The following is a 57,671-nucleotide window of genomic DNA, read 5'->3' as shown; positions in this document are numbered from 1 at the left end:
CCGGGGGACGGCCGACCGGGTGATGCCGCCCGGCCGGCCGGTGGGTCAGCCGACCGGCTCCGGCACCGGGGCCGCGGCCCCCTCGTCGGCGCCGTCGTGCTTGCCGTACCAGGCGACGGCCACCGCGCCGGCGACGGCCAGGACGAAGCCGAGGACCGCCAGCCAGGCCAGGCCCGGGCGGGACGCGTCACCGAGCCACAGCACCCCGATCGCGCCCGGCAGGACCGTCTCACCGACGACCAGGGCGGCCGTGGCGCCGTTCACCGAGCCGATCTGCAGGGCGACGGTGTGCAGGTACATGCCGCCGAAGCCGGCCACGAGGATGGCGTAGAGGGCCGGGTCGGTGAGGAAGGTGCCGAGGTCGAACGGGTCGACGCCGTCCAGGATCCGGACGCCGACGCCGAGCGCGCCGAAGCCCAGCCCCGACAGCAGGCCCGCCAGGATCGCGGCCCCGCCGCCGAGGAGCCGTACGGCCACGGTCCCGCCCACCATCAGCAGCAGGGTGATCCCGAGCAGCCACCAGTGCGTGGACATCGGCGCGTGGTGGCCGCCCTCGTGGCCCGCGGCCGTCGCCAGCAGCACCAGCGCGGTGCAGACGACCCCGATCGAGGTCCACTCCTTGCGGCTCAGCCGGATGCCCAGCATCTTCACGCTCAGCACGGCCGTGATCACCAGGTTGGCGCTGATCACCGTCTGGGAGAGGAACAGGGGAAGGAGGCGGGCGGCCAGGGCGCCGAGGCCGAAGCCCACGAAGTCCAGGATCGTGCCGACGATGAATTCCCAGGTCATCGCCGCTTTCGCAGTGGACGACAGATTGGGGCCGCCGTGGGCGGTCACCCCGGCGGCGGTCGGGGACATCCGGGCGGCGCGGCGCGATCCGACTGCTTGCAGCACGGATCCCGTGCCGTAGCAGATGGACGCCGCGACAGCGGTCAGCAGGCCTATGAGCACCAAGGGCTCCGTTCACGTCTGGCAGGTTGTGCGGTACCTCTGCCAGACGTGAGAAACGGCCGGGAAGTTGCTTCGGGAGCTCAGCTCATTGACGCGAGGACGTCCGGGACCTCGTCCACCGTGTCCACGAGCGCGATCCGGGACTCCATCGCACGGCCGCGGGCCAGTGCCTGGAGCAGGGGCCACGCGGGGAGGTGCTCGGTCCAGTGGGTGCGGCCGACCAGGATCATCGGCGCCGGCTCGCCCCGGGATCCGTAGTAGTTCGGGGTCCCGTTGTCGAAGATCTCCTGGACCGTGCCCGCCGCGCCGGGCAGAAAGACCACCCCCGCGGTGGACCGGGCCAGCAGCCCGTCCTCCCGGGTCGCGTTCGCGAAGAACTTCGCGACATGACCGGCGAAGGCGTTGGGCGGCTCGTGCCCGTAGAACCAGGTCGGGATGCCCACCGAGTCGCCGCCGCCGGGCCAGCGGTCCCGTACGGCGAAGGCCGCGTGCGCCCAGTCGGACACGGAGGGTGTGAAGGACGGGGCCTTGGCCAGCAGCTCCAGCGCCTCCGCGAGGGCCTCGTCGGGGGCCGGGGCCAGGTAGGCGCCGAGGTTGGCGGCCTCCATCGCGCCGGGGCCGCCGCCGGTGGCCACCGTCAGCCCGGACCGGGTCAGTGCCCGGCCCAGCTCCGCCGCGCCGCGGTAGTCCGTTCCGCCGCGGGCCATGGCGTGGCCGCCCATCACGCCGACGACGCGGGCACCGGCGAGGTGCTCGTCGAGGGCGTCGGACATGGCGTCGTCGTGGATCGAGCGGAGCATCGAAGAGAAGACGTCACCGTCGGCCCTCGTCTCCTGCAACCACGCGTACGACTCGGCGTCCGGGGTGGCCTCGTACCCGTCGGGCAGCCCGGCGAAGAGCTCCTCGGGCGTGTAGAGCAGCCCCCGGTACGGGTTGAACGGCAGGTCGGGCACCGGCGGGAAGACCAGCGCGCCGTCGGCGCGGACCTTCACCGAGGCGTCGGGCTCCATCGGGCAGCCCAGGAACACGGCCGCCGAGGTGTCCGCGGCCAGCAGGGCGAAGGTCCGCTCCAGCAGGTTCACCGACTGGATCCGGTAGCCGCTGAGCGAGCCGCGTGCCACGACCTGGTCGAATTCGGCGAGCGTCTCGATCTCTATGTCTGGGTTGACCATTCGGCCCACCCTAAGGGCTGCCCGCGTCAGCGGGTCAGTGCCAGCGACGTCAGCTGCGCCACACCCCAGCTGAGCGGTACGCACACGGCGAAGAGGGCGGTGGCCCGCAGACTCGCCGCCGTACGCAGCACCTTGGCGGGAGCGCCCATGTCGAGCAGGGCCTCGCGTTCGGCGGCCCGGCTCTGGCGCGCCTCCACCGCGGATGTGAGAAGGGTCGCGGCGGCGCACACGGCCACCAGCGCGGCGGCCGGCCCGGTCAGCGGGCCCAGCGGCGCGACGAGCAGCCCGGCCCGGTCGCGCAGGGCGAGGGCGGTGAGGGCGCCCGCGCCGACCGAGCACAGCACGCCCAGCGGCGGGCCGATCCGGGGCGCCTCCTCCTGGAGGGCACGCCCGGCCAGCAGCCGGAGCGCGCCCGGGCGTACGGCCTGGACCAGGCTCCCGCAGGCGTAGGCGAGGCCCGGTCCGGCGAGGGCCAGCCCGACCGCGGTCAGCGACCAGCCGACGAGCATCCCGGCGCCGTTGCGGCCCGTGGAGGCCAGGACGGCGAGCCCGCAGGCCGTCAGTGTGATGCCCCAGGGCAGGCCGGTCTGCGGGGCCAGCGGTGGGTGCGGTCGCAGGGCGAGGACGGTGGCGGCCGAGGCGGTCAGCGGGAGCAGGATCAGAAGGGTGAGGGCGGCGGCCATGGGCAGCGGCTGCCCGGCGTGGAGCAGTCCGGCCCCGGCCCCGTCGAAGGGCATCCCGGCCAGGTCGCCGCGCAGGTGGAGGAAGGCGGCCAGGGCGACGGCGCTGCCGAGCGTGCATGCGACGGCGGTGGAGACCGAGGCGACCAGGACGAGCCGTAGAGGTCCCAGTCCGGCGGCGTCCAGGCCTTCGCGGGGACGGGTCGCGGGATCGGCCCGGGCCACCGCGACGGCGAAGTGGACGGTGACCGCCAGCGGAATCAGGGCCCACAACAGGCGGGGGAACGATCCGGCGGGCCGGGCGACGGCGCCCGCGAGTACGGAGAGCAGCAGGAAGCCGGTCGCGGCCGAGGCGGCCGCGACGAGGAGCCGCCGCAGCTGGACGACCGGCCGGGAACCGCGGGCTAGGCGGAGAGCGAGCACGCGGCCTGGCCCTCCTGGGTGTCGGAGACGGGGGAGGAGGCGACCGCGGCCCCCGCGAGGCGGCCGTCGATCAGGGCCAGGCGGCGGTCCGCGACGGCTGCGGTGGACTCTTCGTGGGTGGTCAGCAGCACGGTGACGTCGTGGGAGCGGGCGGCGGTGGTCAGTGCCCGGAGCAGCAGGGCCCGGTCGGCCCGGTGCAGAGGAGCCGTGGGGTCGTCGGCGAAGATCACCGCGGGCTCGTTGACCAGCGCCCGGGCCAGGGCGACCCGCTGGGACTCGCCGCGGGTCAGGGCGGCGGGCCGTTTACGGGCGAGCCCGCCGATGTCGAGGCGGTCCAGGCATGCGCAGGCGGCGTGCTTGGCGCTTCGGTGGGAGGCGCCGGCGAGCAGCAGCGGCAGGGCCGCGTTCTCCCAGGCCTTCAGCTCGGGCAGCAGCTGCGGCTCGGGGCCGATCCAGCCGAACCGGTCGCGGCGCAGCCGTTCGCGGGCCAGGGTGCCCATGGTGTGGATGGGGACGCTGTTGAACCAGACTTCGCCCTGCTCGGGCCGGAGCTGTCCGGACAGGCAGCGGAGCAGGGTGGTCTTGCCGCTGCCGCGGGGACCGGTCAGGGCCAGGATCTCGCCCTGCCGGACGCCGACGGAAACCCCGACGAGGCCGGGGGAACCGTTGTGGGAGTACTGAAGAGACCGTGCCCACAGGACGTCATTGTCAGGCGGGGCATTGTCCGGTGGAGCCACCATGGCGTACACCTCCGTCCGGGGGAACGAAGCGGAGCCCGCTGAAGTCACTGGCGCCGCACTGAGATGTAAAGAGATGAACCGCTTGGATGGTGACAGCACACGGCCCGGACCACCGCGTTCTCACTCGAACGGAGGATCCGGGCCGTGGGGGTCGGACTAACCGGGGGGCCGGATGCCGGACTTACAGCTTCGTCCAGGCCTCGGTGAGCACCGAGCGCAGGATGCCTTCGATCTCGTCGAAGGTGCCCTGGTCCGCGATCAGCGGCGGCGCGAGCTGGATGACCGGGTCACCGCGGTCGTCGGCGCGGCAGTACAGGCCGGCGTCGAAGAGGGCCTTGGAGAGGAAGCCGTAGAGCACGCGCTCCGTCTCCTCGTCCGTGAAGGACTCCTTCGTGACCTTGTCCTTGACGAGCTCGATGCCGTAGAAGTAGCCGTTGCCGCGGACGTCGCCGACGATCGGCAGGTCGTGCAGCTTCTCCAGCGTCGAGCGGAAGGCGTCCTCGTTGTTCAGCACGTGCTGATTGAGGCCTTCCTTGTCGAAGATGTCGAGGTTGGCGATCGCCACCGCCGAGGACACCGGGTGTCCGCCGAAGGTGTAGCCGTGCAGGAAGGTGTTCTCACCCTTGTAGAACGGCTCCGCGATGCGGTCCGAGACGATGCAGGCGCCGATCGGGGAGTAACCCGAGGTCATGCCCTTGGCGCAGGTGATCATGTCCGGCACGTAACCGAACTTGTCACAGGCGAACATCGTGCCGAGACGGCCGAACGCACAGATGGTCTCGTCGGAGACGAGCAGCACGTCGTACTGGTCGCAGATCTCGCGGACCCGCTGGAAGTACCCGGGCGGCGGCGGGAAGCAGCCGCCGGCGTTCTGCACCGGCTCCAGGAAGACGGCTGCGACGGTGTCGGCGCCCTCGAAGAGGATCTCCTGCTCGATCTGGTCGGCGCACCAGCGGCCGAAGGCCTCGGGATCGTCGCCGTAGATCGGGGCGCGGTAGATGTTGGTGTTCGGCACCTTGTGCGCGCCGGGGACCAGCGGCTCGAAGGGGGCCTTCAGGGCCGGCAGACCCGTGATGGACAGGGCGCCCTGCGGGGTGCCGTGGTAGGCGACCGCACGCGAGATGACCTTGTACTTGGTGTGCTTGCCCTGCAGCTTGAAGAACTGCTTGGCGAGCTTCCACGCGGTCTCGACGGCCTCGCCGCCACCCGTGGTGAAGAAGACCTTGTTCAGATCGCCCGGGGCGTAGTCCGCGAGGCGCTCGGCGAGCTCCACGGCCTTGGGGTGGGCGTATGACCAGACCGGGAAGAAGGCGAGCTGCTGAGCCTGCTTGTAGGCGACCTCGGCCAGTTCCTTGCGGCCGTGACCGGCGTTGACCACGAACAGTCCGGCGAGACCGTCGAGGTAGCGCTTGCCCTTGTCGTCGAAGATGTAAGCGCCCTCACCACGCACGATGGTGGGGACGGGTGCGTTCTCGTACGACGACATGCGGGTGAAGTGCATCCACAGGTGGTCGTATGCGGTCTTGGAGAGGTCCTGGCTCACGGGCTATCGAGTTCCCCACATGTAGGTCTGCTTCTTCAGCTTCAGATAAACGAAGCTTTCGGTTGATCGCACGCCGGGGAGCGTGCGGATCTTCTTGTTGATCGTTTCGAGCAAGTGGTCGTCGTCCTCACAGACGATCTCCACCATCAGGTCGAACGACCCTGCGGTCATCACCACGTACTCGCACTCCGCCATCGCGGTCAGTGCATCGGCCACCGGGTCGAGGTCGCCCTCGACGTTGATGCCGACCATGGCCTGGCGCCGCAGGCCCACGGTGAGCGGGTCGGTGACGGCGACGATCTGCATGACGCCCTGGTCGAGCAGCTTCTGGACGCGCTGTCGCACGGCCGCCTCGGACAGGCCTACGGCCTTGCCGATCGACGCATAGGGACGGCGACCGTCCTCCTGCAGTTGCTCGATGATCGCCAGGGACACAGCATCGACCGAAGGGGACGGTTGTCTGTTCCTGGAATCTGCGCTTCGACTGACCACGACCTCACTGTGCACGAGGGTCGTCTGTTCCGCAAGGCCGAATCAATGAAATCCGTTGTTTGTGGACTCAGATCTCACTGATTTCGTAGGTGGTGGCGTCCGGGTCTGTCGAAAGCCTCCGCCGAGCGGCTAGGCTTGGTAATCGTCTCAATCGTTGGACATGTGATCAGGAGTGTGGCTGTAGTGACCACCGAACTGCGTCGTCTGCGCAACTACATCGGCGGGGAGTTCAAGGACGCCGCCGACGGGCGGACCACCGAGGTGGTCAACCCGGCCACCGGCGAGGTGTACGCCACCGCCCCCCTTTCGGGCCAGGCCGACGTCGATGCCGCCATGGCCGCCGCCGCGGCCGCCTTCCCCGGCTGGCGCGACACCACCCCCGCGGAGCGCCAGAAGGCGCTGCTGAAGATCGCGGACGCCTTTGAGGCGCGCGCGGACGAGCTCGTCGCCGCCGAGTCGGAGAACACCGGCAAGCCGCTGGGCCTCACGGCCAGCGAGGAGCTGCCGCCGATGGTGGACCAGATCCGCTTCTTCGCGGGCGCCGCCCGCCTGCTCGAGGGCCGCTCGGCCGGCGAGTACATGAACGGGATGACCTCGATCATCCGCCGTGAGCCGGTCGGCGTCTGCGCCCAGGTCGCGCCGTGGAACTACCCGATGATGATGGCCGTGTGGAAGTTCGCCCCGGCCATCGCCGCGGGCAACACCGTCGTACTCAAGCCCTCGGACACCACCCCGGCCTCCACCGTCCTCATGGCGGAGATCATCGACTCGGTGCTGCCCAAGGGCGTCTTCAACGTCATCTGCGGCGACCGTGAGACCGGCAAGGCCATGGTCGAGCACTCCACCCCGGCGATGGCCTCCATCACCGGCTCGGTGCGCGCGGGCATGCAGGTCGCCGAGAGCGCCTCCAAGGACGTCAAGCGCGTTCACCTGGAGCTCGGCGGCAAGGCGCCGGTCGTGGTCTTCCAGGACGCCGACATCGCCAAGGCCGTCGAGGACATCGCGGTCGCCGGCTACTTCAACGCCGGCCAGGACTGCACCGCGGCCACCCGCGTGCTCGTGCACGAGTCGGTCCACGACGAGTTCGTGGCCGCGCTCGCCAAGGCCGCCGCCGACACCAAGACCGGCCAGCCGGACGACGAGGACGTGCTGTACGGCCCGCTGAACAACCCGAACCAGCTCAAGCAGGTCGCGGGCTTCATCGAGCGGCTCCCCGCCCACGCCAAGGTCGAGGCGGGCGGCCACCAGGTCGGCGACAAGGGCTACTTCTACGCCCCGACCGTGGTCTCCGGCCTCAAGCAGGACGACGAGATCATCCAGAACGAGGTCTTCGGCCCCGTCATCACCGTCCAGTCCTTCACAGACGAGGCCCAGGCCCTGGAGTACGCGAACGGCGTCGAGTTCGCCCTCGCCTCCTCCGTGTGGACCAAGGACCACGGCCGCGCGATGCGCATGTCCAAGAACCTCGACTTCGGCTGCGTGTGGATCAACACCCACATCCCGCTCGTCGCCGAGATGCCGCACGGCGGCTTCAAGAAGTCCGGCTACGGCAAGGACCTCTCCGCCTACGGCTTCGAGGACTACACGCGCATCAAGCACGTGATGACCTCGCTCGACGGCTGATCGGTCGCATCGATCACAGCACAGCGTTGAAGGGGCGGGCGGTAGACAACATGTCTATTGCCCGCCCTTCGGCGTTCACCGAGGCTGTGGCCATGCCTGAACTCGCCTTCTCCCGCCGTTCCGCGCTGTACGGCCTCGGTGCCGCGGGCCTGTCGGCCGCCCTCGCCGGCTGCGGCGTGCCGGCCGCCTATGTCCCCGAGGGACGGCGTGGGGGTTTGGACCTCTCCGAGGGGGACCGCAGCGTCGCCTTCTCCAACTGGCCGCTGTACATCGACACCGACGACGAGGACGAGGAGCGCCGCCCGACGCTGGAGGCCTTCTCCGAACGGACCGGCATCGAGGTGCGGTACACGGAGGAGATCAACGACAACGACGAGTTCTTCGGCAAGGTCGGCCCGGCCCTGATGAACCGCCAGGAGACCGGCCACGACCTGGTCGTGGTCAGCGACTGGATGGCCGCCCGCTTCGTCCACCTGGGCTGGGCCCAGGCGATGGACCGGTCGGCCCAGTCCAACGTGGCCAGGTACCTCGACCCCCAGCTGCGTTCCCCCGACTTCGACCAGGGCCGGCTGTACACCGTCCCCTGGCAGTCGGGGATCACCGGGATCGCCTACAACCGCAGGGCCCTGGGCCGGGAGATCAAGTCGGTCGGGGACCTGTGGCGGCCGGACCTGGCGGGCCGGGTCACGCTCTTCTCGGGCCTTGACGAGTCCTTCGCCCTGCTGATGCAGGGCAACGGCGTGGACGTCGCCCGGTGGACCGAGACGGACTTCCACCGGATGTGCGACCAGGTCGAGCACATGGTGAGGCGGAAGCACATCCGCCGCTTCACCGGCAACGACTACACCTCCGACCTGAGCAAGGGTGACGTCCTCGCCTGCCAGGCCTACTCCGGTGACGCCATCCAGCTCCAGGCCGACAACCCGGACATCGAGTTCGTCGTCCCCGAGGAAGGGGCCGAACTCTGGGCGGAAAGCCTGCTCGTCCCCAACCTGGCGCGGCACAAAGCCAATGCCGAGGCCCTCGTCGACCACTACTACGACCCGGAGGTGGCCGCCGAGCTCGCCGCCTCCGTGAACTACGTCTGCCCGGTCCCCGCCGCCCGCGAGGTGCTGGCCGGCTCCGACGACCGGGAGACCGCCGAACTGGCCGACAACCGGCTGATCTTCCCGGACGACGAGATGCGCAAGCGGCTCGTCGTGGCCCGGGACATCTCCTCGGCCGAGCGCCGGGTCCTCGCCAAGCGATGGAACGGGATCGTCGGGCTCTGATCACGGCCGGGCCGCCCACCCGGTTGAACGCGTTCAGCAATCTGGCTGAACGTGTTCAGAAACTGGCGTACGCTTCCTTCCATGAGCGAGAGAAGCGCCCTTCAGCGGCGGATCCGTGCCTGGTTGACCCTGTTCCTCGTCTGCCTGGTGCTCAGCGGGCTCACCGCCTTCCCCCTGGTCAGCGAGCTCCGCTGGGCCAATGCCCTGGTCGACCACGAGTGGCTGCGGCGGGTGGGCGACGGACTGGACCGGGCCGATGCCGACTACCCCTTCCTCCTCTACGGAACCGACTGGCTCGCCTTCGCCCACCTCGTCATCGCGGTCTTCTTCTACGGCGTCCACCGCGACCCGGTCCGCAACATATGGATCGTCGAAGCCGGCATGATCGCCTGCGCCGGCGTGATACCGCTGGCCCTGATCTGCGGCCCGATCCGTGGCATCCCCCTCTGGTGGAGCGTCATCGACATGTCGTTCGGGGTGTTCGGGGTGATCCCCCTGCTTGTGCTCCACCGCATGATCAAGCGCCTTGAGGCGATGCCGGCTTAGCGAACGCCGCCATCACGATGCCGAGGGCCACCTTGTTCATGTCCTGGCCCTTGGCATCCGTGGCGTTCACCGAGTACACCAGCGTGCGGGAGAGGTCCCGGGTCGCGCCTATCGCCGTGTTGTAGCCGTGCCGGCCGCCCGTCTTTCCCCAGGCCACCGTCCCGTCGGGCAGAACGAGCTTCGACAGGCCGGCCGTCAGAGCGGCGGACTTGCCGCTCGTGAAGTCCTTCACCTCGGGCACCCTGAACATCTCCTCCAGCTGGGCCTTCGGCACGATCCGCCCGCTGAAGAGGGCTGTGGTGAACCGCTCCAGATCGGCCGTCGTCGAGATGATGTCGCCTGCCGCCCAGCGGTCCAAGGAGTTCCACTCGGTCACATCGCGCAGCTCCCGGGAACCGTCGGCCGTCGCCACCGCCTGGTAGCCCCGGTTGTGCGGACCGTAGATCTTCGTCTGCGTCCGAGCCGGGAACGAGGTCTGGCGCAGACCCAGCGGCCGCAGGATCCGCCGGGCGACCGCCTCCTCGTACGACGTGCCCGTCACCTTCTCGACGAGCACGCCCAGCACCGTGTAATTGATGTTCAGGTAGTGCTGGGCCGCACCGGGGGTGAACTCCGGTTTCTTCGCCAAGGCGTTGGCCAACTGATCGTGCGGGTCGGTGACATCGAAGCGGTGCTCCCACTGTGCCTCGAAGGCTTCACCCGGTCCGTCGGCCGCCGGTATGCCGCTGGTGTGGTTGAGCAACTGCCGGACGGTGACCGTGCCGTACGCCTCGGGGATGGTCCCGGGCAGGTAGTGACGCACCGGGCTGTTCAGATCCACCCGTCCCTCGGCCGCCAGCTGGAGCACCACGGCCGCGGTGAAGGTCTTGGTCACCGACCCTGCCCGGAACCGGCCCTGCTCGACGGCCTTGCGACCGGTACGGATGTCCGCGACTCCGGAACTGCCCTGCCACGTGCCGCTGGAACCGCCCACACGGACCAGCGCGGCCGTCGCGTCCTTGTGCTGCGCGCCCAGTCCGGCGATCGACTTCTCCAGCGCCACCGCGTCGGGCGGCGTGGAGACGACGGGAGCGGCGACCCCGGCCGAGGCGGGCACCGGCGCGGCGTGCGCGGCGACCGCCGGTCCTGACGCGACGCCCAGGACCAGAGCGGCGGCGATCAGCGTGCGTGTACGTGCCTTCATGATGGTGTGCTCCCCCTGTGAGACCCCGGGGCCGTGCTGCCCCGCTGACCTCAATGCTGCTGGTCGGAGGGGTGGTTGCGGATCACCAACAAGAGGGGTCTTCACCGGTACGACAACTCACCGGCGCGAGGGAGGCGACACGCCGTGCACTCACTCCCCAGAGGGAGTACCCGCCGCGATCAGGCCCGTCTCGTACGCGCAGATCACCGCCTGGATCCGTCCCCGGAGCCCCAGTTTCGCCAGCACGTTGCCCACGTGCGACTTCACCGTGTGCTCGCTCACCACCAGCGCCGCCGCGATCTCCGCGTTCGACAGTCCCCGCCCCAGAAGCACCAGCGTCTCCCGCTCCCGCGCCGTCAGCACCTGCAGCCGGTCCGCCCGAAGGAGAGGCCGCGCCGTCGCCGCCGTGTACTCCTCGATCAGCCGCCGCGCCACCGAGGGCGCCAGGAGGGACTCGCCCGCCGCAACCACCCGTACCGCGTGCACCAGGTCGTCCCGCCGCACGTCCTTCAGCAGGAACCCGCTCGCCCCCGCGTGCAGCGCCTCGTACACGTACTCGTCCGCGTCGAAGGTCGTGAGCATCACCGTCCGGCAGGCGCTCCGCTCCGAGATCGCCCGGCACGCCTCGATCCCGTCCAGCACCGGCATCCGGATGTCCAGCAGCGCCACGTCCGGAGCGAGCCGGGCCACCGCCTCCACCGCCGCAGCGCCGTCCCCCACCTCCGCCACGACCTCGATGTCCTCCTGGACGTCCAGGATCATCGCGAACCCGCTGCGCACCAGCTCCTGGTCGTCGGCCACCACCACACGGATCGTCAATTCCCCACCTCCGCCGGGGACGTTACTAGGTCCACGGCCACGCGAAACCCCCGGCCGTCCGGTCCCGGGCCCGTCCGCGCCGTCCCCCCGTGCGCGGCCGCGCGTTCACGGATGCCGATCAGGCCGTGTCCGCCTCCGGCGCCGTCCTTCGGGCCCCGTCCGTCGTCCGTGACCGTGATCGTCAGCACCTCGGGCTCATAACCGAGGCACACCGTCACCCGCCGCGCTGCAGCGTGCTTCACGGTATTCGTCAGGGCCTCCTGCACCACCCGGTAGACCGCCGTGTCCACCGCCGCGGCCAGTGGCCGGCTCTCGCCCGTCTCCTCGTACACCACCTCGGGCCCGCCGAGCCGTATCCGGTCCAGCAGCACCGGCAGCGCCGCCACGCCCGGTTGCGGCTCGCGCGGGGCCGGGCCGTCCTCCCGCAGCACCCCGAGCATCGCGCGCAGCTGGACCATCGCGTCCCGGCCGGTCTCCGATATGGCCTCGAAGGCGGCCTCGGCCCGTTCCGGAGCACGCCGTACCGCCACCGGACCGGCCTCCGCCTGCACGATCATGATGCTGACCGCATGGGAGAGGATGTCGTGCATCTCCCTTGCGATCCTGGCCCGTTCGTGTGCCACGGCCTGTTCCGCCTCGATCCGGTTCGCCCGTTCCAGCTGCGCCGCGCGGTCCTCCACGGCCGCGGTGTAGGCCTGGCGGGTGAACTGGAGCCGCCCCAGTGCGTATGCGGCGCACGCGCAGAACAGGGTGAAGGACAGCTCCCTGGCCGAACCGGCCTTCAGTCCCACCGACGCGATGATCGCCGCCACCGAGATCCCCGCGACCGCCGCCCGCACGCGCGCCGGGCACTGCAGGGCGACCGTGTAGGCGGCGATCAGCCCGGCGTACGGCAGCGGCTGACCGGGCCCGTCGAGCGTCGCCTTGTAGATGCCGCCGGCCAGCATGATCACCACCAGCACGGTGACCGGCCGGCGCCGCCGCCACACCAGTGGCACCACCGCCGCCGTGGTCATCGCGTACGACGCCCAGGTCACCGGCGGCAGCCCGGCCTCCCTCGGCAGCACGAACGGCATCGTGACGGCCAGCTGCACCAGCAGCGTCAGACCCAGGTCCACGACCCACGGATTGGCCCGGCGCAGCCGCCCGGCCAGCGCGCCCATCACCTGCCGAACTCGGCCCGTACGCTCGCCAGCGCGTCCAGCCGGTTCGTGGTGATCGCGTCGACCCCCGCCGCGATGAGCCCCTTCATCGTCCGCTTGGTGTCCGCGGTCCAGGCGGACACGAGCAGCCCGTCCCGGTGGAGGGCGTCCACCAGCTCCCGGCTCACCAGCCCGAAGCGGTAGTTGAGCCAGCGCGGCGCCACGGCGTCGATCAGCACCCGCCGCGGCGGCGACAGCGTGGTCCAGGTGAGCGCGATCGCCGCGGCCCGATCGGCGGCGCGGAGCGCGAGCATCGTGTTCGGGCCCGCGCAGTAGGACGTCCGCTCGCCCGCCCCGCACTCGCGGACCAGGCCCACGACGGTGCGTACCGCCTCGGCCGTGGCGCCCGGGAGGTCCAGCATCAGCCGTCCCGCCCCGGCCGCCGTGAGCGCGTCGCGCAGTGTGGGCACACCCCCGTGTGTCAGCTCCTTGAGCTGGGAAACAGTGACCTCGTCGAGGCGCACGTCGTATCCCCACAGCCGCTGGAGCGACTCGTCGTGGAGCAGGACCGGCACCCCGTCGCGGGTCAGCCGTACGTCGATCTCGACCACGTCCGCCCCGCGCGCGAAGGCGGAGCTGATCGAGGGCAGGGTGTTCTCACGGACACGGTAGGGATCGCCGCGGTGGCCGACGGCAGTCAGGGTGCGCATGGCCCCATTCTCACAACCGATGGGATCAACGGGGTGTCAGCGCGCCAGCCATTCGGCGGTGTACGTGTCGATCTCCGCGATGAGCTTCGCCTTGCCGGCCGGATCCAGGAAGGACGCCTCGACCGCGTTCTTGGCGAGCTGCGCGAGCCCGCGCTCGTCGAGATCGAGGAGGCGGGCGGCCACCGCGTACTCGTTGTTGAGGTCGGAGCCGAACATCGGCGGGTCGTCGCTGTTGATGGTGACGAGCACACCCGCCGCGACCATCTCCTTGACCGGGTGCAGGTCGAGGTCGGTCACCGCGCGGGTGGCGATGTTGGAGGTGGGGCAGACCTCCAGCGCGATGCGGTGCTCGGCGAGGTACGCGAGGAGCTCCGGGTCCTGGGCGGCGCTGGTGCCGTGGCCGATGCGCTCGGCCCCCAGCTCGCGGATGGCGTCCCAGACCGTCTCCGGCCCGGTGGTCTCGCCGGCGTGCGGCACGCTGTGCAGACCCGCGGCCCGCGCCGCGTCGAAGTACGGCTTGAACTGCGGGCGCGGGACGCCGATCTCGGGTCCGCCGAGGCCGAAGGAGACCAGGCCCTCGGGACGCAGGTCGACGGCGAGCCGGGCGGTCTCGGCGGCGGCTTCGAGGCCGGCCTCGCCGGGGATGTCGAAGCACCAGCGCAGGATGACGCCGAGTTCGGACTCGGCGGCCTTGCGGGCGTCCTCGATGGCCGCCATGAAGGCCTTCTCCTCGATGCCGCGGCGGGTGGAGGAGTACGGGGTGATGGTCAGCTCGGCGTAGCGGATGTTCTGCCGGGCCATGTCGCGGGCGACCTCGAAGGTCAGCAGCCGCACGTCCTCCGGGGTGCGCACCAGGTCGACGACCGACAGGTAGACCTCGATGAAGTGCGCGAAGTCGGTGAAGGTGAAGTAGTCGGCGATCGCCTCGGGGTCGCTGGGGACCTTGGAGTCGGGGTGCCGGGAGGCGAGCTCCGCCACGATGCGCGGGGATGCCGAGCCGACGTGGTGGACGTGGAGTTCGGCCTTGGGCAGCCCCGCGATGAAGGGGTGCAGGTCGGTCATGGGGGTGCCTCCGGGAGAACGCTGGTGCGGGCGGGTGGGGATTCATCGTAGGCACGCCCGTGACTGTCGGTGGCAGCGCTTAGCATGGCTGTACGAGAGGGGGGCGCCGCATGACCGAGAGCAGTCCCGAGCCGCGAGACCCGTGGGCGCCGCCGGAGCGGCCGGCGGTGGACCTGGGCAAAGCGCAGGGCGCGCACGGCGCGCCGGGCGTGTCCGTCCCGCCGTCCGTGCACGACCAGCCGACGCTCGCCGGAATGCCGGGCGATCAGCTGCCCCCCTCCGCGCAGCACCCGGCTCCGGCCCCGACCCCGGCTTCCACCACGATGCCGATGACCGGACCCCCCGCGTCCGCGGCGTACGGGTATCCGGCCCAGCCCCAGCAGAACTACGGATACCCCGGCGACGCGGGCTATCCCGGCTACTCCGGATACCCGGGGTACCCGGCCCCCGGCGCGTACCCGCCGTACGGGGCGCAGCGGAACAACGGCTTCGGCATCGCCGGGCTCGTGCTCGGCATCCTGTCGGTCGTCGGCTGCGTCACCAGCTTCATAGCGGTCGCGCTCGGGATCGGGGCGGTCGTCTTCGGCGCCCTGGGTAAGGGCAAGGCGACCCGCGGCGAGGCCGACAACGGAGGGATGGCCCTGGCCGGCATCATCCTGGGCGCCGTCGGCATCGTGCTGGGCGGCCTGATGCTTGCGATCATCTTCGGCTCATTCATGGACCAGGGGCCGATCGACGACTCCCCGTACGACAGTCCGTACGACAACTCCCGGGTCCACGAGAAGACGTGACCGAGACGGCTCCGACCGATCCTCTCGGACCGGACCGGGCGGAGCCGACCCGGTCCGAGAGCGCGGTCTAGCAGGCCCAGGGCCAGTCGGCGTTGCGGCCGGCCTCGATCAGGGACACCATCCGGAAGGCCCCGTCGGTGAGTCCGCCGAAGGTGTGCCGGTTCGCGGCGCCGGAGGGGGCGTGCCCCGCCCGGTAGCCGGCCAGGTTCCAGGTGTACACCGGCACGGTGGACGGTACCTCCGCCGTCGGATCGCCGCCGTAGCCGTACGAGGCGGCCTGCTCGTCGGTGACGATCAACACCCGGTCGTGGCCCCGGTAGTGCTTCTTCACGGCCGCGGCCGTGCAGGTGCCCCCGAGGTCGCCGAACCGCTCCAGTACCTTCAGCACGGACTCGCCCCGGGTGTAGCGGACCTCCTGGCTGGTCGTACCGAACTGCACCAGGTCCGCCTGCTCGGACCGCAGCGCCAGCGCCGTCCCGAAAACGGCCGCGGCATCCGCCCGGTTGAGCGTGGAGCGGTCCGACAGAGGGGACCACATCGACCCGGACCGGTCGACGAGGACCAGCGTCCTGCCGGGCAGCGCCGGTACGTTGGCCAGCGAGTGGCCGAGCGCCTGCTCCAGCGGGTACGCCCAGCGCAGGGAGGGTGCATGCTGATAGGCGGCCAGGTAGCGGAAGGGGAACTGCCGGGACCGGGCGACGACCTCCGGGTCGGAGATCCTTTCCGCGACCTGCGCGGCCACCGCGTCCGAGACCCCGGCCTGGTCGAAGTTGCGCAGGTTGCGCAGCAGGGCCATGGCGCCCATGGACGGGATGACCGCCTCCCATGCGGCCGCGTCCATCGGCCCCTGCAACCACCCGGCCAGCGCCTCCCAGGTCATGCCGGCCGCCGCGAGCCGCTCCGCGCCGTCCGGGGCGAGGACCACACCGCGTCGCTCGGAGACCGGCAGCTCCATCAGCGCCCGGTGGGCGGCGAGAGTGCGGTTGCCCGCCGGGACCTTCGCGCTCTGCGGGTTGTGCCTGCGGTCGAGCGCGTGGCGGAACAGCTCGCCCTGCCAGGGCTTGGCCGGGTCGGGGGAGGCGTGCACGAGGTTGAGGACGTCGCCGAAGCGGTACCCCCGTCGGCGGGAATCGGTGTCGTACTTCAGCAGCGAGGTGCCGGAGTAGAGCCGGCGCACGGCGTCGGCGATGCCGCGCTTGACGGGCTTGGGCACGCCCCGCCCGTAGGTCGCCGTCCAGTACGCCAGCAGCTCACCGGGCTCGTCCGCGCGCCGCAGTACAGAGTCCACGACCCGGCGGTTCGAAGGCCCTTCGACGGCGCCCGCGTCGAGCCGGGCCTTGACGTACTCGGCGGCGCCGACGAGCGAGGCGGTCCGCATGTTCGCGTCCCCGCGGAGCCAGCCCAGCAGACCGGCGGTCCACGCGGGGTCCTCGACGGCCAGGGTGCGCACGAGCGCGGCGAACCGGTCGTCGCGGGCCTCGCCGCTCTCGTACGCGGTGCGCTGCGTCACGAAGTTGGCGACGGAGAGCAGGAACAGCTCTGAGCGCGGGTCGCGCAGGTGGCCCGGCCCGCCCTCGTGGGTGCGGGCGTGGCCGGTCGTGCGGACGGGCGAAGTGGGCGAGGCGGGCGCCCGCTTGAGCGAACGCAGGTTGAAGCGAGTCATGTGAATCCCCCCGAATTCAAAGAAGGCGGGGGAGGCGTGACGTGCGGGACGCCCGAGATCGGAGGTCGGCGACGGACTAAGTCAGGTGCTCTGTCCAGCTGAGCTACCGGCCTGAGCCGGGCGGGATTCGAACCCGCCACCTCCTGATCCGGAAGAAGTAACCGTCGCCTGCGCACCGGGCGTCCCGCACGCGGCCTCCCGAGATCAAGGTGGCGGCGGCCTGGAGTTCTTTGTAAAAGAAGGAGCCGCAGCCTGCGCACCGGGAGGTGCGTGACGTAAGTGTCCAGAGAACAAGGCCGGCGAAACCACAAGGTGCTCTGCCAGCTGAGCTACACCGGCCTGAAGCCGGTGACGGGACTCGAACCCGCGGCCGCCCGATTATGAGTCGAAGTAGGTCTCGCCTTCGCACCTGGACGAGGATCACGTTAGGCGGCGGGCCCGGGACCCGCCACGTATTTACGCTCCGCTTCCACGTTCCGCCCGGATCTTCGCCGCCGTCAGCTGCGTCGGCACCATCACCTCGTCCTCGGTGGCGCCGCGCGACAGCGGGACCCAGATCAGGCCGACCATCCGCGGACAGTCGCACTCCAGGTCCGCGTCGACGCCGAGGACCGGCTCGCCGGGCGCGACCTCCACGCGGAAGCAGGAGGTCCAGCCCGAGGGATAGGGGGAGTCGTACGCGTACCGCACGTCCAGGGCCCGCAGGCCGACCTCTTCGGCCACCTCCCGCCGGACCGCGTCCTCGGGCTCCTCGCCCGCCTCCAGACCGCCGCCCGGGAGGGTCCAGTACTCCGGCCCGTCGTGCCGGCCTGTGGTTCCCTTCCCGCGCTCGCGCACCATCAGCACGCACCCGTCCCGGATGATCACGGCGGCGACCCGGCGCCGCTGCGTCACGCGGCGTCCTCGCGCAGCCGCTCGCGGGCCTCCATCAGGGCGAAGCCCAGCAGATTCAGCCCGCGCCAGCGCACCGGGTCCAGGGCGCGCTCGTCGTCGGCCGCCAGTCCGATGCCCCAGATCCGGTCCATCGGGCTCGCCTCGACCAGGACCCGGTCGCCGGTGCCCAGGAGATACGCGCGCAGCGCGGGGTCCGAGCCGAACTTGTGCACGCTGCCCTCCACCACCAGGGCGAACCGCTCCCGCTTCCATATCGCGTCGTCGAAGCCGCGCACGAGCCGCCCGGCGTTCTTCGCGGCCGCCGGGGTCGTCGCCTCCAGCGCGGCGCGCTCCGCCTCGGCGTCATGGAAGAGCCGCGCCTTGCCGGCCATCATCCAGTGCTCGGCCGTGGCATAACGGACGTCACCGACAGTGAATGCGGACGGCCACCACTGGCTCAGACAGCTCGGGCCGAGCTTTCCGTCCGGTCGCGGCCGGTGCCCCCAGAACGGCAGGTACTTCACCCGCTCACCGCGGCTGACCTGCTTGATCAGGTCGTCGATCATCTCCATGCACGCGAGTCTGGCAGTCGCCACTGACACTTCGTACGGGATTTTCGGTGTGCCTCGACACATGGTCGACCGATTCCGTCGCGTAATCAAAAGGCAACAACGGAATCCCTTGGCCGAGGGCACCACCTCTGTCAGGATCGGCACTCAATTCGAGCTGTAGCTCGAACTGTAGCTACGGAGAGCGTGAGAGCGTGATGGGCAACCGCTTCCAGGTCAAAGACCGCTTCGCGGACGGCGCGCAGTACATCGACGGGCAGCTGAGGCGCGGGACCTCCGGCCGGTCACACACGGTGATCGACCCGGCGACGGGGGACGAGGTCCTCACCTACGACCTCGCGAGCACCGCGGACGTCGACGAGGCCGTCGCCGCGGCCGGGCGGGCCTTCCCGGCCTGGTCCGGTGCCACCCCCGGCGAGCGCTCGGACGCCCTGCACCGGCTGGCGGCCGTACTGGCGGAGCAGTCGGAGGACTTCGCGTACGCCGAGTCCCTCCAGTGCGGCAAACCGATCAAGCTGTCCACAGAGTTCGACGTGCCGGGGACCATCGACAACACCGCCTTCTTCGCAGGAGCCGCCCGCCACCTCCAGGGGCAGGCGGCCGCCGAGTACTCCGGCGACCACACCTCGTACGTACGGCGTGAGGCCATCGGAGTCGTCGGCTCCATCGCGCCCTGGAACTATCCGCTCCAGATGGCCGCCTGGAAGATCCTCCCGGCGATCGCCGCGGGCAACACCGTCGTCCTCAAGCCGGCCGAGCTCACCCCGCTGACCTCGCTGATGTTCGCGCAGGCGGCCAAGGACGCGGGTCTGCCCGACGGTGTGATCAACATTGTCACCGGCGCCGGCCGCGAAGCCGGAGAGCACCTGGTCGGCCACCCCGACGTGGTGATGACCTCCTTCACCGGCTCCACAGCCGTCGGCAAGCGGGTCGCCGAGATCGCCACCGCCACCGTCAAGCGGCTCCACCTGGAACTCGGCGGCAAGGCCCCCTTCGTCGTCTTCGACGACGCCGACCTGGAGGCCGCCGCGCACGGCGCCGTAGCCGCCTCCCTCATCAACACCGGCCAGGACTGCACCGCCGCGACCCGCGCCTACGTCCAGCGCCCCCTCCACGACGCCTTCGTCGCCCGGGTGGCCGAGCTGATGGAGACCGTCCGCCTCGGCGACCCCTTCGCGCCCACCACCGACCTCGGTCCGCTGGTCTCCCACGCCCAGCGCGACCGGGTCGCCGGCTTCGTCGAGCGCGCCCGGGCGTACGCCACCGTCGTCACCGGCGGCGAGATCCCGGCGGGCGACCTGGCCGGGGGCGCGTACTACCGGCCCACCCTCATCGCCGGCGCCGCCCAGGACAGCGAGGTGGTCCAGTCCGAGATCTTCGGTCCGGTCCTCGTCGTCCTGCCCTTCGACACCGACGACGAGGGCATCGCACTGGCCAACGACACCCCGTACGGACTCGCGGCCTCCGCCTGGAGCCGCGACGTCTACCGCGCGAACCGCGCCACCCGCGAGATCAAGGCGGGCTGCGTCTGGATCAACGACCACATTCCGATCATCAGCGAGATGCCCCACGGGGGCTACAAGGCGAGCGGCTTCGGAAAGGACATGTCCGCCTACTCCTTCGAGGAGTACACGCAGGTCAAGCACGTGATGTATGACAACACGGCGGTAGCCGCGAAGGACTGGCACCGCACGATCTTCGGGGACCGATAGCAGACCACCGCCCGACCAGCGGTACACCTCCCGAAAGGGCACAGCGCATGGAGCAGTTCGAGCCCGACCGCCTCTCGGCGGCGCAACTCGCCGCGATGCGGCGCAGCATCACCAGTGGGCGCGGGGCCCTCACCCGACGCTCGCTGCTGCGCGCCTCCGGAGTCGGAGCGCTCACCCTCGCCGGCGTCTCCACCCTCGCCGCGTGCGGAATCCCGCCCGCCAAGCGTGAGGGGGACGCGGCCGTGGCCTCCGACGACCACTCGGCCCGGGAGAAGGAGATCAACTTCTCCAACTGGACCGAGTACATGGACACCGGCGAGGACGAGAAGACCCGTCCCACACTGGAGGAGTTCACCAAGCGGACCGGGATCAGCGTCAAGTACACCGAGGACATCAACGACAACGTCGAGTTCTTCGGCAAGATCAGGCCGCAGCTCGCCGCCGGCCAGGACACGGGCCGCGACCTGATCGTCGTCACCGACTGGCTCGCCTCCCGCATCATCCGCCTCGGCTGGGCGCAGAAGCTGGACCCTTCGCACCTGCCGCACGCCTACGCGAACCTGTCTCCGCAGTTCCGCAGCCCCGACTGGGACCCGGGCCGCGCGTACAGCTACCCCTGGACCGGCATCTCGACCGTCATCGCCTACAACACCAAGGCGACCGGCGGGAAGAAGGTCGACTCCGTCACCCAGATGCTCGACGACCCCACCCTCAAGGGCCGGGTCGGCTTCCTCACGGAGATGCGCGACAGCGTCGGCATGACCATGCTCGACCAGGGCAAGGACCCGGCGGCCTTCACCACCGCCGACTTCGACGCGGCGGTCGGCAGGCTCCAGAAGGGCGTGGACACCCACCAGATCCGCCGCTTCACGGGCAACGACTACACCTCGGACCTCGACAAGGGCGACCTCGCGGCCTGTCTGGCCTGGGCGGGCGACGTCATCCAGCTCCAGGCCGACAACCCGGACATCCAGTACGCGATACCGGCGGCCGGCTACATCACCTCCAGCGACAACCTGCTGGTCCCCGCGAAGGCCCGGCACAAGGCGAACGCGGAGAAGCTCATCGACTACTACTACGAGCTTCCGGTCGCGGCCCAGCTGGCCGCGTACATCAGCTACGTGTGCCCCGTCGAGGGGGTGCAGGACGAGCTTGCGAAGATCGACCCCGAGCTCGCGGACAACACCCTGATCGTCCCGGACAAGGCGATGACCGCCAAGTCCCACGCCTTCCGCTCCCTCAGCAGCGAGGAAGAGACGGCGTACGAGGAGAAGTTCGCCAAGCTCATCGGCGCGTAGCCACAGCGCCCGGCGCCCGGCGTCCCGTTCCGGCGCCGCGCGGCGAACCCCTCCGTTGACCTCTTCGGCCACCCAACCCCCGGGACCCCTCCATGACTGACAAGACCGCGGGCGGCGACGTCCGCCTCTCCGGGATCAGCAAGCACTACGGCACCTTCACCGCCGTGCACCCGCTGGACCTCACCATCCCCCAGGGCTCCTTCTTCGCCCTGCTCGGCGCCTCGGGCTGCGGGAAGACCACCACCCTGCGCATGATCGCCGGCCTGGAGGAACCCTCCACCGGCACGGTCCACCTCGGCGACCGGGAGGTCACCGACCTGCAGCCGTACAAGCGCCCGGTCAACACGGTCTTCCAGAGCTACGCGCTGTTCCCGCACCTGAACATCTACGAGAACGTCGCCTTCGGACTGCGCCGCCGCGGCATAAAATCCGTCAAGAAGCAGGTCGACGAGATGCTGGAGCTGGTCCAGCTCGGTCAGTTCGCCCAACGCAAGCCGCACCAGCTCTCCGGCGGCCAGCAGCAGCGCGTCGCCGTCGCCCGCGCCCTGATCAACCACCCGCAGGTGCTGCTCCTCGACGAGCCGCTCGGCGCCCTCGACCTCAAGCTGCGCCGCCAGATGCAGCTGGAGCTCAAGCGGATACAGACCGAGGTCGGCATCACCTTCGTCCACGTCACGCACGACCAGGAGGAGGCCATGACCATGGCCGACACGGTCGCCGTGATGAACGGCGGCCGCGTCGAGCAGCTGGGCGCCCCCGCAGAGCTGTACGAGAACCCGGGCACCACCTTCGTCGCCAACTTCCTCGGCACCTCGAACCTCATCGAGGCCTCGGTGGAGTCCGCCGGCGGCTCGTCCGACGACGTGGTCGTCTCCGCCTCCGGTACGACCCTGCGGCTGCCCGCGGCCCGCTGCACGACCACCCCGCGTGCGGGAGGAAAGCTCCTGGTCGGGGTGCGCCCGGAGAAGATATCCCTGGTCCACGCCGACGAGGAGCACACCATCGCGGCCGGCCGCAACAAGGTCCCCGGCCGCATCGCGGACTCCTCCTTCATCGGCGTCTCCACCCAGTACGTCATCGACAGCCGGGTCTGCCCCGAGCTGGAGGTGTACGCCCAGAACATCGAGCGGGACAGCCGCCTGGTCCCGGGCGCCGAGGTCATCCTGCACTGGAACCCGGAGCACACCTTCGGCCTCGACGCCGCTCAGGACATCGACGCGGGCATCGAGACCGTCGAGGAGAGCGCGTGACCACCACCGCCGCGCCGCCCCAGGCGCCCGTCGCGGCCGAACCCCCGGTGCACAAGCCGTCGGTGCGCAAGCGGCTGATCCCGTACTGGCTGCTGCTCCCCGGCATCCTGTGGCTGCTGGTCTTCTTCGTGCTGCCGATGGTCTACCAGGCCTCCACCTCGGTGCAGACCGGCTCCCTCGAAGAGGGCTTCGAGGTGACCTGGCACTTCCAGACCTACTGGGACGCCTTCACCGAGTACTACCCGCAGTTCCTGCGCTCCCTGCTCTACGCCGGCACCGCGACCGCGCTGTGCCTGCTGCTCGGGTACCCGCTGGCCTACCTGATCGCCTTCAAGGCGGGCCGCTGGCGGGGCCTGCTCCTCGTCCTCGTCATCGCCCCGTTCTTCACCAGCTTCCTGATCCGCACGCTGGCCTGGAAGACGATCCTGGCCGACGGCGGCCCCGTGGTCGGCCTCCTCGACACCATCGGCTTCCTGGACGTCACCAGCTGGCTCGGCATGACCGAGGGGGACCGGGTGCTGGCCACTCCGCTCGCGGTCGTCTGCGGTCTGACCTACAACTTCCTTCCCTTCATGATCCTGCCGTTGTACTCCTCGCTGGAGCGCATCGACACCCGCCTCCACGAGGCGGCCGGGGACCTGTACGCCCGCCCCGCCACGGTCTTCCGCAAGGTGACCTTCCCGCTGTCCATGCCGGGCGTGGTCTCCGGAACCCTGCTCACCTTCATTCCGGCGAGCGGCGACTACGTGAACGCCGAGCTGCTCGGGTCCACGGACACCCGGCTGATCGGCAACGTCATCCAGTCGCAGTACCTGCGGATCCTCGACTACCCGACGGCGGCCGCGCTGTCCTTCATTCTCATGGCCATCGTGCTGATCATGGTCACCATCTACATCCGCCGAGCGGGGACGGAGGACCTGGTCTGATGCGCAGTCCCCTCAGCTGGCTCCGGCGCAATCTGGTCGTCATCGCGGGCCTCTGCACGCTCGCGTACATGATCCTTCCGAACGTCGTCGTCACCGTCTTCTCCTTCAACAACCCCACCGGGCGGTTCAACTACGCCTGGCAGGAGTTCTCGCTCGACGCGTGGAAGGACCCCTGCGGGGTCGCCGACCTGTGCGGCTCCCTCTCGCTCTCGCTCCAGATCGCCCTGTGGTCCACCCTCGTGGCGACCGCCCTGGGCACCGCGATCGCCTTCGCGCTGGTGCGTTACCGCTTCCGGGCGCGCGGCGCGGTCAACTCTCTGATCTTCCTGCCCATGGCCATGCCGGAGATCGTGATGGCGGCCTCGCTGCTCGCGCTCTTCCTCAACATGGGCATCCAGCTGGGCTTCTGGACGATCCTGATCGCCCACATCATGTTCTGCCTCAGCTTCGTCGTCGCCGCCGTCAAGGCGCGCGTCCTGTCCATGGACCCGCGGCTGGAGGAGGCCGCCCGCGACCTCTACGCGGGCCCGGTGCAGACCTTCACGCGCGTGACCCTGCCCATCGCGGCGCCGGGTATCGCGGCGGGCGCACTGCTGTCCTTCGCGCTCTCCTTCGACGACTTCATCATCACCAACTTCAACTCGGGCAACACCGTCACCTTCCCCATGTTCGTGTGGGGATCGGCCCAGCGCGGTACGCCCGTGCAGATCAACGTCATCGGCACGGCCATGTTCGTCATCGCGGTGCTGGTGGTCCTCGTCGGCCAGATGGTCGGCAACCGCCGCAAGAAGGCACAACCGAAGTAGACCCCTGTAGGGAGTTGGAAGCCATGGCCCCAGTCGCCATGCGTAGTGTTGCGAAATCCCTTTCCGAAGCGAAGCCGGTCTCGTACTGGCTGGACGACCCCGGCAAGCCCGCCCCCCGGCCGACGCTGACCTCCGACGAGCGCTGCGACCTGCTGGTCATCGGCGCCGGATACAGCGGGCTGTGGACCGCGCTGATCGCCAAGGAGCGCGACCCCGAGCGGGACGTCGTAGTGATCGAGAGCAAGGAGGCGGGCTGGGCCGCCTCCGGCCGCAACGGCGGTTTCTGCGCCGCCTCGCTCACCCACGGACTCGGCAACGGGCTGGCCCGCTGGCCCGGCGAGCTGGCGCGGCTGGAGGAGCTGGGCGCCCGCAACCTCGACGCCATCGAGGAGGCCGTCGCCCGCTACGGCATCGACTGCGACTTCGAGCGGACCGGCGAGATCGACGTCGCCACCGAACCGCACCAGGTCGAGGAACTGCGCGAGCTGCACGAGGAGGCGCGGCGCCTGGGCCTGGCCGGCGGCTCCACATGGCTGGACCGCGACGCGGTGCGCGCCGAGGTCGACTCCCCGACCTTCCTCGCGGGCCTCTGGGACCGCGACGGCGTCGCCATGCTCAACCCGGCGAAGCTGGCCTGGGGCCTCAAGCAGGCCTGTCTGGACCTCGGGGTGCGCGTCTACGAGAACACCCGCGGCCTGAAGCTGGCCCCGGCCGGCGCCGGCATGACCGTGCAGACCCCCTACGGCACGATCCTCGCCCGCCGGGTCGCCCTGGGCACCAACATCTTCCCCTCGCTGGTCAGGCGGATCCGCCCGTTCACCGTCCCCGTATACGACTACGCGCTGATGAGCGAGCCGCTGGACGAGGCCCAGCTGGCCTCCATCGGCTGGAGGAACCGCCAGGGGCTGGGGGACAGCGCCAACCAGTTCCACTACTTCCGGATCACCAGGGACCACCGGATCCTGTGGGGCGGGTACGACGCGATCTACCCCTACCGGGGCAAGCTCGACTCCGAGTACGACCACCGGCCCGAGACCTACCTCAGGCTCGCGGAGCACTTCTTCTCCGCCTTCCCGCAGCTGGAGGGCCTGAAGTTCAGCCACGCCTGGGGCGGTGCGATCGACACCTGCTCGCGCTTCTCCGCCTTCTTCGGCACCGCGCACTCCGGGAAGGTGGCCTACGCGGCCGGCTACACCGGGCTCGGGGTGGGTGCGACCCGGTTCGGCGCCGAGGTCATGCTGGACCTGCTGGACGGGCTCTCCACCGAGCGCACCCGGCTGGAGATGGTGAAGTCCAAACCGATGCCCTTCCCGCCCGAGCCCTTGGCCTGGACCGGGATCGCGCTCACCAAGTGGTCGCTGGCCCGCGCGGACGCCCGCGGCGGGCACCGGAACCTGTGGCTCAGGGTGATGGACAGGCTCGGCCTCGGTTTCGACAGCTAGCGAGCCGCCCCGCCGCCCGACCGCACGCCCCCGCCGCCCCACCCCACGCCCCCGGCGCACACCGGCCCGTCACCGGGTGACCCGGTTCACGCCTACGACGGAGTAACGAAACCCGCGTCATACCCGCGCCCGGCCCCGCTCTCTCCAGGTGAGAACCCCTCACCTACAGGGAACGGAGGCCGGGCGATGACCATCCCGGGGGCCAGGACGGCAGTGGAATGGCTGGTATCGGGGGCGCCGGACCCCGGTACCAGCCGGTGGGAGTGGGAGCGCAACCCCCTCGGGGTGGTCCTGCTGCCCGCCGGCCGGTCCTGGGACGTGCTCATCCTGCCGGGGGAGCTGGGGCAGGCCACCCTCGACGTGCTCCGTCTCATCCTCGACCGGCCCGGCCCGGTGCTCGCCGACTCCGGCGCCTCCCGGCTGGGCTTCTTCGTGCCCCCGGGCACGACGTCCCGCTGGCTCGGGACGGGTGTGCGGGGAGCCGGGCGCGGGACCTGGATCGTGGTTCCGTACCCCGGCCGGGCGACCGGCGGGGCGCGCTGGCTGATGCTCCCGGACGGGCGGGGAACCCTCACCGACCCGGTGGTGCTGGAACTCGCGATGCACGAGGCGGCCGCGAGCCTGGTGGCGAAGGGGGCCGGACGTCTTGACAAGGCCATTGGTCTGGACCATCTTGGGCGCCGCTGATCCCCTCCATCCCCCCACGCACCGGAGGCAGTTGTGCGCAGAGCCTGGTCCCTCCTCGCGGCCGCCGCACTCGCGGCGGCCGGCTTCCTCGCCGCGGGCCCGCCCGCCGCGGCGGCGGACGCCGACCTGATACGCAACGGCGGCTTCGAAGCCGGCCTCGACGGCTGGAACTGTTCGGGCGGCAGCGGAGCCATCGTCACCACCCCCGTACACGGCGGTGTCTCCGCCCTCCGGGCCACCCCGGCCGGCCAGGACAACGGCCGCTGCTCCCAGAGCGTCAGCGTCAAGCCCGACGCGACCTACACGCTCGGCGCCTGGGTGCAGGGTGCGTACGTCTACCTCGGCGCGACCGGGACCGGCACCACCGACGTGTCGGCCTGGACGCAGACCCCGGGTGCGTGGAAGCAGCTGACGGCCACCTTCCGCACCGGCCCGTCGACGACCTCGGTGACCGTGTACACCCACGGCTGGTACGGCCAGCCCGCCCACTTCACCGACGACCTCACCCTGGTCGGCCCCGACCCCGGCGGCCCCGGCCAGCCCCAGCCCCCGACCGCCCCCACCGGCCTGACGGCCTCCGCGACCTCGCCGGGCTCGGTCTCCCTGGCCTGGTCGGCGGTGCCCGGGGCCACGTCGTACACCGTCCACCGGGACGGCGCGGCGCCTCTCCCCGTCACCTCCGCCGCGGCGACGGTGACCGGCCTCGCCGCGTCCACCACGTACACCTTCCGGGTCAGCGCCGTGAACGCGGCGGGCGAGTCCCCCAAGAGCACGCCCGTCTCCGCGACCACGCCCGGCGGCGGGGGCGGTGGCGGCGAGGGCCTGCCCGCGCACGCGCTGGTCGGCTACCTGCACGCGAGCTTCGCCAACGGCTCGGGCTACGTCCGGATGGCCGACGTCCCGGCCTCCTGGGACGTCGTCAACCTCGCCTTCGGCGAACCGACTTCGGTGACCTCCGGCGACATCCGCTTCCGCCTCTGCCCGGTCGCCGAGTGCCCGAACGTCGAATCCCCGGCCGAGTTCAAGGCGGCGATCAAGGCCAAGCAGGCCGCGGGCAAGAAGGTGCTGATCTCCATCGGCGGCCAGAACGGCCAGGTGCAGCTCGCGACGACGGCCGCCCGCGACGCCTTCGTCTCCTCCGTCGGCGCGATCATCGACGAGTACGGCCTCGACGGCCTCGACATCGACTTCGAGGGCCACTCCCTCTCCCTGGCCACCGGAGACACCGACTTCCGCGCCCCCACCACCCCGGTCGTCGTCAACCTGATCTCGGCCGTCAAGACCCTCAAGGCCAGGTACGGCCCGGACTTCGTCCTGACCATGGCGCCGGAGACCTTCTTCGTCCAGCTGGGCTACCAGTTCTACGGCTCCGGTCCCTGGGGCGGGCAGGACCCGCGCGCCGGGGCGTACCTCCCGGTCATCCACGCCCTGCGCGACGACCTCACGCTGCTGCACGTCCAGGACTACAACTCGGGCCCGATCATGGGCCTCGACAACCAGTACCACTCCATGGGCGGCGCCGACTTCCACATCGCCATGACCGACATGCTGCTCACGGGCTTCCCTGTCGCCGGCGACACCGCCCGCGTCTTCCCCGCCCTGCGCCCGGACCAGGTGGCCATCGGCCTTCCGGCCACGGCCAACGCGGGCAACGGCCACACCGCGCCCGCGGAGGTGAACAAGGCCCTGAACTGTCTGACGAAGAAGACCGACTGCGGGGCGTACCAGACCCACGGCACCTGGCCCGGCCTGCGCGGTCTGATGACCTGGTCGATCAACTGGGACCGCTTCGGCGGCTGGGAGTTCAGCCGTAACTTCGACGGGTACTTCGGCGGCTGACCGGCCGGCGCCGGGCGGCCAGGCCCACGCCGAGCAGCAGCGGGGTGCACAGCAGCAGACTGGCCAGTACGTCCAGCGGCCAGTGCCACCCCCGCAGGATCAGTCCGACGGCCGTCGCCCCCGTGAGTACGAGGGCGACGGCCGTCGGCCATGCACGGCGGGTGTACGGGCGCACGAGCAGGGCCGCGCCCAGATACGCGACGGCGGCCGTGGCCGTGTGGCCGGAGGGGAAGTATCCGGCGGCCCAGGGCTCCAGGGGGCCCGGCCGGGCCGTCCACTGCTTGAACGGGATGACCAGGGCCGGCACCAGGGCCATGGCCAGGGCGGCGGCGCCGGCGGCGAGGAGCCGGCCGCGCCGGGCGGCGTAGGCCATGGCCAGCGCCAGGACGGGCACGGCGACCGGGATGTTGCCGAGGTCCGACAGGCGTTCGGTGACGGAGTCCGGGACCGTGCGCACCAGCGCGCGGCTCAGTGCGTGATCCGGCGCCAGCAGGGGGCCGGAGACCAGCACCTGCCAGGTGACCACGGCGAAGAAGAGGCCGCAGACCGCGGCGATCAGGAGAGGAGTGGCCGGCCGTCCCGGAACAGGGGGGATGGTTCCGGGACGGCCGCCCGGACCGGGTTGCCGCGCGCCCCGGGGGGTTTGGGGCGGGCGGCTGTCCGATCGGTGAGGAGTGTGCGCGAACGCATGCCCAATACGGCGCTGGGGAAGCCCGGTACTGGTGTCGCCCCCGGTTTCCCGGGAACGGGGTGTCTCACTCATCTGCAGAAACCGTACGGCAGCGGAAGGGGGACCGACAGCAGGATCGCGCTCCCGCCATCGGCCCCCCACAGCTTCTTCACAGCGCCCGCGCGTTACCGCCGGTAGTGGTCGGGCGCTGCGTTCGGACGTTCTAGCCGTTCGATCAGATGGCCGCTCGGGCGACCGCTCAGATGTCCGTGCCGATGGCCGCGAACGCGGCCTCGATGAGGTCCAGGCCCTCGTTCAGCAGATCCTCCCCGATGACCAGCGGCGGGAGGAAGCGCAGCACGTTGCCGTACGTGCCACAGGTGAGGACGAGCAGGCCCTCGGCGTGGCAGGCCTTGGCGAGCGCGCCGGCCGCCTCCGGGAACGGGGTCTTGGAGACGGGGTCCTTGACCAGCTCGATCGCGATCATGGCACCGCGGCCGCGGATGTCGCCGATGATCTCGTACTTCTCCTGCATGGCCGCCAGGCGGGACTTCATGAGGGACTCGATCTTCTTCGCCGCGGCGTTGAGGTCGAGCTCCTTCATGGTCTCGATGGAGCCGAGCGCGCCGGCGCAGGCCACCGGGTTGCCGCCGTAGGTGCCGCCGAGGCCGCCCGCGTGGGCGGCGTCCATGATCTCGGCGCGGCCGGTCACGGCGGCGAGCGGCAGACCGCCCGCGATGCCCTTGGCGGTGGTGATCAGGTCCGGGACGATGCCCTCGTCCTCGCACGCGAACCACTGGCCGGTGCGGCAGAAGCCGGACTGGATCTCGTCGGCGACGAAGACGATGCCGTTCTCGTTGGCGAACTTCACGATCGCGGGCAGGAAGCCCTTGGCCGGCTCGATGAAGCCGCCCTCGCCGAGCACCGGCTCGATGATGATCGCGGCGACGTTCTCCGCGCCGATCTGCTTGGAGATCTGGTCGATCGCCTGGGCGGCGGCCTCGGGGCCGCAGTTCTCGGCGCCGGTGGGCCAGCGGTAGCCGTAGGCGACCGGGACGCGGTAGACCTCGGGGGCGAACGGACCGAAGCCCTGCTTGTACGGCATGTTCTTCGCGGTCAGCGCCATGGTGAGGTTCGTGCGGCCGTGGTAGCCGTGGTCGAAGACGACGACGGCCTGGCGCTTGGTGTACGAACGGGCGATCTTGACGGCGTTCTCGACGGCCTCGGCGCCGGAGTTGAACAGGGCCGACTTCTTCGCGTGGTCGCCCGGGGTCAGCTCGGCGAGGGCCTCGCACACCTCGACGTAGCCCTCGTACGGGGTGACCATGAAACAGGTGTGGGTGAAGTCGGCGAGCTGCGCGGACGCGCGGCGCACGACGGCCTCGGCGGAGGCGCCGACCGAGGTCACGGCGATGCCGGAGCCGAAGTCGATCAGGCGGTTGCCGTCGACGTCCTCGATGATGCCGCCGCCCGCGCGGGCCGTGAAGACGGGCAGGACGGAGCCCACGCCGCCGGCCACCGTCTGGAGGCGGCGGGCCTGCAGCTCCTGCGACTTGGGGCCGGGGATCGCGGTGACGATCTTGCGCTCCTGCGGGACAGCGGTCATAGAGGGCTCCTGGGGGGTGTTTTCGGACGCACTTGTGTCTTTGTCCGCAGGCTAGGCCCGGGAGCGGTGGTCCTGCATGCTCCGTTCGGTAGTGATCACCGCGTGTCCTTGTCCGCGACGGCCATAGGAAGGGTGCGGCGCGCATCTCGCGGATCATGGCCGGGTGCGGGTCCAAGCCCCGGGCCGGGCACTAGATTGAGCGCCGCAGCGCATGGCACGGGCAGGGGGCAGGGGTTTCATGGACACCGAAGGCACGCACGAGACGCGCCCGCCCCACAGCGGGCACATCCCGAGACCGGCCGCCCCGCCGCCCCCCGGCCTGCCGCCGCGCCCGTCCCACGCGCCGACGGCCGGGCCGGCGCTGGGGGACTGGCTCCGTTTCCCGCGCTCCTCCGACGGGCCGGGCGTGTGGACGTACGGGCACGTGCCGCGGGCCGCCGAGGAACCTGAGGAGACCCCCACCCGCCAACTGGTCAGCGGGGCCCTGATCTCCCTGCTGGCGGGGCTGCTGCTGTGGTCCCTGCTGTGGAACGGCTACCTCGGCGGGTTCTGGCTCTGGCCGCTCTACATGTTCACGCCCGACTCCTGGGCCGGGACGCTGCCTTCCGTCGTGGCCTCGTACCTCTGGTACGCCGTCGTCGCCGCCGTCTTGGTGATCGGCTTCGGGCGCCTGGGTCGCTGGCCCGAACTGGGCCGCCGGGCGCTGCGCAGCCGCGCCGTGCAGCCCCTGCACTCCACCGGACAGGGCCGCCCCGAGCCGGGGGGCCCCGACGACCCCGCGCGGTGGCCCCAGCTGCGGGCCGCCGGGCTGACCGAGGCCGCCGACCGGCTGGAGGGAGAGGCCGGGGGCGGGCGGATGAACGACGTCGACTACGCCCGCATCCGGCGCGCATGGGACTCCGTGCGCGTCGACCCCACGCGCATGCGGGCCTTCGCCGACGCCGTGCGCGACAAGGGCGCCGGAGCCTGCGCGCACCCGTCCGGGGCCCGGGACCTGCCCGTGCGCGCCGCCCGGCACGACCTGCTGGCCCGGCAGGTGCTGCTCGGCACCTGCGAGGACGGTGTGCGCAATCCGTACTCCCGCCGCGGCACCTCCCTCGCCCTCGACCCCGACGTGCTCGGCACCTCCCTGCTCGCGGTCGGACCCTCCGGCACCGGCAAGACCGGGCGCCTGGTGCGGCCCGTCGTCGAGTCGCTCGCACTGCAGGCGCTCGCCGGCCAGGCGGCCGTCGTCGCCGTCGGCGCGTCCGGGGCTCAGCTCGGGCCGGACGCCGCCTACGACGTCGTGGTCCGCGTCGGCGACCCCGCCTCCGTCTACGACCTCGACCTGTACGGAGGCGCCACCGACCCCGACGAGGCCGCCACCCTGCTCGCCGAAGGCCTCGTCGGGGACGTCCCGGGGATCGACGTACGCCGGGCCGCGACCGCCCTCGCCCAGCTCCTCGGGCCGTTCCGGGCGGCGTACGGCCGCTTCCCCGCCGTGCCCGAGCTGCGCGAACTGCTCGACCGGGTGCCGGCCGCCTTCGACGCCCTGCGCCGGGACCTCGCGCAGGCCGGCGCCGCGCAGCAGGCCATGCTGCGCGAGCTCGACGCCCGGACGCGGCAGCACGGCGCGAACGGCGACCCCGCACCGGCCCTCGCCGACCGGGTGGCCCTGCTGGACCGGCCCGCCTTCGCCGGCTTCTTCGACACCACCGGGCAGGGCCGGCCGTTCTCGCTGCGCGCCCTGGAGCACCCGATCCGGGTCCGCGTCGACCTGCCCGAGCGCGCGCACGCCGACGCCTCCCGGATGCTGGCCAGGCTGCTGCTCGCCCAGTTCAACGCCGCCGCGGCCGCCCGCACCGACCGCTCGCTCTTCGCCTTCCTCGCCCTCGACGACGCCTCGCACACCCTGACTCCCGAGACCGTGCGCGGAGTACAGCGCCTGCGCTCGGCGCATGCCGGCGTCCTGCTCACGCTGCGCACGCTGGACGACGTACCGGAGGCGCTGCGGACCCCGCTGCTCGGCGCGGTCGGCTGCCGGATGGCCTTCTCCGGGGTCACCACCTGGGACGGCAAGCGCTTCGCCGAGGCCTGGGGCACCGAGTGGGTGGAGGCGCGGGACGTCACCCACCGCACCGTCTTCGCCGACCAGCCGCTGACCCGGTTGATGCATTCCTTCCGCAAGCTCGTCACCGGCAAGGCCGTCACCACGGACGCGGTGACCGTGCGGCAGGTGGAACGGGAGCGGTGGTCCGCCTCGGACCTGGCGCACGCCGTGCCGCCGGGGCACGCCGTCCTGTCGCTGACCTCGGTCCGCGGGGAACGGGCCGCTCCGCTGCTGGTCCGCCTGGCCGGAACGGCCTGACCCGCGCCCTGACCCGTACGGGGTGGCAGAATCGAGGGGAGCCGTTCATACGACACGGCGAAATGGGTCGTGCGCTCCTCTGCTGTTCTGCTCCCTGTCGCTCCTCCGGCGCTGCGCCGTGCGCCTTCCTCCCTCATCCCTCCTCCTCTCTCCTCCCTTCTCCCTTTGTCCTCCCGGCCTCCGCTCCCGTCCTCCGTCTCTCCCTCCCGCCAAAGGCCCCTGGTAACCGATGCCGCTCACCCTCGCCTCACTCGTCCAGCACTCGGCGCTCAAGCTCAGCGTCCGGGCCGGGGAGGGCCGCCTCGACACCCCCGTGCGCTGGGCCCACGTCAGCGAGCTCGCCGACCCCGTCCCGTACATGGAGGGCGGGGAGCTGCTTCTGATCACCGCGATGAAGCTGGACGCGCAGGACCCGCAGGAAATGGGCCGCTACGTGCGCCGGCTCGCGGCGGCCGGCGTCGTCGGCATCGGCTTCGCGATCGGCGTCAACTACGAGGAGATCCCCGAGGCTCTCGTCGAGGCCGCGCGGACCGAGGACATGCCCCTGCTGGAGGTCCCGCGGCGCACGCCCTTCCTCGCGATCAGCAAGGCCGTCTCCGCGGCCCTCGCGGCGGACCAGTACCGGGCCGTGACCGCCGGTTTCGAGGCGCAGCGGGAGCTGACGCGCGCCGCCCTGTCCGTCGACGGGCCCGCCGAACTGCTGGCGAAGCTGGCCACGCACGTGCACGGCTGGGCCGCGCTGTACGACACCTCGGGCGCGGTGGTCGCGGCCGCCCCCGACTGGGCCGCACGGCGGGCCGCCCGGCTGACCCCCGACGTGGAGCGGCTGCGGGAGCGGCCGGCGCCCGCGAGCGCCGTCGTCGGCGGCTCGGAGGACCGCGTCGAACTCCAGTCGCTGGGAACGGGCCGACGGGCGCGCGGCGCACTCGCCGTCGGCACCGCAGCCCCGCTGGGCACGGCCGAGCGGTACGCCGTCCACTCCGCGGTCGCGCTGCTGACCCTCACCACCGAGCGGTCCCGCTCGCTGCACGACGCCGAGTCCCGGCTGGGGGCGGCGGTGCTGCGGATGCTGCTGGCAGGCGAGGCCGACCATGCGCGATCCGTGGCCGGGGACCTCTACGGGGCCCTGCTGGAGGCGCCGTTCCGACTGGTCGTGGCCGAGCCGGCGCTGCCGGGGACGGCGCAGCCGGAGGGCCTGGCGCTGCTCACCGACTCGGTGGAGTCGGCGGCCGCCCGCACGGGCGAGGCGCTGCTGGTGGTCCCGGAGACGGGGCGGCTCGTGGTCCTGGCCTCCGACGGGGGCTCGGCCGTCCAGGCGTGTCTGGACCACGCGGAGACGCTCGAGGCCCGGCGCGGACGGGACGCGTCCGGGCCGGAGCCCGACGAACTGGTGCTCGGCCTGTCCGCACCGGCCGGCCCGGGCGGCGTGGCGGCGGCCCTCAAGCAGGCCGACCAGGCGCTCGCCGTGGCCCGGCGGCGCGGGCGGCCGCTGGTGGAGCACGAGGACATGGCGGCGGGCTCGGTCCTGCCGCTGCTGGCCGACGACGCGGTACGGGCCTTCGCGGACGGCACCCTGCGCGCGCTGCGGGACCACGACGCGACCGGGCGCGGCGACCTGGTGGCCTCGCTGCAGGCGTGGCTCTCCCGTCACGGCCAGTGGGACGCGGCCGCCGCCGACCTCGGCGTACACCGGCACACGCTGCGCTACCGGATGAAGCGCGTCGAGGAGATCCTCGGCCGCTCCCTGGAGGATCCCGACGTCCGCATGGAACTGTGGCTCGCCCTCAAGGCCACCTCGACCCCGTCGTAGCAGAGGAGGGCCGGTCCGGCGTTCGAGGAGCGGGGTGCGGGGCGGAGCCCCGGCAGTGGGCCGCCGGGGGCGACAGTGACAAACCGGCGCGGCCCCGACCGCAGGTACTACACCCCGGATAAACGCCGAATCGCCGACGGAGTCCTACGGTGGAGGGGTCAGGACCCACCGCACACTTCCGAAGGGCCGGGATTCGCATGACTTCCACCCACGCCTTCTGGCTCGCCGGCCGCCAGGCCACCGGCGAGGACAGCTTCGACGTCCACTCCCCGTGGGACGGCCGTCTGGTCGGCGCCGTCAGCGTGCCGACCGACGAGCAGGTCGAAGAGGCCGTGGCCGCGGCGTACGCCGTGACGGCGGAGTTCTCCGCGACCCCCGCCCACGTACGGGCCGCGGCCCTGGACCACGTGTCCAAGCGGCTCGCCGAGCGCACCGAGGAGATCGCCCAGCTGATCTCCGCCGAGAACGGCAAGCCCGTCAAGTGGGCCCGCGGCGAGGTCGGCCGTGCGGTGTCCGTCTTCCGCTTCGCCGCCGAAGAGGCCCGCCGCTTCAACGGCGGAGAGGCCCAGCGCCTCGACACCGACGCCGGCGGCGTCGGCCGTCTCGCGCTGACCCGCCGCTTCGTCAAGGGTCCGGTCCTCGGCATCGCGCCGTTCAACTTCCCGCTGAACCTGTGCGCCCACAAGGTGGCCCCGGCCATCGCCGTCGGCGCGCCGATCATCCTCAAGCCCGCCCCGGCCACGCCCCTCTCCGGGCTGATCCTGGGTGAGCTGCTCGCCGAGACCGACCTCCCGGCCGGCTCCTGGTCGGTCCTGCCGGTCGCGAACGACAAGATGCCCGCCCTGGTCAAGGACGAGCGCCTCCCCGTCATCTCCTTCACCGGCTCCGACACCGTCGGCTACGCCATCCAGCAGTCGGTGCCCCACAAGCACTGCACGCTGGAGCTCGGCGGCAACGCGGCGGCCGTGGTCCTGGACGACTGGTCCTCCGAGGCCGACCTCGACTGGGCCGCGACCCGCATCGCGACCTTCTCGAACTACCAGGCCGGCCAGTCCTGCATCTCCGTGCAGCGCGTCATCGCCGACGCCTCCGTCTACGACCGCCTCGTCGAGAAGGTCGTCGCAAAGGTTCAGGGGCAGGTCACCGGTGACCCGTCCGACTCCGCCACCGACGTCGGCCCCCTCGTCTCCGAGGCCGCCGCCGAGCGTGTCGAGTCCTGGGTCGACGAGGCCGTGTCCGCCGGCGCCAAGCTGCTCACCGGCGGCAAGCGCGAGGGTGCCTCGTACGAGCCCACCGTCCTCGCGAACGTCCCGGACGGTGTCAAGCTGGCCACCGAGGAGGTCTTCGGCCCGGTCCTGACCCTGCAGCGGGTCGAGAACACCGACGAGGCCTTCGCCGCGGTGAACGAGTCGAAGTTCGGTCTGCAGACCGGCGTCTTCACCCGCAACGTCCAGACCGCGTTCCGCGCGCACCGCGAGCTCGAGGTCGGCGGTGTGATCATCGGCGACGCGCCGTCCTACCGTGCCGACCAGATGCCCTACGGCGGCGTCAAGCAGTCCGGTGTGGGCCGCGAGGGCGTCCGCTACGCGATGGACGACTACACGTACGAGCGAGTCCTGGTCCTGACCGGCCTCGACATCTGATCTCGTACGGCCAAAAAGCCGACGGCCGGAGCCCACTGTGCGGGGGCTCCGGCCGTCCCCCTTTTCCATCCCGCCCACATTGGGTACGACTCACAGGTAGCACCGGCTGGTAATCCGGTGAACCACCCGACTCCGGCGGCGAGGTGAGTCCCCGCATGTCCGCAACACAGCCCGCACAGCCCGCACAGCCTGTACAGCCCGTACAGCCCAGCGGCACACAGCCCAAGGTGACCGAGCGCGAGGCGCGGCAGGTCGCGGAAGCGGCCCGGGAACAGGACTGGCGCAAACCCAGTTTCGCCAAGGAACTCTTCCTCGGACGGTTCCGGCTCGACCTGATCCATCCCCACCCGCTCCCGGCGGACGAGGACGTCCGGCGCGGCGAGGCGTTCCTCGCCCGCATGCGGGCCTTCTGCGAGACCGAGATCGACGGTGCCCGCATCGAGCGCGAGGCGAAGATCCCCGACGAGACCGTGCGCGGGCTCAAGGACCTCGGCGCCCTCGGCATGAAGATCGACCCCAAGTACGGAGGCCTCGGCCTCACCCAGGTCTACTACAACAAGGCGCTCGCCCTGGTCGGCTCGGTCAGCCCGGCCATCGGGGCCCTGCTCTCCGCCCACCAGTCGATCGGCGTGCCCCAGCCGCTGAAGATGTTCGGCACGCAGGAGCAGAAGGACGCCTACCTGCCGCGCTGCGCCACCAGCGCGATCAGCGCCTTTCTGCTCACCGAGCCCGACGTGGGGTCGGACCCGGCGCGCCTGGCCACCACGGCGGTCCCGGACGACGACGCGGGCGACTACGTCCTCGACGGCGTGAAGCTGTGGACCACCAACGGGGTCGTCGCGGACCTGCTGGTCGTGATGGCCCGGGTGCCGAAGTCCGAGAACCACCGCGGCGGGATCACCGCCTTCGTCGTCGAGGCCGACTCGCCGGGCATCACGGTCGAGCACCGCAACGCCTTCATGGGCCTGCGCGGCCTGGAGAACGGGGTCACCCGCTTCCACCGGGTACGGGTCCCCGCGGCCCAGCGCATCGGCGCCGAGGGCGCCGGCCTCAAGATCGCCCTGACCACGCTCAACACCGGCCGGCTCTCGCTGCCCGCCATGTGCGTCGGGGCCGGCAAGTGGTGCCTGAAGATCGCCCGCGAGTGGTCCGGCGTACGCGAGCAGTGGGGCCGGCCGGTCGCGAGGCACGAAGCGGTCGGCGCCAAGATCTCCTTCATCGCCGCCACCACGTTCGCCCTCGAAGCGGTGGTCGACCTCGCGTCCCAGATGGCCGACGAGGACCGCAACGACATCCGCATCGAGGCCGCCCTCGCCAAGCTCTACGGCTCCGAGATGGCCTGCCTGATGGCCGACGAGCTGGTCCAGATCCGCGGTGGCCGCGGCTTCGAGACCGCCGAGTCCCTCGCCGCCCGCGGCGAGCGCGCCGTCCCCGCCGAGCAGATGCTCCGCGACCTGCGCATCAACCGGATCTTCGAGGGCTCGACGGAGATCATGCACCTGCTGATCGCACGCGAGGCCGTCGACGCCCACCTGTCGGTCGCGGGCGACCTCATCGACCCGGACAAGGCACTCGGCGACAAGGCCAGGGCGGGGGCCCGAGCCGCCGGGTTCTACGCCCGCTGGCTGCCCAAGCTGGCCACCGGCGCCGGCCAGGTCCCCGGCACCTACCGGGCCTTCCACCCGAGCGGCCACCCCGACCTCTCCACCCACCTGCGCTACGTCGAACGCAGCGCCCGCAAACTCGCCCGTTCCACCTTCTACGCCATGTCCCGCTGGCAGGGCCGCATGGAGACCAAGCAGGGTTTCCTCGGCAGGATCGTCGACATCGGCGCCGAACTCTTCGCGATGAGCGCGGCCTGCGTCCGGGCCGAGCACCTGCGCGCCGCGGGCGAACACGGCCGCGAGGCCTACCAGCTGGCCGACGCCTTCTGCGAGCAGTCCCGGCTGCGCGTCGAGGAGCTCTTCGGCCGGCTCTGGGCCAACACCGACGACCTCGACCGCAAGGTGGTCGCGGGCGTCCTCTCCGGGACCTACGCCTGGCTGGAGGAGGGCGTCCTCGACCCTTCCGGCGACGGCCCCTGGATCGCGGACGCCGCCCCCGGACCCTCCGTACAGAAAAACGTGCACCGCCCCATCCGCTGACCTGCAATCATCGCCGAACGTCGGACAGACGTACGAGGATGAGTACGAGTGCGCGTACGTACCGGTACGCGTACGAGCACAGTGCGAGGCGGACGAGAACGATGCCGACGGCCGAGCAGGACCGCACCAGCCGACGGCTGGCCTGGTGCGTGGCGCACTTGCTGCGCCACGCACCGGACCGCGTCGTCGCCGACATGATCGGCCGGCTCGACGGGCCGACCCGCAAATACCTCTGCCGGGACGAGTGGCTGTCGGCCTCGACCGTCACCCTGCTGCTGCGCCACGGCGGAGCGGCCGACCGGACCTACATAGCCCGCAACCCCCGGGTCGTGGGACGGCCGCTTCCCGGCCTCCCCGGCCCCGCCCGGTACGCCCGCCGCATGACACCGCCGGAGCTCCTGCCCGTGCTCCGCGCCGAGCTCGGCCGGGACCCCGCAGGGGAACCGCTCACCGCGTCCGAGCTGACCGGGCTGCTGCGCCGGCACGGCAGGCGCGGGCCGCGGGTCCCGCTGGACATCCTGGCGCTGCGGTACCGGCCGGACCCGGAGCGGCTGCTCGCCGAGCACGTCCGCGAGCCGCTGCCGACCGGCGCCGTCGAGGCCCTGCTGCTCGTCGGGGACCTGCCCCCGGAGACCGTCCGCGCGTTCCTGGCCGCCGGCGCGGCGCCGGACGGGCGCTCCTGGCACCGCCCCGCCGTCCGGGCCGTGCGGATGGGACGGGTCACGCACGAGGAACTCGTCGCCCACGTCACCCCCGCGCACCGGACCCTGCTGCTCGCCACCCTCCCCGAGGCCGACGGCCTGCGCTGGACCCTGCCCGAACAGGCCGGTATGCAGACGGCGGTGACGCGGGCCCTGCGCCCGCTGGGGGACGATCCCCGGCTGTGGGCGGAGCTGCTGAGGCACGCCCCCGGCCACCCGGGCCCGCTGCCCGCGCTGGTGGCCGCCGTGACCGACGGCACCGTGACCGAGCCGGCCGGTCCCAACGAGCCCGGTCCCGAGCTGGTCCGGGCGGTGCGCCGGCTGGCCCCGGCGGCCGCCGAGCCCTTCGGGGGCGTGGAGCGCGAGCTGGCCCTGGCGAGCCTCGCCGTGCCGATGGAGAGCGTCGAGGAGGACATCCGCTGGGTGCGCGACTGCCTCGACCGCGGCCTGCTCACCGGGGTCGACGTGATCCGGCACAAGCTGCCGGCCTGCTGGGCCCTCGACGAGGACTACTGGCTCGGCGACGTGGACCATCCCGACCGGCACGACCGTCCCGAGGCCGTCCTGGCCGCCCACGCCGAGGCCGACCGGCTGCTGACCCTGGCCCTCGGCGACGACCCCGACGCCTGGTGGCGCGTCGCCCGCACCCTCCCGGACTTCGCCGGAACGCTCCCGCACCTCCTGCTGCGGGTCACCGAAGGGGGCTCCGTGTCCGGCCGCTCCTGACTTACGGCAACAATGGGGGGCATGAGCGACCGCCCAGCCCCCCTCGCCGATCCGCACCTCCTCTTCGACCCCGCGGCCGGCCTCCGGGACATCGTCATCCTCGGGTCCACCGGGTCCATCGGCACCCAGGCCATCGACCTCGCCCTGCGCAACCCGGACCGGTTCCGGGTCACCGCACTGTCCGCCGCCGGCGGGCGGGTCGGGCTGCTGGCCGAGCAGGCCCGGCTGCTGCGGGTCGAGAAGGTGGCCGTCGCCCGCGAGGACGCCGTTCCGGCCCTGAAAGAAGCGCTGAGCGCGCAGTACGGTCCGTCCGAGGCGCTGCCCGAGATCCTGGCCGGACCGGACGCCGCGACCGAGCTCGCCGCCTCCGAGTGCCACACCGTCCTCAACGGCATCACCGGTTCCATCGGCCTCGCGCCGACCCTCGCCGCACTGCGGGCGGGCCGGACCCTGGCGCTGGCCAACAAGGAGTCGCTGATCGTCGGCGGTCCCCTGGTCAAGGCCCTCGCGCAGCCCGGCCAGATCATCCCGGTCGACTCCGAGCACGCCGCGCTCTTCCAGGCGCTCGCCGCCGGCACCCGGGCCGACGTCCGCAAGCTCGTGGTCACCGCCTCCGGCGGACCCTTCCGCGGCCGCACCCGCGAACAGCTGGCCACGGTCACCGTCGAGGACGCGCTCGCGCACCCCACCTGGGCCATGGGCCCGGTGATCACCGTCAACTCGGCGACCCTGGTCAACAAGGGACTGGAGGTCATCGAGGCGCACCTGCTCTACGACATCCCGTTCGACCGCATCGAGGTCGTCGTCCACCCGCAGTCCTACGTGCACTCGATGGTCGAGTTCACGGACGGCTCGACGCTCGCCCAGGCCACCCCGCCGGACATGCGCGGCCCCATCGCGATCGGCCTCGGCTGGCCCCAGCGGATCCCGGACGCGGCCCCCGCCTTCGACTGGACCAAGGCTTCCACCTGGGAGTTCTTCCCCCTGGACACGGAGGCTTTCCCCGCCGTGGGTCTGGCCCGGCACGTGGGCACCCTCGGCGGCACCGCCCCGGCCGTGTTCAACGCGGCCAACGAGGAGTGTGTGGAGGCGTTCCTGGCAGGACGGCTGCCGTTCACAGCAATCATGGATACGGTCTCTGCCGTGGTCGATGAGCACGGGACGCCGGAGTCGGGAACCTCCCTGACCGTCCAGGACGTCCTTGAAGCGGAGGCCTGGGCCAGGGCCCGGGCGCGGGAGATGGCGGCTCGGGCCGCCGCGGAGGCGCGCGCATGACACTACTGATGACGGTGCTCGGGGTCGCGGTCTTCGCGGTCGGCCTGCTGGTCTCCATCGCCTGGCACGAGCTGGGCCACCTCTCCACGGCCAAGTTCTTCGGCATCCGGGTGCCGCAGTACATGGTGGGCTTCGGCCCGACCATCTGGTCGCGCAGGAGGGGCGAGACCGAGTACGGGATCAAGGCCATTCCGATGGGCGGCTACATCCGCATGATCGGGATGTTCCCGCCCGGCGAGGACGGCAAGGTCACCGCCCGCTCCACGTCGCCGTTCCGGTCGATGATCGAGGACGCGCGCTCGGCCGCGTACGAGGAGCTCGAGCCCGGAGACGAGAGCCGGCTCTTCTACACGCGCAAGCCGTGGAAGCGCGTGATCGTGATGTTCGCCGGCCCCTTCATGAACCTCGTCCTGGCCGTGGCGATCTTCCTCACCACCCTGATGACCTTCGGGCTCAACACCCAGACCACCTCGGTCGCCACGGTCTCGGACTGCGTCATCCAGCAGAGCGAGAAGCGCGACAAGTGCCTCCCCGGGGACCCGGCCGCACCCGCCAAGGCGGCCGGGCTGAAGGCGGGCGACAAGATCGTCGCCTTCAACGGCCGCCCGGTCGACGACTGGTCCGCCCTGCAGAAGGACATCCGCGCCACCGTCGGCCCGGCCGAGATCACCGTGGTGCGGGCCGGCGAGCGCCTCGACCTCACGGCGAACCTGATCGAGAACAAGGTCGCCAAGACGGACGGCAGCGGCCGGTACGTCAAGGACGAGTACGTCACCGCGGGCTTCCTCGGCTTCGCACCCGCCTCCGGTTACGTCCCGCAGTCCTTCGGGCAGTCCGTCGACCGCATGGGCGAGATGATGCAGGCCGGCGTGCAGTCGCTGATCGAGCTGCCGTCCAAGGTCCCGGACCTGTGGGAAGCGGCCTTCAACGGGGCCGAGCGCAAGCAGGACAGCCCGATGGGCGTCGTCGGTGCGGCGCGGGTCAGCGGCGAGATCTTCACCCTCGACATCCCCGCCCAGCACCAGCTGGTGTTCTTCCTCAACCTGCTGGCCGGCTTCAACCTCTCGCTGTTCCTGTTCAACATGCTGCCGCTGCTCCCACTCGACGGCGGGCACATCGCCGGCGCCCTGTGGGAGTCGGTCCGGCGCAAGGTGGCGCGGGTCTTCCGGCGCCCCGACCCCGGCCCCTTCGACGTGGCGAAGCTGATGCCCGTCGCGTACGTGGTCGCGGGCCTGTTCATCTGCTTCACCCTGCTGGTGATGGTGGCGGACGTGGTGAACCCGATCAAGATCACCTAGCCCGCGCGGAGCTCCACCGCGGTCGTACGGGAGCCGGGCACGCATCGTGCCCGGCTCCCTACGTTCGGGTGGGACACCCCCTCGGATGCGAGGGCAGCGCGTGGTTTGCCGTAATCTCGAAGCCTGGAGCCCGCCGAATTCGGGACCTTGATCCACACCTTGGGGTTGCACAGCAGATGACTGCCATCTCTCTCGGAATGCCGGCCGTGCCGACGAAGCTTGCCGACCGCAGGGTCAGCCGCAAGATCCAGGTCGGATCGGTCGCCGTCGGCGGCGACGCGCCCATCTCGGTGCAGTCGATGACCACCACCCGCACCTCCGACGTCGGCGCCACGCTCCAGCAGATCGCCGAGCTGACCGCCTCCGGCTGCAACATCGTCCGCGTGGCCTGCCCGACCCAGGACGACGCCGACGCGCTCGCCGTGATCGCGAAGAAGTCGCAGATCCCGGTCATCGCCGACATCCACTTCCAGCCCAAGTACGTGTTCGCCGCGATCGACGCCGGCTGCGCCGCGGTCCGCGTGAACCCGGGCAACATCAAGCAGTTCGACGACAAGGTCAAGGAGATCGCGCGGGCCGCCAACGACGCGGGCACCCCGATCCGGATCGGCGTCAACGCAGGCTCGCTCGACGCCCGCCTGCTGAAGAAGTACGGCAAGGCCACCCCCGAGGCGCTGGTCGAGTCCGCGCTGTGGGAGGCCTCCCTCTTCGAGGAGCACGGCTTCAGCGACATCAAGATCTCGGTCAAGCACAACGACCCGGTCGTCATGGTCAACGCCTACCGTCAGCTGGCCGCCGCCTGCGACTACCCGCTGCACCTGGGCGTCACCGAGGCCGGCCCCGCCTTCCAGGGCACCATCAAGTCCGCCGTCGCCTTCGGCGCGCTGCTCTCCGAGGGCATCGGCGACACCATCCGCGTCTCCCTCTCGGCCCCGCCGGTCGAGGAGGTCAAGGTCGGCATCCAGATCCTGGAGTCGCTGAACCTGAAGCCGCGCCGCCTGGAGATCGTCTCCTGCCCCTCCTGCGGGCGGGCCCAGGTCGACGTCTACAAGCTGGCCGAGGAGGTCACGGCGGGCCTGGAGGGCATGGAGGTCCCGCTGCGCGTCGCGGTCATGGGCTGCGTCGTCAACGGTCCGGGAGAGGCCCGCGAGGCCGACCTCGGCGTCGCCTCCGGCAACGGCAAGGGCCAGATCTTCGTGAAGGGCGAGGTCATCAAGACCGTCCCCGAGTCGAAGATCGTGGAGACCCTCATCGAAGAGGCGATGAAGATCGCCGAGCAGATGGAGAAGGACGGCGTGATGAGCGGCGAGCCCACCGTCGCCATCGGCGTCTGATCCCTTCCGAGGCTCGGTTCGCCTTCGAGACCATCGGCCCCGGCCCCGTTCCCGCAGCTCGCGGGCGGGGCCGGGGCTTTTTCACGACCTGCTGACGCGGCATCGCACGGCGCCGCCGGGTACAGTGCGGAGATCAGCAGACTTGCATGGTGAGGCCCCAGTGTTGACGCAGACCACCACCCGGGTCCTTGAGCCCAGTGATCTCGACGCCGCGCTCGACATCCTCGGACGCGAGCCGGTCGAGAACGCCTTCGTCACCTCGCGGGTCCAGGTCGCCGGACTCGACCCGTGGCGCCTGGGCGGCGAGATGTGGGGCTGGTACGCGGACGGCGAGCTGCGTTCGCTCTGCTACGCGGGCGCCAATCTGGTGCCCGTCTGCGCCGAGCCCGACGCGGTACGCGCCTTCGCCGACCGCGCCCGCCGCACCGGCCGCCGCTGCTCCTCCATCGTCGGCCCCGCCGAGGCCACCCGCCTGCTGTGGCGGATCCTGGAGCCCAGCTGGGGACCGGCCCGCGAAGTACGCTCGCACCAGCCGCTCATGGTCATCGAGCGCCCCTCCACCACGGTCGAGGCCGACCCGGGGGTGCGCCGGATCCGCAAGGACGAGATGGACCTGATCATGCCGGCGTGCGTGGCCATGTTCACCGAGGAGGTCGGCATCTCGCCGATGGCCGGCGACGGCGGGCTGCTCTACCAGGCCCGCGTCGCCGAACTCGTCGCCGCCGGCCGCTCCTTCGCCCGCGTCGAGGACGGCAAGATCGTCTTCAAGGCCGAGATCGGCGCCGCCACCGCCCGCGCCTGCCAGATCCAGGGCGTCTGGGTGGATCCCGAGTTCCGGGGCCGCGGGCACTCGGAGACCGGGATGGCCGCCGTCGTCGCCTACGCGCTGCGGGACGTGGCCCCCGTGGTCAGCCTGTACGTGAACGACTACAACACCGCCGCGCGGGCGGCGTACCGGCGCGTCGGCTTCCGCGAGGTCGGCGCGTTCATGAGCGTGCTGTTCTGAACCGGTACGCGACCCCGGCGGCATACCGGTGCGACCGTACCCCGAAGTAAGGTCGCCGCATGCTGCCTTCCGGAGTCCGCATCGGCCCCCTCGACCTCGCCGCCCGCGTGGACGAGGCCCTGCGCGTGCAGGCCGTCGCCTTCGGCCTCAGCGAGGAGGAGGTCGGCATCCGGCGCTACATCGTCCAGCGCCACATGACCTGCCGCGGCGCCCGCGCCCTCGGGGCGTTCGCCGAGGACGGGGCGCTCGCCGGGTTCGTGTACGGGATGCCGAACGACCGGACCCACTGGTGGTCCACGATCGTCGAGCCCTACCTGCGGGCCGGCGGGCACGAGGACTGGCTCGACGGCTCCTTCGTGATCACCGAGCTGCACGTCCACCCCGGCTTCCAGGGCCACGGCGTCGGCCGCGCCCTGATCACCGCCCTCACCGACGACGCCGCCGAACCCCGCTCGATCCTCTCCGCCATCGACACCGAGAGCCCGGCCCGGGGGCTCTACCGGGCCCTCGGCTACACCGACCTCGCCCGCCGGGTGCACTTCCCGAGCGCGAGCCTCCCGTACGCCGTCATGGGCGCCGTACTGCCGCTGAGCAGGCCGAAATAGGTAACGGGGCCCGCGCGGGCCCCGGTAATCTCCCGGCATGTCTACGCAACACGTGCAGCGCATGTCCCGCCTCATGGCCAAGACCCTCCGCGAGGACCCGGCCGACGCCGAAACCCTCAGCCACCGGCTCCTGGTCCGCGCCGGCTACGTCCGACGCAGCTCGGCCGGGGTGTGGACGTGGCTGCCGCTCGGCAAGCGGGTCCTGGACAACGTCTCGCGCATCGTCCGCGAGGAGATGGACGCGATCGGCGCCCAGGAGGTGCTGCTCCCGGCCCTGCTGCCGAAGGAGCCGTACGAGGTCAGCGGGCGCTGGTCGGAGTACGGGGACCTGCTGTTCCGGCTCAAGGACCGCAAGGGCGCGGACTATCTGCTCGGTCCCACGCACGAGGAGATCTTCACTCTGGTGGTGAAGGACCAGTGCACCTCGTACAAGGACCTGCCCGTCATGCTGTACCAGATCCAGACGAAGTACCGCGACGAGGCGCGGCCCCGTTCGGGCGTGCTGCGCGGCCGTGAGTTCCAGATGAAGGACTCCTACTCCTTCGACGTGTCCGACGAGGGCCTGGAGGAGTCGTACCGGCTCCACCGCGAGGCGTACGTCCGCATCTTCGAGCGGCTCGGCCTCGACCACCGGATCGTCTCGGCGGTGTCCGGGGCGATGGGCGGATCGGCGTCGGAGGAGTTCCTGGCCCCGGCCGGGGCGGGCGAGGACACCTTCGTGGACTGCCCGTCCTGCGACTACGCGGCGAACACGGAAGCCGTGACCTTCGCCCTGGCACCGGTGTCCGGGGAGCATCCGGCACTGGAGGAGGTGGACACCCCGGACACCCCCACGATCGAGACCCTGGCGGCGCACCTCGGAGTCCCCGCCTCGGCCACGCTGAAGAACCTGCTCGTCAAGGTGGACGGCGAGATCGTGGCCGTGGGCGTGCCGGGAGACCGGGAGGTGGACCTCGGCAAGCTGGGCGAGCACCTGGCCCCGGCGGTGGTGGAGCTGGTGACCGCCGAGGACTTCGCCGACCGGCCCGACCTCGTACGGGGCTACGTGGGCCCCCAGGGCCTGGAGAAGGTCCGCTACCTGGCCGACCCGCGGGTCGCGCCGGGCACGGCCTGGGTGACGGGCGCGAACAAGGCCGACACCCACGCCCGCAACGTGGTCTGCGGCCGCGACTTCGAGGTGGACCGCTACCTCGACGTGGTGGTCGTGGAGCCGGGCGACCCCTGCCCGTCCTGCGGGGCGGGTCTGCGGCGGGACCGTGCGATCGAGATCGGGCACATCTTCCAGCTGGGCCGCAAGTACGCGGACGCCTTCGGGCTGGACGTGCTGGGCCGCGAGGGCAAGCCGGTGCGGGTCACGATGGGCTCGTACGGCATCGGCGTCTCGCGCGCGGTGGCGGCGCTCGCCGAGCAGACGGCGGACGAGCGCGGGCTGTGCTGGCCGGCGGCGGTGGCCCCGGCCGACGTCCACGTGGTGGCGGCGGGCAAGGCGGTGCCGCTGGCTCTGGCCGAGCAGGCCGCGTCGGCGCTGGCCGGATCCGGCCTGCGGGTCCTGCTGGACGACCGTCCGGGGCTCTCCCCGGGCGTGAAGCTCACCGACGCGGAGCTGATCGGGGTGCCGTGGATTCTGGTGGCGGGCCGCCGGTCCGCGGAGCAGGTGGTCGAACTCCAGAACCGCGCGACGGGCACCCGCGAGGAACTCCCCCTCCCGGAGGCCCTCGCCCGCCTGACCTGACCCCCGCGCCCCGCCCCTCACTCGCCGGCAAGTCTGGTTTTCCAGCCCGTCCGGCGTTTGAGGACCGGGTCCGGGCGGAGCCCGGGGAACGGTGGAAGGGCGGGTAGGGGACGGCTCCACGCAGCGGCCTACCCACGCGGCCCGTCCGGGTCCGACGGCGCGGAACCGGCGGACCGGCCTTCGTCCGGCGGTGGGGTCCCGTCCAGGGTCAGGCCGTCGCCCCGCGGTGGGGACCCGTCCAGCGGTAGGCCCTCGCCCGGCCGGGGCGGCGGCGCCTCCAGGGGCAGGCCCTCCGTCGGTCCGCCGAGCGCGGCCGGCGACGACGCGCCGTCCAGGGACCGCGCGTCGTCGACCTCGACCGGCCCGGGGCCTTCGGAAGCCGGGCCGGCCGGGGCCGGGTTCTCGTGCGGCACCGCCGCAGGCGAAGGCGCCGCACGCTCCAGGAACCGCAGCAGCTCCACCGGGAACGGCAGCACCAGCGTGGAGTTCTTCTCTGCGGCGACCGCCACGACCGTCTGCAGCAGGCGCAGTTGAAGCGCCGCCGGCTGCTCCGACATGACCCCCGCCGCCTCGGCCAGCTTGTGCGAGGCCTGCAGCTCCGCGTCCGCGTTGATCACACGCGCCCGGCGCTCGCGGTCCGCCTCGGCCTGCCGGGCCATCGACCGCTTCATCGTCTCCGGCAGGGACACGTCCTTGATCTCGACGCGGTCGATCTGTACGCCCCAGCCCACCGCCGGGCTGTCGATCATCAGCTCCAGGCCCTGGTTCAGCATCTCCCGGTTGGACAGCAGATCGTCCAGGTCCGACTTTCCGATGATCGACCTGAGTGAGGTCTGCGCCATCTGCGAGACGGCGAAGCGGTAGTCCTCGACCGCCACGATCGCGCTCGCAGGGTCCACCACCTTGAAGTACACGACCGCGTCCACCCGCACCGTGACGTTGTCCCGGGTGATGCCCTCCTGCGCAGGCACCGGCAGCGTCACGATCTGCATGTTGACCTTGTGAAGCCGGTCGATCACCGGAACGATCATCGCGAAGCCGGGCGGCCGGATCTCGTCGCGCAGCCTGCCGAAGCGGAAGACCAGGCCCCGCTCGTACTGCTTCACCACGCGGGCCGCGGCGCCCAGGTAGACCATGGCGCCCACACCCGCGGCGATCGCCGCTGTCAGCAGTTCTTCGACCATGACGGCCCCCTGCCGGACATACCCTCCTCCCTACGGTATGCCCTACAGCCAGGCCGCGAACTCCAGCAGCAGCTCCGCGTCCCGGCGCCGTCCCGCGGCCAGCGCCCGGTTCCCCGACTCCACCGCCCGGAAGAGCGTCCAGCCCCGCAGCCGCTCCCGGTCCACCTCCAGCGCGTCGGCCAGCTTGTTCACCCGGCGCCGGGCGCCCGCCGCCCCGGCCGAGGAGGCGACCTGGTCCTCCAGCCGGTCCCGGACCAGCCGCGCCAGGTCGTACGCCCGCTCACCGACCAGCGGGTCGGGGCCCACCGTCAGCCACGGCGCCCGCTCGCCCGCCAGCACCTTGCCCTGCCGGAAGTTCCCGTGCAGCAGCAGTTCCTCCGGCGGGGCCGCCACCAGCTCCTCGCGCATCGCGAGGGCGCTTTCGGCCAGGGCCCTGGTCTCCGCCGGGGCCGCCCGCAGGGACGCCGCCTGCTGCCCGGTCCGCTCCGCCACCGTCTCCCACGCGTGCACGGCCGGCGGCGCCACCCACAGTCTGCGCAGCGTGCCGCTGGCCTCCAGCAACGCCTTCGCCTCCGGCAGCGACCGCAGCGACACCTCCGGCTGCAGCCGCTCCAGCAGCAGCGCCCCGTCGTCCTCGTGATGCCGCGTGTCGAGGACCCGTACGGCCCCGAAACCGCCCCAATGCGCCAGCGCGGCCAGCTCCCGGTCCGGCCGGGCGTGCGGAGGCGCCAGCTTCAGCGCGGCCGGGGTGCCGTCGGCGTAGGTGACGAGGACGACCATGCTGCTGCGACCCCCAGGGGCCTGCACCCGCACGGCGCGTACCCCTCGCCGGGTCAGCGCGGCCTCGGCGAGTCGGGGCAACCGCCCCAGCCAGTCCGTGTCCTGCGCCGTTCCCGGCATCTCGCCGAGCGCCCGTACAAGCCGCTGCGGCGGTTCGAAAGCCATGCGTGCGTGGTCCCTTTCAGCCGTGCTGGGCCCGTTGCGCTGCGTCCGCGCGTTCCGTGAGCCCAGGGAAGGCTACGCCGACGCCACGCCAGCGTGCCGCGCGCACGGCCGCGGCGCTCAGCGCGTCGGCCGCCTCGCGGCGCAGCGGACCCTCCGCCGCCCGCACCAGATCGGAGTACGCGCCCGCCACCCGGTCCTCGACCACCGCGGCCAGCCGCTCGGCGTCGGCGGGGGTGCGCACCTGGAACGGCAGGGCGTACGCGGCCTCCGAGGGCCGGGGAGCCCCGCCCAGCTCCCGTACGGTCCGGGCGAGCGCGTCACGGCGCGCGAGGTGGGCGCCGTAGGCCTCGCGGGCCTCCGTCGCGCGGGCGCCGGTGGTCCGGGCGCCGATCACCCCGTAGCCGTACGCGGCCGCGTGCTCGGCGGCGAGGGCGGCCTGGGCGGCCTCCAGGGGACGGCCGGCCGGGGAGGGTTCGGGCTTCACGACGCGGCTCCCGGGTTGGAGGTCAGCAGGTGCACGTGGACGGCGCCGCAGGCGGCGACCGAGGCAAGCATCCGGGCCAGCTCCGGCGGGGCCCCGGCGAGGTCGATGGTCCGGGACTCGGACAGGCTGCGCTCGGCGTCCGCGAGCGCGGTCAGGGCGTCGGCGGGCTTCGCCGGCACCGGCTGGGCGCTCGCCGCGGGCCCGGCCGCCCCCGTACCGCCGGACGGGGACGCGGACGCGGACCGGGACGGCGAGCCCGCCGGGTCGGGGGACAGGGCGGCCGCGTGCGCCGCGACCGCGGCGCGCAGCGGAGTGAGCCGCGCGGCCAGGGCCGGATGGGCGGCGGAGGTGGCGTCGTAACGTTCCAGCAGCCGCGCACTGTCACGAACGGCCTTTTCCCGCATCCGCCGTTCGAGTGGAATCGCGGCATCCGCGCCGCCGGTGGCGCCGTCGTCGGAGCACCCGGTCAGCAGCGCGGCACCCGCCGCGCCGGCGGCACCGGCGAGCAGACTCCTGCGCGAGGGTCTCGAGGGCAGTGTCCGGGGCACGGCGACGTCCTAGGGGTGTGGGCGGGGCAGGGTGTGATCACGGTACCCGGGGCCCCGTCCGGAGGGCGGACGGCAACACCCTCCGACACCGGATACCCTTTGACCTGACACACGACGGAAATCACAACAGCACACGCGGCCGAGGAGTCACCCGGATGAGCACCACCCAGAGCGACAGGCTGCGCGTACTGCTGGAGCCGCTCGTCGCCGCCAAGGGCCTGGACCTCGAAGAGATCGAGATGTCCCGGGCGGGCAAGCGCCGGATGCTGCGGATCATCGTGGACTCCGACGAGGGCGTGGAGCTGGACGCGTGTGCGGAGCTGAGTCGCGAGGTCTCCGACAAGCTCGACGAAACCGACGTGATGGGTGAGGACGAGTACGTCCTCGAGGTGAGCTCGCCGGGCGCCGACCGCCCGCTGACCGAGCACCGTCACTACGTACGGGCGACCGGCCGTCTCGTGAAGTTCCAGCTGGCCGAGGGCGGGGAATTGATCGCCCGCATCCTCGATGCCGACGACGAGGGCCTGGACCTCGAAGTACCGGGCGTGAAGGGCCGCAAGGCGACCGCCCGCCGCATCGCATTCACCGACATCGCCAAGGCGCGTGTCGAGATCGAGTTCAACCGCAAGGACAAGAAGGAAGAGGAGGCGTAGCCGTGGACATCGACATGAGTGCCCTGCGGGGTCTGGTCCGGGAGAAGGAGATCTCCTTCGACCTGCTCGTCGAAGCGATCGAGTCGGCCCTCCTCATCGCGTACCACCGGACCGAGGGGAGCTTCCGCCGCGCTCGCGTCGTGCTGGACCGCACCAACGGTCACGTGGTCGTGTGGGCGACGGAAGACCCGAGGGATCTCGAAGAGGGGCAGGAGCCCAAGGAGTTCGACGACACCCCGTCGGACTTCGGCCGGATCGCCGCGACGACCGCCAAGCAGGTGATCCTGCAGCGTCTGCGCGACGCCGAGGACGACCTGACCTTCGGCGAGTTCGCCGGCCGTGAGGGCGACGTCATCACCGGCGTCGTCCAGCAGGGCAAGGACCCGAAGAACGTCCTCGTCGACATCGGCAAGCTGGAGGCCATCCTGCCGGTGCAGGAGCAGGTCCCCGGTGAGGAGTACACGCACGGACTGCGCCTGAAGGCGTACGTCGTGCGGGTGGCGAAGGGTGTCCGCGGTCCGTCCGTGACCCTCTCCCGCACCCACCCCAACCTCGTGAAGAAGCTTTTCTCGCTGGAGGTCCCGGAGATCGCCGACGGCAGCGTCGAGATCTCCGCCATCGCACGTGAGGCCGGTCACCGCACCAAGATCGCGGTGCGGTCCACCCGCTCGGGCCTGAACCCGAAGGGCGCCTGCATCGGCCCGATGGGCAGCCGCGTGCGCAATGTCATGGCCGAACTGCACGGCGAGAAGATCGACATCGTCGACTGGTCGGACGACCCGGCGGAGATGGTCGCCAACGCGCTGTCACCCGCCCGGGTGAGCAAGGTCGAGGTCGTCGACTGGGACTCCCGTTCCGCCCGGGTGACCGTGCCCGACTACCAGCTGTCGCTGGCCATCGGCAAGGAGGGCCAGAACGCCCGCCTCGCCGCGCGGCTCACGGGCTGGCGCATCGACATCCGTCCCGACACGGAGGCGTCCCCGGACGCGGACCGGGACCGGGACCGGGGCGGGGAATAAACCGCTACCGGCCGGGGCTTCCCCGACGGTAGACAGGTGCACGGCCGCTGTTTTCGGGTAGCGGATCAAGACAACACAACAGCCGTTCGATTTTTCGCCCGCCACTTGTCGGGGGAGAGGTCGGTGCGGGGAGGTAGACTTAGGCGTGTCTGGCCGGACGCAAGCCCGCGCATGCCCCGAACGCACCTGTGTGGGGTGTCGGGAGCGAGCGGCCAAGAGCGATCTGCTGCGGATCGTGGCGATCGAGGACGAATGCGTCCCCGATCCTCGCGGTACGCTGCCCGGCCGGGGTGCCTATGTGCATCCTGCCGTGGTCTGCCTCGACCAGGCGGTCCGCCGCCGAGCGTTCCCCCGGGCCCTTCGGTCCGCCGGAGCACTCGACACAGCGGAACTGCGCAAAGCCCTGGCCCCCGAGGCCGGGGCCACACCGTAAGACGTAGAACGGCACGGATACCCCGTGCGGTCAGGTACCTCGCGAGTTGGAAGTAGGTCGAGATTGCGATGAGCACTCGATGAGTACGCGATGAGTACGCCCATGAAGTAGCAACGGTCCGGCGTAACCCGGACCTAAAAGGAGCGAAGTGGCTAAGGTCCGGGTATACGAACTCGCCAAGGAGTTCGGAGTTGAGAGCAAGGTCGTCATGGCCAAGCTCCAGGAACTCGGTGAGTTCGTCCGTTCGGCGTCCTCGACGATCGAGGCGCCGGTTGTACGCAAGTTGACCGACGCACTGCAGGGCCCCGGCGGCAACGCCGGCAAGTCCGCTGCGAAGCCGGGTGCGCCCCGCAAGGCCGCCCCCGCCAAGCCCGGGGCTCCCACCCCGGGTGCCGTTGCACGTCCCGCTGCGCCGAAGCCCGGCGCACCGGCCCCCAAGCCGGTCGTCGCGGAGGCTCCCGCCGCCGCTGCGCCCGCCCCGGTGACTCCGGCCGCCTCCGGCCCGCGTCCCGGCCCGAAGGCTCCGGCCGCCCCGAAGCCCGCTCCGGCGGCGCCCGTGGCGACCGAGTTCTCCGCGCCTCCGGCGGCTCCGGCCGCCCCGGCGCGCACCGAACGTCCCGCCGCCGCGGCTCCGGGCCCCCGTCCGGCGCAGCAGCGTCCGGCGCAGGGTCAGGGTGGCCAGGCCGGCGCCCGTCCCGGCGCCCCGCGCCCGGCCGGCACCGCTCCCGGTGGCCAGGCCCCGCGCCCCCAGGGTGCCGGCGCCCCGCGTCCCCAGGGCGCTCGTCCGGCGGGTCCCCGTCCGGGCAACAACCCCTTCACCTCTGGTGGCTCCACCGGCATGGCGCGCCCGCAGGCGCCCCGTCCGGCCGGCGCGCCCCGTCCCGGTGCCCCCGGCGCCGGCGGCGGCCAGGGTGCTCCCCGCCCGCAGGGCGGTCCCGGCGGCGCTCCGCGTCCGCAGGGCCAGGGCGGCGCTCGTCCGACCCCGGGCGGCATGCCGCGTCCGCAGGGCGGTGCCCCGCGTCCCGGTGGTGCTCCCGGCGGTAACCGTCCTAACCCGGGCATGATGCCGCAGCGTCCCGCTGCCGGTGGTCCCGGTCCGCGTCCCGGTGGCGGCCCTGGTGGCCGTGGTCCCGGTGCGGGTGGCGGCGCAGGTCGTCCCGGTGGCGCCGGTCGTCCCGCGGGCGGCGGCTTCGCCGGTCGTCCGGCCGGTCCGGGCTCGCGTCCCGGCGGCGGTGGCGGCTTCGGCGGCCCGCGTCCCGGTGGCGGCGGCTTCGGCGGCGGTCCGGCCGGTGCCGGTGGCGGCGGTCGTCCCGGCTTCGGTGGACGTCCCGGTGGTCCCGGTGCCCGTGGTGGCACGCAGGGTGCCTTCGGCCGTCCCGGCGGTCCGGCCCGTCGTGGTCGCAAGTCCAAGCGCCAGAGGCGCCAGGAGTACGAGGCCATGCAGGCCCCGTCCGTCGGCGGCGTGATGCTGCCTCGCGGCCAGGGCGAGACCGTTCGCCTGTCGCGCGGTGCCTCCCTCACCGACTTCGCGGAGAAGATCAACGCCAACCCGGCGTCGCTCGTCGCCGTGATGATGAACCTCGGCGAGATGGTCACTGCCACGCAGTCCGTCTCCGACGAGACGCTCGAGATGCTGGCCGGCGAGATGAACTACACGGTTCAGATCGTCAGCCCGGAGGAAGAGGACCGCGAGCTCCTCGAGGGCTTCGACATCGAGTTCGGCGAGGACGAGGGCGGCGAGGAATACCTCATGCCGCGTCCGCCGGTCGTGACCGTCATGGGTCACGTCGACCACGGTAAGACCCGACTGCTCGACGCCATCCGCAAGACGAACGTCGTTGCGGGCGAGGCCGGCGGCATCACGCAGCACATCGGTGCGTACCAGGTCTCCACCGAGGTGAACGACGAAGAGCGTCGCATCACCTTCATCGACACCCCCGGTCACGAGGCGTTCACCGCCATGCGTGCCCGTGGTGCCAAGTCGACCGACATCGCGATCCTCGTGGTCGCGGCCAACGACGGCGTCATGCCGCAGACGATCGAGGCGCTCAACCACGCCAAGGCCGCCGGCGTCCCGATCGTCGTCGCGGTCAACAAGATCGACGTCGAAGGTGCCGACCCGGTCAAGGTGCGCGGTCAGCTCACCGAGTTCGGTCTGGTCGCCGAGGAGTACGGCGGCGACACGATGTTCGTCGACATCTCCGCCAAGCAGGGTCTGCACATCGACTCCCTGCTCGAGGCCGTCGTCCTCACCGCCGACGCCTCGCTCGACCTCCGCGCCAACCCGGAGCAGGACGCTCAGGGTATTGCGATCGAGTCCCACCTCGACCGCGGCCGCGGTGCCGTCGCCACCGTCCTCGTCCAGCGCGGTACCCTCCGCGTCGGCGACACGATGGTCGTGGGCGACGCCTACGGCCGAGTGCGCGCCATGCTCGACGACAAGGGCAACAACGTCGAGGAAGCGGGTCCGTCGACCCCCGTCCTGGTCCTGGGTCTCACCAACGTCCCCGGCGCCGGCGACAACTTCCTCGTCGTCGACGAGGACCGTACGGCCCGTCAGATCGCCGAGAAGCGTGCTGCGCGTGAGCGCAACGCCAACTTCGCCAAGCGCGTCCGTCGTGTGTCCCTCGAGGACCTCGACTCCGTGCTCAAGGCCGGTCTGGTCCAGGAACTCAACCTCATCATCAAGGGCGACGCGTCCGGTGCGGTCGAGGCTCTCGAGTCCTCGCTGCTCCAGCTCGACGTCGGTGAAGAGGTCGACATCCGGGTCCTGCACCGCGGTGTGGGTGCGGTCACCGAGTCCGACATCTCGCTGGCGATGGGCTCCGACGCCATCGTCATCGGTTACAACGTCCGTGCGGCCGGCCGTGCCGCGCAGATGGCGGACCGCGAGGGCGTCGACGTTCGCTACTACTCGGTGATCTACCAGGCCATCGAGGAGATCGAGGCGGCCCTGAAGGGTCTCCTCAAGCCGGAGTACGAAGAGGTCGAGCTCGGTACGGCGGAGGTCCGCGAGATCTTCCGCTCGTCCAAGCTGGGCAACATCGCCGGTGTCCTCATCCGGTCCGGCGAGGTCAAGCGCAACACCAAGGCGCGGCTCCTGCGCGATGGCAAGGTCATCGCCGAGAGCCTCACCATCTCCGGTCTGCGCCGCTTCAAGGACGACGTCACCGAGATCCGCGAAGGCTTCGAGGGCGGTATCAACCTCGGCAGCTTCAACGACATCAAGATCGACGACGTCATCGCGACGTACGAGATGCGCGAGAAGCCCCGCGCGTAAGCGCGAGGCGGTTCGCACCGTGTCGTAACTCGTAACACCGGGGCCGGTCGGCGGAATATCCGTCGATCGGCCCCGGCCGTTGCGTGTACGGTTCTGGTGACCCGGCCGCGCGAGCGCCGGGTGATCCTGCCGGGCGAGGGCCCGGCAGGCCACCGAACCCGCACCGGCGGGATATCCGGAACTGCATGTACGTGGGGACTCTGTCCTTCGACCTGCTCCTCGGCGACGTCCACTCGCTGAAGGAGAAACGCTCCGTCGTCCGGCCCATCGTCGCCGAGCTCCAACGAAAGTTCTCCGTGAGCGCGGCTGAAGTGGGCGACCAGGACCTGCACCGCAGGGCCCGTATAGGGGTCGCTCTGGTGAGTGGGGACGCGGGGTTCCTCTCGGATGTACTGGACCGCTGCGAGCGGCTGGTCGCGGCGCGTCCGGAAGTGGAGCTGCTGTCCGTACGACGGCGCCTCCACGGTGATGAAGACTGATAGCAAGACATAAGAAGGAGACGGACCAGTGGCCGACAATGCGCGGGCGAAGAAGCTGGCGGACCTCATCCGGGAGGTGGTGGCGGAGAAGCTGCAGCGCGGTGTCAAGGACCCCCGCCTCGGTACGCACGTGACCATCACGGACACCCGGGTCACCGGCGACCTGCGGGAGGCCACGGTCTTCTACACGGTCTACGGGGACGACGAGGACCGCGCCAGCGCGGCAGCGGGCCTGGAGAGCGCCAAGGGCGTACTGCGCTCCGCGGTCGGCCGGGCGGCGGGCACCAAGTTCACGCCCACCCTGACCTTCGTCGCGGACGCCCTCCCGGAGAACGCCAAGACCATCGAGGACCTCCTCGACAAGGCGCGCGCCTCCGACGCCCAGGTGCGCGAGGTCTCCTCCGGTGCGAAGTACGCCGGCGACGCCGACCCGTACAAGAAGCCGGGCGAGGACGACGACGAGGACGCAGCCGCGGAATGAGCAGCAACGCAGGGAAGACTCCGGACGGCCTTGTCATCGTCGACAAGCCGTCCGGCTTCACTTCGCACGACGTGGTCGCCAAGATGCGCGGGATCGCCAGGACCCGCCGCGTCGGCCACGCCGGCACGCTCGACCCGATGGCGACGGGCGTGCTGGTCCTGGGCGTGGAGAAGGCCACCAAGCTTCTCGGCCACCTCGCGCTCACGGAGAAGGAGTACCTCGGAACGATCCGGCTGGGCCAGAACACCCTGACGGACGACGCCGAAGGCGAGATCACCTCCTCCACGGACGCCACCGGGGTCACCCGGGACGCCGTGGACGCGGGCGTGGCCAAGCTGTCGGGCGAGATCATGCAGGTCCCGTCCAAGGTCAGCGCAATCAAGATCAAGGGCGTGCGCTCCTACAAGCGCGCCCGGGACGGCGAGGACTTCGAGATCCCGGCCCGGCCGGTGACCGTCTCGTCGTTCCAGGTGTACGACATGCGGGAGGCGGAGGCCGAGGACGGCACCAAGGTCGTCGACCTGGTCGTGTCCGTCGTCTGCTCCAGCGGTACGTACATCCGCGCCCTCGCTCGTGACCTGGGCGCCGACCTCGGCGTCGGCGGTCACCTGACCGCGCTGCGGCGCACGCGGGTGGGGCCGTACAAGATCGACCGGGCGCGGACGCTGGACCAGCTCCAGGAAGAGCTGACCGTCATGCCCATCGGCGAGGCGGCCGCCGCGGCCTTCCCGCGCTGGGACCTCGACGCCCGACGGGCCTCGCTGCTCGGCAACGGCGTGCGGATCGAGATGCCGGAGCAGTACGCGGCCGGCAGCACCGTCGCGGTCTACGGGCCGCAGGGTCAGCTGCTCGGGCTCGTCGAGAGCAAGAACGGGAAGGCGAAGTCCCTCGCGGTCTTCGTCTGATCCGTACCCTCCGCCCGGCTGTCGGCTGTCGGGTGTGGGGTGTTGACGTGGAGCGGTGAGCGCACACGGACTGCTGCTCACCCCACCCCGGCCCCCCACGGGTTGGTGTCAATACAAACCGGACCCCCAAATCACCCCTCCGGGCCGGCG

Annotated in this window: 50 protein-coding genes; 30 read left to right on the top strand and 20 right to left on the bottom strand. The window is 71.5% G+C overall.

Going from position 1 to position 57,671, the window contains the following annotated elements; genetic code table 11:
* Positions 1-45: 45 nt before the first annotated feature.
* From ACWGIF_RS19045 to ACWGIF_RS19020, 6 genes are all read right to left on the bottom strand, one after another.
* Positions 46-951 (bottom strand): hypothetical protein, encoded by a 906-nt coding sequence (locus ACWGIF_RS19045; RefSeq protein WP_453498706.1) that lies wholly within the window; start codon positions 949-951, stop codon positions 46-48.
* A gap of 80 nt (positions 952-1,031) precedes the next feature.
* Positions 1,032-2,123 (bottom strand): LOG family protein, encoded by a 1,092-nt coding sequence (locus ACWGIF_RS19040; RefSeq protein ID WP_453498704.1) that lies wholly within the window; start codon positions 2,121-2,123, stop codon positions 1,032-1,034.
* 26 nt (positions 2,124-2,149) lie between these two features.
* Positions 2,150-3,226 carry a hypothetical protein gene (locus ACWGIF_RS19035; RefSeq protein WP_453498701.1) on the bottom strand — a complete coding sequence of 359 codons (1,077 nt, stop codon included), beginning with the start codon at positions 3,224-3,226 and terminating at the stop codon, positions 2,150-2,152.
* Positions 3,208-3,966 (bottom strand): ABC transporter ATP-binding protein, encoded by a 759-nt coding sequence (locus ACWGIF_RS19030; RefSeq protein ID WP_453498698.1) that lies wholly within the window; start codon positions 3,964-3,966, stop codon positions 3,208-3,210. The genes ACWGIF_RS19035 and ACWGIF_RS19030 overlap by 19 nt, the downstream gene beginning before the upstream one ends.
* A 181-nt stretch (positions 3,967-4,147) precedes the next feature.
* Positions 4,148-5,509, bottom strand: coding sequence for an aspartate aminotransferase family protein (locus ACWGIF_RS19025; RefSeq protein ID WP_453498696.1), 1,362 nt, complete (start codon positions 5,507-5,509; stop codon positions 4,148-4,150).
* Between the two features lie 3 nt (positions 5,510-5,512).
* On the bottom strand, positions 5,513-6,016 hold the full coding sequence (locus ACWGIF_RS19020) for an Lrp/AsnC family transcriptional regulator (RefSeq protein WP_007266859.1): 504 nt from the start codon (positions 6,014-6,016) through the stop codon (positions 5,513-5,515).
* A 168-nt stretch (positions 6,017-6,184) separates the two neighbouring features.
* Here ACWGIF_RS19020 and ACWGIF_RS19015 point away from each other — a divergent pair, with 168 nt between their 5' ends.
* The 3 genes from ACWGIF_RS19015 (at position 6,185) to ACWGIF_RS19005 (ending at position 9,441) form a co-directional block, all read left to right on the top strand.
* Positions 6,185-7,624 (top strand): gamma-aminobutyraldehyde dehydrogenase, encoded by a 1,440-nt coding sequence (locus tag ACWGIF_RS19015; protein ID WP_453498693.1) that lies wholly within the window; start codon positions 6,185-6,187, stop codon positions 7,622-7,624.
* A gap of 92 nt (positions 7,625-7,716) precedes the next feature.
* Positions 7,717-8,895: a polyamine ABC transporter substrate-binding protein gene (locus ACWGIF_RS19010; RefSeq protein ID WP_453498690.1), complete on the top strand. Its 1,179-nt coding sequence runs from the start codon at positions 7,717-7,719 to the stop codon at positions 8,893-8,895.
* An 81-nt stretch (positions 8,896-8,976) separates the two neighbouring features.
* Entirely contained in the window at positions 8,977-9,441 is a 465-nt protein-coding gene (locus ACWGIF_RS19005) for a hypothetical protein (protein WP_453498687.1), read from the top strand.
* Here the strand turns inward: ACWGIF_RS19005 and ACWGIF_RS19000 are convergent.
* The 5 genes from ACWGIF_RS19000 to ACWGIF_RS18980 all read right to left on the bottom strand — a co-directional run bounded on the left by ACWGIF_RS19000 (position 9,413) and on the right by ACWGIF_RS18980 (position 14,357).
* Positions 9,413-10,624: a serine hydrolase domain-containing protein gene (locus tag ACWGIF_RS19000; RefSeq protein WP_453498684.1), complete on the bottom strand. Its 1,212-nt coding sequence runs from the start codon at positions 10,622-10,624 to the stop codon at positions 9,413-9,415. The two genes, ACWGIF_RS19005 and ACWGIF_RS19000, sit on opposite strands and share 29 nt — an antisense overlap.
* 150 nt (positions 10,625-10,774) lie before the next feature.
* The gene (locus ACWGIF_RS18995) at positions 10,775-11,443 is read right to left on the bottom strand and encodes a response regulator (RefSeq protein ID WP_453498681.1); all 669 of its coding nucleotides are present in this window, start codon (positions 11,441-11,443) and stop codon (positions 10,775-10,777) included.
* Positions 11,440-12,606 carry a sensor histidine kinase gene (locus ACWGIF_RS18990; protein WP_453498728.1) on the bottom strand — a complete coding sequence of 389 codons (1,167 nt, stop codon included), beginning with the start codon at positions 12,604-12,606 and terminating at the stop codon, positions 11,440-11,442. Before ACWGIF_RS18990 ends, ACWGIF_RS18995 begins: the two co-directional genes overlap by 4 nt.
* Positions 12,606-13,295, bottom strand: a complete 690-nt coding sequence (locus tag ACWGIF_RS18985) for a glycerophosphodiester phosphodiesterase (protein WP_453498678.1) — start codon at positions 13,293-13,295, stop codon at positions 12,606-12,608. The genes ACWGIF_RS18990 and ACWGIF_RS18985 overlap by 1 nt, the downstream gene beginning before the upstream one ends.
* A gap of 36 nt (positions 13,296-13,331) precedes the next feature.
* Positions 13,332-14,357 carry an adenosine deaminase gene (locus ACWGIF_RS18980; protein WP_453498675.1) on the bottom strand — a complete coding sequence of 342 codons (1,026 nt, stop codon included), beginning with the start codon at positions 14,355-14,357 and terminating at the stop codon, positions 13,332-13,334.
* Positions 14,358-14,467: 110 nt separating this feature from the next.
* On the opposite strand from ACWGIF_RS18980, the gene ACWGIF_RS18975 reads away from it, so the two are divergent.
* Complete coding sequence (locus tag ACWGIF_RS18975) at positions 14,468-15,148, top strand: DUF4190 domain-containing protein (protein WP_453498673.1); 681 nt, start codon at positions 14,468-14,470, stop codon at positions 15,146-15,148.
* 67 nt (positions 15,149-15,215) lie between these two features.
* Here the strand turns inward: ACWGIF_RS18975 and ACWGIF_RS18970 are convergent, their stop codons facing one another.
* From ACWGIF_RS18970 to ACWGIF_RS18960, 3 genes are all read right to left on the bottom strand, one after another.
* Complete coding sequence (locus ACWGIF_RS18970) at positions 15,216-16,811, bottom strand: TROVE domain-containing protein (RefSeq protein ID WP_453498670.1); 1,596 nt, start codon at positions 16,809-16,811, stop codon at positions 15,216-15,218.
* Between the two features lie 456 nt (positions 16,812-17,267).
* On the bottom strand, positions 17,268-17,705 hold the full coding sequence (locus tag ACWGIF_RS18965; RefSeq protein ID WP_453498667.1) for an NUDIX hydrolase: 438 nt from the start codon (positions 17,703-17,705) through the stop codon (positions 17,268-17,270).
* Positions 17,702-18,256 (bottom strand): NADAR family protein, encoded by a 555-nt coding sequence (locus tag ACWGIF_RS18960; RefSeq protein WP_453498665.1) that lies wholly within the window; start codon positions 18,254-18,256, stop codon positions 17,702-17,704. Before ACWGIF_RS18960 ends, ACWGIF_RS18965 begins: the two co-directional genes overlap by 4 nt.
* A 194-nt stretch (positions 18,257-18,450) precedes the next feature.
* Here ACWGIF_RS18960 and ACWGIF_RS18955 point away from each other — a divergent pair, with 194 nt between their 5' ends.
* The 8 genes from ACWGIF_RS18955 to ACWGIF_RS18920 all read left to right on the top strand — a co-directional run bounded on the left by ACWGIF_RS18955 (position 18,451) and on the right by ACWGIF_RS18920 (position 28,213).
* On the top strand, positions 18,451-19,965 hold the full coding sequence (locus ACWGIF_RS18955; RefSeq protein ID WP_453498725.1) for a gamma-aminobutyraldehyde dehydrogenase: 1,515 nt from the start codon (positions 18,451-18,453) through the stop codon (positions 19,963-19,965).
* A 47-nt stretch (positions 19,966-20,012) separates the two neighbouring features.
* Positions 20,013-21,263 carry a polyamine ABC transporter substrate-binding protein gene (locus ACWGIF_RS18950; RefSeq protein ID WP_453498662.1) on the top strand — a complete coding sequence of 417 codons (1,251 nt, stop codon included), beginning with the start codon at positions 20,013-20,015 and terminating at the stop codon, positions 21,261-21,263.
* Positions 21,264-21,355: 92 nt separating this feature from the next.
* Positions 21,356-22,513 carry an ABC transporter ATP-binding protein gene (locus ACWGIF_RS18945; RefSeq protein ID WP_453498659.1) on the top strand — a complete coding sequence of 386 codons (1,158 nt, stop codon included), beginning with the start codon at positions 21,356-21,358 and terminating at the stop codon, positions 22,511-22,513.
* Complete coding sequence (locus tag ACWGIF_RS18940) at positions 22,510-23,439, top strand: ABC transporter permease (RefSeq protein ID WP_453498656.1); 930 nt, start codon at positions 22,510-22,512, stop codon at positions 23,437-23,439. Before ACWGIF_RS18945 ends, ACWGIF_RS18940 begins: the two co-directional genes overlap by 4 nt.
* On the top strand, positions 23,439-24,245 hold the full coding sequence (locus ACWGIF_RS18935; protein ID WP_453498653.1) for an ABC transporter permease: 807 nt from the start codon (positions 23,439-23,441) through the stop codon (positions 24,243-24,245). The genes ACWGIF_RS18940 and ACWGIF_RS18935 overlap by 1 nt, the downstream gene beginning before the upstream one ends.
* A gap of 23 nt (positions 24,246-24,268) precedes the next feature.
* On the top strand, positions 24,269-25,687 hold the full coding sequence (locus ACWGIF_RS18930; RefSeq protein WP_453498650.1) for an NAD(P)/FAD-dependent oxidoreductase: 1,419 nt from the start codon (positions 24,269-24,271) through the stop codon (positions 25,685-25,687).
* Between the two features lie 192 nt (positions 25,688-25,879).
* Positions 25,880-26,374 (top strand): hypothetical protein, encoded by a 495-nt coding sequence (locus ACWGIF_RS18925; protein WP_453498723.1) that lies wholly within the window; start codon positions 25,880-25,882, stop codon positions 26,372-26,374.
* Positions 26,375-26,407: 33 nt separating this feature from the next.
* Positions 26,408-28,213 carry a chitinase gene (locus tag ACWGIF_RS18920; RefSeq protein ID WP_453498647.1) on the top strand — a complete coding sequence of 602 codons (1,806 nt, stop codon included), beginning with the start codon at positions 26,408-26,410 and terminating at the stop codon, positions 28,211-28,213.
* Here ACWGIF_RS18920 and ACWGIF_RS18915 read toward each other — a convergent pair.
* On the bottom strand, positions 28,179-28,739 hold the full coding sequence (locus ACWGIF_RS18915) for a phosphatase PAP2 family protein (RefSeq protein ID WP_453498644.1): 561 nt from the start codon (positions 28,737-28,739) through the stop codon (positions 28,179-28,181). The two genes, ACWGIF_RS18920 and ACWGIF_RS18915, sit on opposite strands and share 35 nt — an antisense overlap.
* Positions 28,740-29,142: 403 nt before the next feature.
* On the bottom strand, positions 29,143-30,489 hold the full coding sequence (gene gabT, locus ACWGIF_RS18910; RefSeq protein ID WP_453498641.1) for a 4-aminobutyrate--2-oxoglutarate transaminase: 1,347 nt from the start codon (positions 30,487-30,489) through the stop codon (positions 29,143-29,145).
* 238 nt (positions 30,490-30,727) lie between these two features.
* On the opposite strand from gabT, the gene ACWGIF_RS18905 reads away from it, so the two are divergent.
* From ACWGIF_RS18905 to ACWGIF_RS18855, 11 genes are all read left to right on the top strand, one after another.
* Positions 30,728-32,836, top strand: a complete 2,109-nt coding sequence (locus ACWGIF_RS18905) for an ATP-binding protein (RefSeq protein WP_453498639.1) — start codon at positions 30,728-30,730, stop codon at positions 32,834-32,836.
* A gap of 229 nt (positions 32,837-33,065) precedes the next feature.
* Positions 33,066-34,646 (top strand): PucR family transcriptional regulator, encoded by a 1,581-nt coding sequence (locus ACWGIF_RS18900; protein ID WP_453498636.1) that lies wholly within the window; start codon positions 33,066-33,068, stop codon positions 34,644-34,646.
* A gap of 197 nt (positions 34,647-34,843) precedes the next feature.
* The gene (locus ACWGIF_RS18895; protein WP_453498633.1) at positions 34,844-36,289 is read left to right on the top strand and encodes an aldehyde dehydrogenase family protein; all 1,446 of its coding nucleotides are present in this window, start codon (positions 34,844-34,846) and stop codon (positions 36,287-36,289) included.
* A 155-nt stretch (positions 36,290-36,444) separates the two neighbouring features.
* Complete coding sequence (locus tag ACWGIF_RS18890; RefSeq protein WP_453498630.1) at positions 36,445-38,433, top strand: acyl-CoA dehydrogenase family protein; 1,989 nt, start codon at positions 36,445-36,447, stop codon at positions 38,431-38,433.
* Positions 38,434-38,471: 38 nt separating this feature from the next.
* Positions 38,472-39,860 (top strand): hypothetical protein, encoded by a 1,389-nt coding sequence (locus ACWGIF_RS18885; RefSeq protein ID WP_453498627.1) that lies wholly within the window; start codon positions 38,472-38,474, stop codon positions 39,858-39,860.
* Between the two features lie 21 nt (positions 39,861-39,881).
* The gene (gene dxr, locus ACWGIF_RS18880; RefSeq protein WP_453498624.1) at positions 39,882-41,135 is read left to right on the top strand and encodes a 1-deoxy-D-xylulose-5-phosphate reductoisomerase; all 1,254 of its coding nucleotides are present in this window, start codon (positions 39,882-39,884) and stop codon (positions 41,133-41,135) included.
* Positions 41,132-42,433: a M50 family metallopeptidase gene (locus ACWGIF_RS18875; protein ID WP_453498621.1), complete on the top strand. Its 1,302-nt coding sequence runs from the start codon at positions 41,132-41,134 to the stop codon at positions 42,431-42,433. Before dxr ends, ACWGIF_RS18875 begins: the two co-directional genes overlap by 4 nt.
* A gap of 176 nt (positions 42,434-42,609) precedes the next feature.
* Complete coding sequence (ispG, locus tag ACWGIF_RS18870) at positions 42,610-43,767, top strand: flavodoxin-dependent (E)-4-hydroxy-3-methylbut-2-enyl-diphosphate synthase (protein ID WP_453498618.1); 1,158 nt, start codon at positions 42,610-42,612, stop codon at positions 43,765-43,767.
* 160 nt (positions 43,768-43,927) lie between these two features.
* Positions 43,928-44,773 carry a GNAT family N-acetyltransferase gene (locus tag ACWGIF_RS18865; RefSeq protein WP_453498615.1) on the top strand — a complete coding sequence of 282 codons (846 nt, stop codon included), beginning with the start codon at positions 43,928-43,930 and terminating at the stop codon, positions 44,771-44,773.
* 59 nt (positions 44,774-44,832) lie between these two features.
* A complete protein-coding gene (locus ACWGIF_RS18860) occupies positions 44,833-45,378 on the top strand; it encodes a GNAT family N-acetyltransferase (protein WP_453498612.1) in 546 nt (181 codons plus the stop codon).
* 37 nt (positions 45,379-45,415) lie between these two features.
* Positions 45,416-47,110, top strand: coding sequence for a proline--tRNA ligase (locus tag ACWGIF_RS18855; RefSeq protein ID WP_453498609.1), 1,695 nt, complete (start codon positions 45,416-45,418; stop codon positions 47,108-47,110).
* A gap of 128 nt (positions 47,111-47,238) precedes the next feature.
* Here ACWGIF_RS18855 and ACWGIF_RS18850 read toward each other — a convergent pair whose 3' ends face one another.
* From ACWGIF_RS18850 to ACWGIF_RS18835, 4 genes are read right to left on the bottom strand one after another with little or no spacing between them, the layout of a single operon-like run.
* Positions 47,239-48,294 (bottom strand): SPFH domain-containing protein, encoded by a 1,056-nt coding sequence (locus ACWGIF_RS18850; protein WP_453498607.1) that lies wholly within the window; start codon positions 48,292-48,294, stop codon positions 47,239-47,241.
* Positions 48,295-48,336: 42 nt separating this feature from the next.
* Positions 48,337-49,239: an aminoglycoside phosphotransferase family protein gene (locus ACWGIF_RS18845; protein ID WP_453498604.1), complete on the bottom strand. Its 903-nt coding sequence runs from the start codon at positions 49,237-49,239 to the stop codon at positions 48,337-48,339.
* Between the two features lie 16 nt (positions 49,240-49,255).
* Positions 49,256-49,723 (bottom strand): ferritin-like domain-containing protein, encoded by a 468-nt coding sequence (locus ACWGIF_RS18840; protein WP_453498601.1) that lies wholly within the window; start codon positions 49,721-49,723, stop codon positions 49,256-49,258.
* Positions 49,720-50,271 (bottom strand): hypothetical protein, encoded by a 552-nt coding sequence (locus ACWGIF_RS18835; RefSeq protein WP_453498598.1) that lies wholly within the window; start codon positions 50,269-50,271, stop codon positions 49,720-49,722. The genes ACWGIF_RS18840 and ACWGIF_RS18835 overlap by 4 nt, the downstream gene beginning before the upstream one ends.
* Positions 50,272-50,426: 155 nt before the next feature.
* Here ACWGIF_RS18835 and rimP point away from each other — a divergent pair, with 155 nt between their 5' ends.
* The 7 genes from rimP (at position 50,427) to truB (ending at position 57,521) form a co-directional block, all read left to right on the top strand.
* Complete coding sequence (gene rimP / locus ACWGIF_RS18830) at positions 50,427-50,924, top strand: ribosome maturation factor RimP (protein WP_453498595.1); 498 nt, start codon at positions 50,427-50,429, stop codon at positions 50,922-50,924.
* Positions 50,925-50,926: 2 nt separating this feature from the next.
* The gene (gene nusA / locus ACWGIF_RS18825; RefSeq protein WP_453498592.1) at positions 50,927-51,943 is read left to right on the top strand and encodes a transcription termination factor NusA; all 1,017 of its coding nucleotides are present in this window, start codon (positions 50,927-50,929) and stop codon (positions 51,941-51,943) included.
* Positions 51,944-52,088: 145 nt separating this feature from the next.
* Positions 52,089-52,376: a YlxR family protein gene (locus ACWGIF_RS18820; RefSeq protein ID WP_453498589.1), complete on the top strand. Its 288-nt coding sequence runs from the start codon at positions 52,089-52,091 to the stop codon at positions 52,374-52,376.
* Positions 52,377-52,524: 148 nt separating this feature from the next.
* Entirely contained in the window at positions 52,525-55,656 is a 3,132-nt protein-coding gene (gene infB, locus ACWGIF_RS18815) for a translation initiation factor IF-2 (RefSeq protein ID WP_453498586.1), read from the top strand.
* Positions 55,657-55,841: 185 nt separating this feature from the next.
* Complete coding sequence (locus ACWGIF_RS18810) at positions 55,842-56,135, top strand: DUF503 domain-containing protein (protein ID WP_030651158.1); 294 nt, start codon at positions 55,842-55,844, stop codon at positions 56,133-56,135.
* A gap of 28 nt (positions 56,136-56,163) precedes the next feature.
* Positions 56,164-56,616, top strand: coding sequence for a 30S ribosome-binding factor RbfA (gene rbfA, locus ACWGIF_RS18805; RefSeq protein WP_243630608.1), 453 nt, complete (start codon positions 56,164-56,166; stop codon positions 56,614-56,616).
* Positions 56,613-57,521: a tRNA pseudouridine(55) synthase TruB gene (gene truB, locus ACWGIF_RS18800; protein ID WP_453498581.1), complete on the top strand. Its 909-nt coding sequence runs from the start codon at positions 56,613-56,615 to the stop codon at positions 57,519-57,521. The genes rbfA and truB overlap by 4 nt, the downstream gene beginning before the upstream one ends.
* Positions 57,522-57,671: the final 150 nt, after the last annotated feature.

The sequence above is a fragment of the Streptomyces sp. NPDC054849 genome (genome assembly GCF_053610945.1).
Note: the sequence above shows the minus strand (reverse complement) of the source record. Positions and strands in the feature narration are given on the sequence as shown.

Bases quoted from the DNA above. Each gene is read 5' to 3' on its own strand.
- dxr (WP_453498624.1), top strand. From the start codon at position 39,882: ATGAGCGACCGCCCAGCCCCCCTCGCCGATCCGCACCTCCTCTTCGAC.
- ACWGIF_RS19000 (WP_453498684.1), bottom strand. From the start codon at position 10,624: ATGAAGGCACGTACACGCACGCTGATCGCCGCCGCTCTGGTCCTGGGC.
- gabT (WP_453498641.1), bottom strand. From the start codon at position 30,489: ATGACCGCTGTCCCGCAGGAGCGCAAGATCGTCACCGCGATCCCCGGC.
- ACWGIF_RS18860 (WP_453498612.1), top strand. From the start codon at position 44,833: ATGCTGCCTTCCGGAGTCCGCATCGGCCCCCTCGACCTCGCCGCCCGC.
- ACWGIF_RS18955 (WP_453498725.1), top strand. From the start codon at position 18,451: ATGGGCAACCGCTTCCAGGTCAAAGACCGCTTCGCGGACGGCGCGCAG.
- ACWGIF_RS18980 (WP_453498675.1), bottom strand. From the start codon at position 14,357: ATGACCGACCTGCACCCCTTCATCGCGGGGCTGCCCAAGGCCGAACTC.
- ACWGIF_RS18810 (WP_030651158.1), top strand. From the start codon at position 55,842: ATGTACGTGGGGACTCTGTCCTTCGACCTGCTCCTCGGCGACGTCCAC.
- ACWGIF_RS18890 (WP_453498630.1), top strand. From the start codon at position 36,445: ATGTCCGCAACACAGCCCGCACAGCCCGCACAGCCTGTACAGCCCGTA.
- ACWGIF_RS18885 (WP_453498627.1), top strand. From the start codon at position 38,472: ATGAGTACGAGTGCGCGTACGTACCGGTACGCGTACGAGCACAGTGCG.
- ACWGIF_RS18875 (WP_453498621.1), top strand. From the start codon at position 41,132: ATGACACTACTGATGACGGTGCTCGGGGTCGCGGTCTTCGCGGTCGGC.
- ACWGIF_RS18935 (WP_453498653.1), top strand. From the start codon at position 23,439: ATGCGCAGTCCCCTCAGCTGGCTCCGGCGCAATCTGGTCGTCATCGCG.
- ACWGIF_RS18850 (WP_453498607.1), bottom strand. From the start codon at position 48,294: ATGGTCGAAGAACTGCTGACAGCGGCGATCGCCGCGGGTGTGGGCGCC.
- ACWGIF_RS18930 (WP_453498650.1), top strand. From the start codon at position 24,269: ATGGCCCCAGTCGCCATGCGTAGTGTTGCGAAATCCCTTTCCGAAGCG.
- ACWGIF_RS18950 (WP_453498662.1), top strand. From the start codon at position 20,013: ATGGAGCAGTTCGAGCCCGACCGCCTCTCGGCGGCGCAACTCGCCGCG.
- ACWGIF_RS18970 (WP_453498670.1), bottom strand. From the start codon at position 16,811: ATGACTCGCTTCAACCTGCGTTCGCTCAAGCGGGCGCCCGCCTCGCCC.
- ACWGIF_RS19040 (WP_453498704.1), bottom strand. From the start codon at position 2,123: ATGGTCAACCCAGACATAGAGATCGAGACGCTCGCCGAATTCGACCAG.
- ACWGIF_RS18985 (WP_453498678.1), bottom strand. From the start codon at position 13,295: ATGCGCACCCTGACTGCCGTCGGCCACCGCGGCGATCCCTACCGTGTC.
- ispG (WP_453498618.1), top strand. From the start codon at position 42,610: ATGACTGCCATCTCTCTCGGAATGCCGGCCGTGCCGACGAAGCTTGCC.
- ACWGIF_RS19030 (WP_453498698.1), bottom strand. From the start codon at position 3,966: ATGGTGGCTCCACCGGACAATGCCCCGCCTGACAATGACGTCCTGTGG.
- ACWGIF_RS19010 (WP_453498690.1), top strand. From the start codon at position 7,717: ATGCCTGAACTCGCCTTCTCCCGCCGTTCCGCGCTGTACGGCCTCGGT.
- ACWGIF_RS18895 (WP_453498633.1), top strand. From the start codon at position 34,844: ATGACTTCCACCCACGCCTTCTGGCTCGCCGGCCGCCAGGCCACCGGC.
- truB (WP_453498581.1), top strand. From the start codon at position 56,613: ATGAGCAGCAACGCAGGGAAGACTCCGGACGGCCTTGTCATCGTCGAC.
- ACWGIF_RS18945 (WP_453498659.1), top strand. From the start codon at position 21,356: ATGACTGACAAGACCGCGGGCGGCGACGTCCGCCTCTCCGGGATCAGC.
- ACWGIF_RS18905 (WP_453498639.1), top strand. From the start codon at position 30,728: ATGGACACCGAAGGCACGCACGAGACGCGCCCGCCCCACAGCGGGCAC.
- ACWGIF_RS18960 (WP_453498665.1), bottom strand. From the start codon at position 18,256: ATGGAGATGATCGACGACCTGATCAAGCAGGTCAGCCGCGGTGAGCGG.
- ACWGIF_RS18990 (WP_453498728.1), bottom strand. From the start codon at position 12,606: ATGGGCGCGCTGGCCGGGCGGCTGCGCCGGGCCAATCCGTGGGTCGTG.
- ACWGIF_RS18855 (WP_453498609.1), top strand. From the start codon at position 45,416: ATGTCTACGCAACACGTGCAGCGCATGTCCCGCCTCATGGCCAAGACC.
- ACWGIF_RS18900 (WP_453498636.1), top strand. From the start codon at position 33,066: ATGCCGCTCACCCTCGCCTCACTCGTCCAGCACTCGGCGCTCAAGCTC.
- ACWGIF_RS18845 (WP_453498604.1), bottom strand. From the start codon at position 49,239: ATGGCTTTCGAACCGCCGCAGCGGCTTGTACGGGCGCTCGGCGAGATG.
- ACWGIF_RS18975 (WP_453498673.1), top strand. From the start codon at position 14,468: ATGACCGAGAGCAGTCCCGAGCCGCGAGACCCGTGGGCGCCGCCGGAG.
- rimP (WP_453498595.1), top strand. From the start codon at position 50,427: ATGAGCACCACCCAGAGCGACAGGCTGCGCGTACTGCTGGAGCCGCTC.
- ACWGIF_RS19005 (WP_453498687.1), top strand. From the start codon at position 8,977: ATGAGCGAGAGAAGCGCCCTTCAGCGGCGGATCCGTGCCTGGTTGACC.